Source organism: Phyllobacterium trifolii, assembly GCF_014192095.1.
GTDB classification, from domain to species: domain Bacteria; phylum Pseudomonadota; class Alphaproteobacteria; order Rhizobiales; family Rhizobiaceae; genus Phyllobacterium; species Phyllobacterium trifolii.
In genome coordinates this window covers 55,588-105,986 of sequence record NZ_JACHXN010000020.1, presented here as the reverse complement: position 1 = coordinate 105,986, position 50,399 = coordinate 55,588, and the positions used below count along the sequence as shown (strand labels likewise).

The 50,399-nt window shown below is 58.3% G+C and carries 43 protein-coding genes, 2 pseudogenes and 1 riboswitch (1 of these 46 running past the window's edge); of the genes and pseudogenes, 23 read left to right on the top strand and 22 right to left on the bottom strand.

The features are described from left to right. Positions 1-510: 510 nt before the first annotated feature. Entirely contained in the window at positions 511-2,037 is a 1,527-nt protein-coding gene (locus FHS21_RS24025) for a T6SS phospholipase effector Tle1-like catalytic domain-containing protein (protein WP_183664461.1), read from the bottom strand. 771 nt (positions 2,038-2,808) lie between these two features. Here FHS21_RS24025 and FHS21_RS24020 point away from each other — a divergent pair. The 3 genes from FHS21_RS24020 to FHS21_RS24010 are packed head-to-tail and all read left to right on the top strand — an operon-like array spanning position 2,809 to position 5,556. Next, complete coding sequence (locus FHS21_RS24020) at positions 2,809-3,660, top strand: type IV toxin-antitoxin system AbiEi family antitoxin (RefSeq protein ID WP_183664460.1); 852 nt, start codon at positions 2,809-2,811, stop codon at positions 3,658-3,660. Then, positions 3,647-4,570 (top strand): nucleotidyl transferase AbiEii/AbiGii toxin family protein, encoded by a 924-nt coding sequence (locus FHS21_RS24015; protein ID WP_183664458.1) that lies wholly within the window; start codon positions 3,647-3,649, stop codon positions 4,568-4,570. Before FHS21_RS24020 ends, FHS21_RS24015 begins: the two co-directional genes overlap by 14 nt. Before the next feature lie 29 nt (positions 4,571-4,599). Continuing rightward, positions 4,600-5,556, top strand: a complete 957-nt coding sequence (locus FHS21_RS24010; protein WP_183664456.1) for a gamma-glutamylcyclotransferase — start codon at positions 4,600-4,602, stop codon at positions 5,554-5,556. Here the strand turns inward: FHS21_RS24010 and FHS21_RS24005 are convergent. Continuing rightward, complete coding sequence (locus FHS21_RS24005; protein ID WP_183664454.1) at positions 5,544-8,660, bottom strand: DEAD/DEAH box helicase; 3,117 nt, start codon at positions 8,658-8,660, stop codon at positions 5,544-5,546. The two genes, FHS21_RS24010 and FHS21_RS24005, sit on opposite strands and share 13 nt — an antisense overlap. Positions 8,661-9,460: 800 nt before the next feature. On the opposite strand from FHS21_RS24005, the gene FHS21_RS24000 reads away from it, so the two are divergent. Then, a complete protein-coding gene (locus FHS21_RS24000) occupies positions 9,461-11,002 on the top strand; it encodes an ISL3 family transposase (protein ID WP_446686530.1) in 1,542 nt (513 codons plus the stop codon). Positions 11,003-11,084: 82 nt separating this feature from the next. Here the strand turns inward: FHS21_RS24000 and FHS21_RS23995 are convergent, their stop codons facing one another. The 6 genes from FHS21_RS23995 to FHS21_RS23970 form a co-directional block, all read right to left on the bottom strand. Next, entirely contained in the window at positions 11,085-12,116 is a 1,032-nt protein-coding gene (locus FHS21_RS23995) for an ABC transporter ATP-binding protein (protein ID WP_246411176.1), read from the bottom strand. Beyond that, positions 12,086-13,054 (bottom strand): ABC transporter ATP-binding protein, encoded by a 969-nt coding sequence (locus tag FHS21_RS23990; RefSeq protein WP_183664452.1) that lies wholly within the window; start codon positions 13,052-13,054, stop codon positions 12,086-12,088. The genes FHS21_RS23995 and FHS21_RS23990 overlap by 31 nt, the downstream gene beginning before the upstream one ends. Next, entirely contained in the window at positions 13,051-13,902 is an 852-nt protein-coding gene (locus FHS21_RS23985) for an ABC transporter permease (RefSeq protein ID WP_183664450.1), read from the bottom strand. Before FHS21_RS23985 ends, FHS21_RS23990 begins: the two co-directional genes overlap by 4 nt. Continuing rightward, on the bottom strand, positions 13,899-14,813 hold the full coding sequence (locus FHS21_RS23980; RefSeq protein ID WP_183664448.1) for an ABC transporter permease: 915 nt from the start codon (positions 14,811-14,813) through the stop codon (positions 13,899-13,901). Before FHS21_RS23980 ends, FHS21_RS23985 begins: the two co-directional genes overlap by 4 nt. Before the next feature lie 91 nt (positions 14,814-14,904). Then, positions 14,905-16,419, bottom strand: coding sequence for an ABC transporter substrate-binding protein (locus FHS21_RS23975; RefSeq protein WP_183664446.1), 1,515 nt, complete (start codon positions 16,417-16,419; stop codon positions 14,905-14,907). Between the two features lie 148 nt (positions 16,420-16,567). Next, entirely contained in the window at positions 16,568-17,371 is an 804-nt protein-coding gene (locus FHS21_RS23970) for a DeoR/GlpR family DNA-binding transcription regulator (protein ID WP_210283609.1), read from the bottom strand. A 106-nt stretch (positions 17,372-17,477) separates the two neighbouring features. On the opposite strand from FHS21_RS23970, the gene FHS21_RS23965 reads away from it, so the two are divergent. The 6 genes from FHS21_RS23965 (at position 17,478) to FHS21_RS23940 (ending at position 23,903) form a co-directional block, all read left to right on the top strand. After that, entirely contained in the window at positions 17,478-18,605 is a 1,128-nt protein-coding gene (locus tag FHS21_RS23965; RefSeq protein ID WP_183664444.1) for a hypothetical protein, read from the top strand. A 24-nt stretch (positions 18,606-18,629) separates the two neighbouring features. Beyond that, the gene (locus tag FHS21_RS23960; RefSeq protein ID WP_183664442.1) at positions 18,630-19,826 is read left to right on the top strand and encodes an SIS domain-containing protein; all 1,197 of its coding nucleotides are present in this window, start codon (positions 18,630-18,632) and stop codon (positions 19,824-19,826) included. Further along, positions 19,819-20,727, top strand: a complete 909-nt coding sequence (locus FHS21_RS23955; protein ID WP_183664440.1) for a carbohydrate kinase family protein — start codon at positions 19,819-19,821, stop codon at positions 20,725-20,727. Before FHS21_RS23960 ends, FHS21_RS23955 begins: the two co-directional genes overlap by 8 nt. A 3-nt stretch (positions 20,728-20,730) precedes the next feature. Next, complete coding sequence (locus FHS21_RS23950; RefSeq protein ID WP_183664438.1) at positions 20,731-21,447, top strand: aspartate/glutamate racemase family protein; 717 nt, start codon at positions 20,731-20,733, stop codon at positions 21,445-21,447. 29 nt (positions 21,448-21,476) lie between these two features. Then, positions 21,477-23,000, top strand: a complete 1,524-nt coding sequence (locus FHS21_RS23945) for an amidohydrolase family protein (protein ID WP_183664436.1) — start codon at positions 21,477-21,479, stop codon at positions 22,998-23,000. A 21-nt stretch (positions 23,001-23,021) separates the two neighbouring features. After that, positions 23,022-23,903, top strand: coding sequence for a polysaccharide deacetylase family protein (locus FHS21_RS23940; protein ID WP_183664434.1), 882 nt, complete (start codon positions 23,022-23,024; stop codon positions 23,901-23,903). Continuing rightward, a riboswitch (guanidine-I (ykkC/yxkD leader) is annotated at positions 23,902-24,012 on the top strand. (Overlaps the previous gene by 2 nt.) Positions 24,013-24,087: 75 nt before the next feature. Here FHS21_RS23940 and FHS21_RS23935 read toward each other — a convergent pair. From FHS21_RS23935 to FHS21_RS23890, 10 genes are all read right to left on the bottom strand, one after another. Further along, on the bottom strand, positions 24,088-24,849 hold the full coding sequence (locus tag FHS21_RS23935) for a TSUP family transporter (RefSeq protein ID WP_183664432.1): 762 nt from the start codon (positions 24,847-24,849) through the stop codon (positions 24,088-24,090). A 13-nt stretch (positions 24,850-24,862) separates the two neighbouring features. Then, the gene (locus FHS21_RS23930) at positions 24,863-26,026 is read right to left on the bottom strand and encodes a M20 family metallopeptidase (protein WP_183664430.1); all 1,164 of its coding nucleotides are present in this window, start codon (positions 26,024-26,026) and stop codon (positions 24,863-24,865) included. Positions 26,027-26,055: 29 nt separating this feature from the next. Beyond that, positions 26,056-28,410, bottom strand: a complete 2,355-nt coding sequence (locus FHS21_RS23925) for a penicillin acylase family protein (RefSeq protein WP_183664428.1) — start codon at positions 28,408-28,410, stop codon at positions 26,056-26,058. Between the two features lie 12 nt (positions 28,411-28,422). Then, positions 28,423-29,412 carry an ABC transporter ATP-binding protein gene (locus tag FHS21_RS23920; RefSeq protein WP_183664426.1) on the bottom strand — a complete coding sequence of 330 codons (990 nt, stop codon included), beginning with the start codon at positions 29,410-29,412 and terminating at the stop codon, positions 28,423-28,425. Then, on the bottom strand, positions 29,409-30,404 hold the full coding sequence (locus FHS21_RS23915) for an ABC transporter ATP-binding protein (RefSeq protein ID WP_183664424.1): 996 nt from the start codon (positions 30,402-30,404) through the stop codon (positions 29,409-29,411). The genes FHS21_RS23920 and FHS21_RS23915 overlap by 4 nt, the downstream gene beginning before the upstream one ends. A 14-nt stretch (positions 30,405-30,418) precedes the next feature. Continuing rightward, a complete protein-coding gene (locus tag FHS21_RS23910; protein ID WP_183664422.1) occupies positions 30,419-31,216 on the bottom strand; it encodes an SDR family NAD(P)-dependent oxidoreductase in 798 nt (265 codons plus the stop codon). A gap of 8 nt (positions 31,217-31,224) precedes the next feature. Beyond that, on the bottom strand, positions 31,225-32,088 hold the full coding sequence (locus FHS21_RS23905) for an ABC transporter permease (protein ID WP_183664420.1): 864 nt from the start codon (positions 32,086-32,088) through the stop codon (positions 31,225-31,227). 9 nt (positions 32,089-32,097) lie between these two features. Continuing rightward, positions 32,098-33,018 (bottom strand): ABC transporter permease, encoded by a 921-nt coding sequence (locus FHS21_RS23900; protein WP_183664418.1) that lies wholly within the window; start codon positions 33,016-33,018, stop codon positions 32,098-32,100. Between the two features lie 21 nt (positions 33,019-33,039). Next, positions 33,040-34,536, bottom strand: coding sequence for an ABC transporter substrate-binding protein (locus FHS21_RS23895; RefSeq protein ID WP_183664416.1), 1,497 nt, complete (start codon positions 34,534-34,536; stop codon positions 33,040-33,042). Between the two features lie 65 nt (positions 34,537-34,601). Further along, positions 34,602-35,522 carry a polysaccharide deacetylase family protein gene (locus tag FHS21_RS23890; RefSeq protein WP_183664414.1) on the bottom strand — a complete coding sequence of 307 codons (921 nt, stop codon included), beginning with the start codon at positions 35,520-35,522 and terminating at the stop codon, positions 34,602-34,604. Positions 35,523-35,654: 132 nt separating this feature from the next. Between FHS21_RS23890 and FHS21_RS23885 the strand changes: the two genes are divergently transcribed. Then, complete coding sequence (locus FHS21_RS23885) at positions 35,655-36,455, top strand: IclR family transcriptional regulator (protein ID WP_183664412.1); 801 nt, start codon at positions 35,655-35,657, stop codon at positions 36,453-36,455. An 83-nt stretch (positions 36,456-36,538) separates the two neighbouring features. On the opposite strand, the gene FHS21_RS23880 is transcribed toward FHS21_RS23885, so the two are convergent. Continuing rightward, entirely contained in the window at positions 36,539-36,697 is a 159-nt protein-coding gene (locus FHS21_RS23880) for a hypothetical protein (RefSeq protein ID WP_183664410.1), read from the bottom strand. Positions 36,698-37,307: 610 nt separating this feature from the next. Between FHS21_RS23880 and FHS21_RS23875 the strand changes: the two genes are divergently transcribed. The 8 genes from FHS21_RS23875 (at position 37,308) to FHS21_RS23840 (ending at position 45,080) form a co-directional block, all read left to right on the top strand. Beyond that, entirely contained in the window at positions 37,308-38,213 is a 906-nt protein-coding gene (locus tag FHS21_RS23875) for a polysaccharide deacetylase family protein (RefSeq protein ID WP_183664408.1), read from the top strand. Between the two features lie 46 nt (positions 38,214-38,259). Then, a complete protein-coding gene (locus FHS21_RS23870) occupies positions 38,260-39,240 on the top strand; it encodes an ABC transporter substrate-binding protein (protein ID WP_183664406.1) in 981 nt (326 codons plus the stop codon). Between the two features lie 14 nt (positions 39,241-39,254). Next, positions 39,255-40,067 (top strand): ABC transporter permease, encoded by an 813-nt coding sequence (locus tag FHS21_RS23865; protein ID WP_183664404.1) that lies wholly within the window; start codon positions 39,255-39,257, stop codon positions 40,065-40,067. Positions 40,068-40,077: 10 nt separating this feature from the next. Continuing rightward, positions 40,078-40,863 (top strand): ABC transporter ATP-binding protein, encoded by a 786-nt coding sequence (locus tag FHS21_RS23860; RefSeq protein WP_312879923.1) that lies wholly within the window; start codon positions 40,078-40,080, stop codon positions 40,861-40,863. Next, a complete protein-coding gene (locus FHS21_RS23855) occupies positions 40,853-42,169 on the top strand; it encodes a Zn-dependent hydrolase (protein ID WP_183664402.1) in 1,317 nt (438 codons plus the stop codon). The genes FHS21_RS23860 and FHS21_RS23855 overlap by 11 nt, the downstream gene beginning before the upstream one ends. A gap of 21 nt (positions 42,170-42,190) precedes the next feature. Then, positions 42,191-43,189, top strand: a complete 999-nt coding sequence (locus tag FHS21_RS23850; protein WP_183664400.1) for a hypothetical protein — start codon at positions 42,191-42,193, stop codon at positions 43,187-43,189. Further along, positions 43,186-43,827, top strand: a complete 642-nt coding sequence (locus tag FHS21_RS23845) for a GntR family transcriptional regulator (RefSeq protein WP_183664398.1) — start codon at positions 43,186-43,188, stop codon at positions 43,825-43,827. Before FHS21_RS23850 ends, FHS21_RS23845 begins: the two co-directional genes overlap by 4 nt. A 62-nt stretch (positions 43,828-43,889) precedes the next feature. Beyond that, positions 43,890-45,080: an aminotransferase class V-fold PLP-dependent enzyme gene (locus tag FHS21_RS23840; RefSeq protein ID WP_183664396.1), complete on the top strand. Its 1,191-nt coding sequence runs from the start codon at positions 43,890-43,892 to the stop codon at positions 45,078-45,080. 196 nt (positions 45,081-45,276) lie between these two features. Here the strand turns inward: FHS21_RS23840 and FHS21_RS23835 are convergent. Further along, positions 45,277-45,645, bottom strand: a pseudogene (locus FHS21_RS23835) (transposase); the annotation flags it as partial. Between the two features lie 76 nt (positions 45,646-45,721). On the opposite strand from FHS21_RS23835, the gene FHS21_RS23830 reads away from it, so the two are divergent. Continuing rightward, entirely contained in the window at positions 45,722-46,405 is a 684-nt protein-coding gene (locus FHS21_RS23830) for an IS6 family transposase (protein WP_183664393.1), read from the top strand. A gap of 84 nt (positions 46,406-46,489) precedes the next feature. On the opposite strand, the pseudogene FHS21_RS23825 reads toward FHS21_RS23830, so the two are convergent. After that, positions 46,490-46,765 (bottom strand): annotated as a pseudogene (locus FHS21_RS23825) (dihydrofolate reductase family protein); the annotation flags it as partial. Between the two features lie 71 nt (positions 46,766-46,836). Between FHS21_RS23825 and FHS21_RS23820 the strand changes: the two are divergent. The 3 genes from FHS21_RS23820 (at position 46,837) to FHS21_RS23810 (ending at position 50,278) form a co-directional block, all read left to right on the top strand. Then, positions 46,837-47,523: an IS6 family transposase gene (locus FHS21_RS23820; RefSeq protein WP_183664391.1), complete on the top strand. Its 687-nt coding sequence runs from the start codon at positions 46,837-46,839 to the stop codon at positions 47,521-47,523. Positions 47,524-47,680: 157 nt separating this feature from the next. Next, positions 47,681-49,306, top strand: a complete 1,626-nt coding sequence (locus tag FHS21_RS23815; RefSeq protein WP_246411174.1) for an ISL3 family transposase — start codon at positions 47,681-47,683, stop codon at positions 49,304-49,306. 387 nt (positions 49,307-49,693) lie between these two features. Continuing rightward, entirely contained in the window at positions 49,694-50,278 is a 585-nt protein-coding gene (locus FHS21_RS23810) for a pyridoxamine 5'-phosphate oxidase family protein (RefSeq protein WP_183664389.1), read from the top strand. A gap of 12 nt (positions 50,279-50,290) precedes the next feature. Here the strand turns inward: FHS21_RS23810 and FHS21_RS30900 are convergent, their stop codons facing one another. Next, positions 50,291-50,399, bottom strand: the end of a protein-coding gene (locus FHS21_RS30900) for an ATP-binding cassette domain-containing protein (RefSeq protein ID WP_246411183.1). It continues 341 nt past the right edge of the window; 109 of the gene's 450 nt are visible here — the last part of the coding sequence; its start codon lies off the right edge, out of view; its stop codon occupies positions 50,291-50,293.

Here is a 50,399-nt window from a genome sequence, read left to right as displayed (position 1 = left end):
ATCGTCGCTGCGACAATCACCGGTAAAGCAGTGTGAGAAGGCAATGACCTGAATGGGCAAAACGATCGAACAGATCTGGATCGGGAAAACCAGCTAATGGCTCTGAGCCTTTGTGCTCGCAGACGAGATTAGGACCCTATCCGCAGATCACCATACCGGCCCGCGGCGCCAGACAGGCCGCTTCCATGAGGCCTGACACAAGACCGCACTCGATCACTGTTCATAAAGGCTCAAAAACTTCTTGCATCCCGGGCGGCAACCACACAAGACATTATGCGATTTTCGAAGCACATACCGAGAACACCAGCAGCAGTTTTAACAACCAGCAATAGAACCTCAAGCAATCTGCGAGGGAGTTATGATCCAATTGTCAGAAAAGGCCCTGGAGGCCAGAGGCTGGCGAAGGTCCTGAGCAGTTGGCGGCTCATCGTCGTTCAGCTTTTTTAATTCCTTCGTTAATTATAGCACGACGTAAAGCCGTGCCGGAGGGCGACGGTGCCCCGCAGCAATCTATTGCACATCAGGAAAGTACTGTTTGACTTGCTCGTGCCGGCGAAGCGCCTCTGGCCGATAGGGTCCGTATCCTGCGCACTGCTGCACCTCGCCCATGGCGAAACGCTCTAGCACTGTCGGGTGCAGGATGGCTTCAGGCTTGATCATCCGTGGTTTTACCTTCCAACCTAATCCCGCCGTCCAGGATCGAAGCCATTTCGGCACCCGTGTCTCCAGCAAGTCCCTCATTCCTGCAACCTCGCAATGCTGGACGCCGTTTGATGCGGGGAACAAATGCAATGCAGATCCGGCATCAAGTGTTCGTGGCATCGGCTGTCCGTTCGTGGTGATAGGTCCAACCTCGAGACCGTTCGGAACTGCGGTTGCTTCTTCAATCATCCAGACGAGCGCGATATCAGACAATCGCGATTCTACCTCAGGATAGCTACCGCCGATGTCCGAGTGATTGCCCACGAACCATGGTTGCTTGAGACGCTGATGTCCCTCAATCGCAACGGCCGCTCCGACCGTGTTGCCCCACCCGACGCGGTCAAAATCCTGCCGCGTTTCATCGATCGCGTTCGCTGCCCGCGCGTAGCAAACAAAGCGGCTTAGCAGGCGATCAAAATGCTCAGCTTTCCACTCCGCAACATGCGAGCGCACATCGCCCTTTTCGGGAAAGTCCCGTATCGTCTTAGTGGTTTCATTGCGCTGGGTTCGGCGCAAGAAATAGAGAGCCGCAAGTGCGCCGAGGATGACGCCGGCCCAAAACATGGTCCAAAATGACAGCGTCGACAGCGCTGAAATAATAGCGCCGAGCACGATTGACGGCACTATCGCAACGGCTGCGCCCAGTACTAATGCGCCGATTGCCAGTCCCGATTGGATGGCAATTCGTCTGAAGCCTTTCGCACCCAGCGCCGCAACGGTATCGAACACGCCGATGAAATACGGAGCAGCGTTCGAGCGATGCTTCTCGCCCGTTTCGTGATCTGATCCATAGCGCGCTCGGAAGCGCCGCGCCATTTCAAGGCGTTCTTCTTCATACGTCGCGCGCGGATGGCCCGCGCCGTGCTCAAGCACGCTGTGAACAGCCTCTTCGGCAATGTCGCGGACTGTCTTCCGAAATCGCGGCAATACCTGCTCTTCGACGCGTGTAGGCACCCCACAGAGCATGAGAAGATTTGCAACGGATCGCGCGGTGTAAGCGCCTCGGCTAAAACCGAAAAGAAAGATGCGGTCGCCAGGCTGATAATGATTGATAATGAACTCATAGCAGTCGGCGATGTTCTGCGTGATACCTTTACCAGACACTGACGCCAGCAACTTTTGCGTCCAGCGGACAAGTCCCGTCATCCCTGTCGCAGAGGTCTCGGTCCCAAGACCAGGATCGTAGAAGGATACCTGTTCCGCCGGGTTGATTGCGTTCTCAGGGCTGACACGGCAGGAGCGATAGAGCTTGTACACGTTGCTCATGCGCTGTTCTGCGCGAACGCCGCCTTCTTGACCGGTGCCGTCCGAGAACACAACGATGTTCTTGCCCATAGTATAACCCCCACTAGAGACCGTCGGCCTCTGTCCGCAGTATACTCAAAGGGAAGCGGGCATTGTAAACTTATTGCGTGACGCTCCTTTGGCGGCGCTGCATTTGGGCAATCGTACGATTCAAAATAGAAAGGGAGAAATATTCTATCGAGGGGGGCGAAAGAAAGATTTCAAAATATTTTAAAACCAGTCTTGAGAATGCTTCCCTCAAGGTAGTCGTGTTCCAACCGGCCGCGGACACGCCGCAGTGGCATATGGCCGTTGGGTGAGACAGGAGCGTGCTCAGCCGAGAAGCGCGTGGATATGGAATGGATTTCCTGTACTTAGTGCCGCTGCGGGGTTGCCACAAGAAGACTTGATAAACACGGCTGGAAAGCGGGATGCCTACTATGGTCTCTAAACGTCCTCCATCGGGACGCGTAGCCTTCACGACGAAGGATGTCGCGTGACGATGATCTGCAACAGGGCTTTGTCGAGTTTGTCGGTTGACGGCATGGGATCACTCGGCTTGATGACATCCTCCAAATTGACCACACGCAGTCGCTCATGGCCTCGCTATTTCGTGGGCAATCCCGTCATCGTGAGATCAGCTAAGTATGTTTTGAGGAATGGTTCCGCGTACTGGGGTTTCTTGGTTGTCGGCCACACTGCCTCGTAGCCCAAGTCACGGTTACGTCGGTTTGAGGATGACCATATTTATAGCCTCTGGGTTTATAAAATTGGTAAAGGCTGAACTTGACGTTGGTTTAGAAAACGCCAATAATATAAACTATGAGTGAAGAATTTTCAGGAAAGCTAAACCATCTTCAACGCGAACTTCCCCAAGGGCTGGTCGTAGATTCGGCATGGTTGAAGCAGCGCGGCTACTCCGCACAGCTTTGCCGGAAATACGTCACCAACGGCTGGCTGGAGCGCGTGGCTCACGGCGTCTATCGCAAGCCAGGCGGAAAACTCCTGTGGGAACATGTTGTCATATCGCTGCAGACCCTGCTGATGAAACCGTTCCTTGTCGGCGGAGACACGGCGCTGTCACTCCACGGATTTTCTCATTATCTCAGACGGGAAGAGAAAGAGGTTCACCTCTATGGCCCTGAGGAAGCGCCCACCTGGCTGAACAAGCTCCCGCTGCAAATCACATTCGTTTATCACAACAGCGGGGCGCTATTTCGCAACGAGCCTATACACTCCGGGCTTACCAGTCTGAGCTGGAACCTCAAAGACGGCAGCCATGTCAGCGACGACAATATCCACGGCAGCTCTTTCCGGGTCATGCCCTGGGGCCAGTGGGAATGGCCGCTGACACTTTCAACGCCTGAGCGCGCCGTCCTTGAAATGCTGGACGGGCTGCCCAGGCATGAGAGTTTCGACCAGGCCGACAAAATCATAGAAGGGCTCACCACCCTCAGCCCGCGACGACTGCAGAAGCTGCTAGTGGACTGCAAGAGTATCAAGGTCAAACGCCTGTTCTTCTTCTTCGCCGACCGCCACAATCACCCGTGGCGCAAGCACCTCAACAAAGACGCCGTCAATTTAGGTACCGGGAAGCGGATGCTCGTGCCGGGCGGTCGCCTTGATCCCACCTACCTGATCACCGTGCCGGAGGAATTATATGCCGGTCAGTGAACAGTACCGCCAACAGGTCGCCTTGCTAATCCAGACACTCCCGGCTGTTGCCGAGGAGAAGGACTTCGCCCTCAAGGGCGGTACCGCCATCAATCTGTTCGTCCGCGATATGCCGCGACTGTCAGTCGATATCGACCTGACCTTCCTGCCGGTCATGCCTCGCGATGAATCACTGGCTGCCATCAAGGCTGCGCTCCTGCGGATTAAGAAACGCATCGAAGACTCAGTCGCAGGCGTGCGCGTCTTTGAAAGCCGCCAGAACGACGGCAACCTTACGCGCCTTGTCGTTCAGGACAGGAACCGGACACAGATCAAGATCGAAGTCACGCCCGTTCTGCGTGGCTGTGTTTTTGCCCCGGAAATAAGGTCGGTGTCGGCAGCCGTAGAAGATGACTTTGGCTTCGCGGAGATCCAGGTCGTTTCGTTCGCGGATTTATATGCGGGTAAGATCATGGCGGCCCTTGATCGGCAGCACCCGCGCGATCTTTTCGATATCAGAGATTTGCTGGCCAACGAGGGGATCACCGACGAGTTGCGTCAGGGGTTTGTCGTCTATCTCATCAGCCATGGCCGCCCGCTCGCTGAAGTCATCGCCTCGAATCAGAAAGACATCGCGGCCGAATATGAGAGAAACTTTGCCGGGATGACCGCCGAGGATGTACCGCTCGCCGAACTTCACGCCGCACGGGCGCAGCTCGTTGAAATCCTGATCGGCGGTATGCCCCAGGCGCATCGTGAATTTTTAGTTGGTTTCAAGAAGGGTGAGCCTGACTGGAAAAAGCTCGGATTGGCCGGCGCGGCGGAGCTGCCAGCGGTGAAATTCAAGCAGCTCAATCTCGACAAGCTGCCAAAGGATGTCCGCGCGAAGCTCGTTGCAAATCTTGCCGAGAAGCTAGGTGTGGCATTATGAAACCAACAATAGACGACACAGAGACACCAATGGCCGACGTGTCAGATGTGGAAAAGCCGGAAGGCGATTGCACGTTGCCACCCGATCACCCGCTGCCGCCGGATAAACTTGGCCGGTACAGCCCGGAGCGCGACTTCTATGCGGAGAAGGACATCGCGGACTATGTCGAAGGGCAGGCGCGCGACGAGACGGTGCAGAATGTCGAGCGCGTTAAAACCGAGTACGTAATGGGTGAACCTTACGAAATTTGGGATGTGAGCACCGACAAGGACCGCTGGTGGGTTATCACAAACATGACCAACCTCTATTCTCAGCGCCACTTCCCCAGTCTTGACTACACCCTGTCCTTTCACGTCGGCCTGATGATGCGCGTCGCGAGTCGGGATGATCGCGCCGGTGATGGCGAGCCGACACCGTTTGAGGAAGTTTTCCGTCGGCAGAACCAGGCCGCCGATCTGTTGGAGAGGGCTGTGGAAGCAGTCGATTTTCAGGCTGTTGGAATGCAGTTGCGCGAGTGTCTGATTTCATTGGTGGCGGCCGCGCGCCGCCGGGTGGAAGTGGATGGTCAGGCAGAGCGGCCGAAGGACGCGGACGTTGTCGGATGGAACAAGCTGATAGTCGGCAGCCTGTGTCCCGGAGAGAAGAATGACGAGCTGCGCAACTACCTGAAGGCGATCACCGAGAAAGCCTGGCCTTTGGTGAATTGGCTGACACATCACCGCAACGCCTCGAAGACTTCGGCTTTGATCGCCATAGATGCAGTCGATGCGATTATCAAACATTACATCCGTCTGCTAAGCCGGGAACGGGCCGATCATGTGGAGCAGTGTCCCCGCTGCAAATCTCGCAACGTTCGCACCTTCTTTGACATCGCCATTGAACCAGACGGCGAATATTTTCAGGCGTGTGGAGAATGTGGCTGGGACGGCCACCCCGGCATCACCGAAGACGATGAATCCGAGGCCGGTGGCGATCATGCGGCGTAGGGCGCAAGTACGGGCGGTGCGGCCGCCGTTTCTGCAGACATCCGCGCGGCTATGAACCTCTCGGCCGCCGAGCGCACGATGGCAAGGCGACCGGCATCTTCATCGAGGCAAGCAAGCAGCGCATCGTCAACCGCGGCAACAATGTCGTCACACAAGCTGAGGCCTGAGGCGGTCAGCCGCAGATAATCGCCCCTCGTCAGTTCATTCCCCGCAAAGCGTGCCAAATCAACGGCCGCGCCCGTGATGCCCAGTGAAAGTCGAAGATTCAGCCGTTCCACCCTGTCCCCCAGCTGGAGGTCGGGGTGCAAGAGTTCAGCCACCCTTGCGGCAGTGCCCAGCACATCGCACGTCCTTGCCGCGATACTGCGCACCGGCCCGGCGGCTCCGTCAAAGCCTCCGCCATGACGCGCCAGCAGCCGCTCGATCTCGCTTATTTCAGCACCCGATACGAAGGCAAGGGGCGCGACAGCACGCTTGAGGCGGGCGGCCTCCTCGTGCTGCTCATTGATGTCGCGTGCCATGCAGCGAAGGACGTGGTGCGGAACAGACTGTATAGATAGTTCGGCGGTCCAGGATTGTCCCTCTTTGGGGGTCTTCTTGTTCATCGGAACGTAGATCTGGCAGAGCTCGTGCGTGACCTGAACGGCAGCGATCAGGGCGGGGTCGGTGATCTGGTCAGCGCGCAGAGGACGAAGGCACTCCACGAGCCTGATGATCGACACGACTTCCGTTCCACTCTCCCCGGCAAGACGGCCCAGCGGCGTCAGCTCATATCGGCCGTCCTCATGGGCCTCGATCAGGCCGTTGCGCGCTAAGAGACCGACCGCGCGCAGCAGATCATTATGGCTCCAATTCCACTTGCCGTTTCGCAGTACCTGTTGAAACGCGCCTAAGCTCGACTCCAGAAATGTCGCTATCTCCTCGGCTGTCATTCCCGAACGCGTAGTGCCCACCGCACGTCCGCCCGCGACAAGCGTGCGCACGATCAGAGTGCAGGGGTCGGTCGCGCTATCCAGAAAACGCGATTCAAGATTTTCAGGCGACGCCGCTACATAGCGCTGCCAGTAGTCTTGCGCGTCCCTCGTATTCTTGGCTACCAGATACGAGGCACCGCGCTCGGTAAATCCGAGGCGGCCGGCACGGCCTACGAGGTTTTTGTATTCGGCGACAGAATAGCGCGAGCCACCGGGATGCGACAGGCCAGCAATTACGACTGAAGAGGCGGGAGTATTCACACCCATTGCTAGCGTTGTAGTCGCTACAATCACCCGAAGCCCGGAACTGGGACGTCGAAATTCTTCTTCGATGATACGCCGTTCCTCGCGGTCGAGGTGAGAATTGTGAAAAGCAACGCCACCGGCAAGCACTTCACGCAAGCTGCCCGCCGCTTGGGAGATATCACCTGCCGGCAACCGATTCAGTGCGTCGGTAGCGGCCTCAAGGCCCAAGTCGCGGGCCAAGTACCCCGCGCACCCGCGTGTCTCGCCAACTTTTTCGCGAAACACGATGACCTGCTGCCCTCCTTCAACCAATTTTTTAACGAGTGGAATGATGAGGTCCTGGCTGGAATTTTTTCCTGAAAAATGTGGCCTGATGAATGGCGTCGCGTCACGTACCGTCTGACCCGTATCAGCGTCAATAAACTCCCGGCGCCCATCTGCTAACAACAGACCTTCATCAAGAGGTACCGGCCGTTCGTCGCGCCGCAACAAGCGCGCGCCGAGCCAGCGTTCCAGGCCATTAGTTTCACCTATGACTCCTGATAGCGCGATAAGCTGCGGCTCGGTGCCTTCGCGCCTGCGCATACGAACCAGAGTAAGGAGAAATTCCAGATTCGCGCCGCGCGAACGGTCGGCGATCATCTGCGCTTCATCAACGACAATGACCCCAACCTGTTCGAGAACATGAGGATGCGTCAGCGCGATTGAAGAAAACTTCTCGTAAGTCAGCAGCGCCACGTCATACCGGCCACGCAACAGCGGCGAAATATCATCCGTCTCACCAGTCGCCTCAATGGTGCGAAGGCCGTACGCGCCATAAACGCTGTCAAAGTGTCGCCGCTTGTCAGCGACCAGAGCCTTCAATGGCAACAGAAACAACGCGCGCTGCCGCCGAGTCACGGCGTTCAGCGCCGCAAGCTCGCCGATCATAGTCTTGCCCGAAGAGGTCGGAGCAACCACGACGAGGTGGTCCCCCGAAAGAACACCAAAGTCATTGATCGCATCGAGTTGCAGCTGATTGAGCGCTGGAATAGCACCCGCCCACGCGGCCAAAACCGGGTCCGGGAATCCAAAGGCTGATAAGCTGCCAACGTCTGCAGTGGCACGCGCCGCAACGCGCTCCGGGAATGCTGCGGAGTAGCGCGGCCCGGCGACAAAAATCGGCCAAGTCAGCTCGCCATCGATGGTTCCACGCAACGTCGGGTTTTGCGCATGGCCGAACTGACGGGCCGCGTCAATGACGCGCCGCGTGACGAATTCAAGCAGTCGGAAAACGGGAAGGCGGCCGGCATCGACGACCTCTTCCGCGCCAAGCATAGCTTCCAGCAGGAAGTGCGTAAAATACCCGTGGCCGTTACGGGGATTCTCCCAAGCGGGTTCATTCGCTGCGGACGCTGTCAGAATAAGGCGGCCGTCACCCGACATCCTTGCGAGTCGCGCCTCGACGGAATCGATGCTGCGCGCGACCGCTTCGACCTGCAGTACCTTCGCCCCCATCCCGCCGGAAAAGCAACAATCGAGCACGATTATAAGACGACCCGCCGGGATGCGGCTAAACCAGTCCGTCAGTTCATCAAGCGGGATGGCCGTTGCCGCAAGGTTATATGGATCGGCATCATGCGTAACGAGTTCATGGCTTTCTGAGCCGTGTCCTGAAAAACTTATCACTACTGTGTCGTCGGCTGTGCAGGTCTCAAGGGCTTCAAAGGCAGCGTGAATGCCCGAGCGAGTTGCGTCGTCGTCCACAAGCAGCGTGGTAGTACCGCCGAGCGTATCCGCGAACAAAGCCTGCAGCGCGACCGCATCACGCCGGGCGCAGCTGAGCCAGCTGATTTGGTCCGATTGGTAGCGGTCTACTCCGATGAATACGCCGTGGAATGCCATAACACGTACTACTCTATTAGTGGTTGCGTAAGAGTATCACGACACAATATGTTGTGCAATCGATCCGGTCGGGGAGCCGAAGCGGAGTTTGCCGCAAGCCGATCACCCAGCTTTTGCACCAGCGTCAGGCACTCACGCTGTGGCTTCTGACTAGGCATTTCAATCCGCAAAACGTCCTATGGTTGTTGGATTTTTCGGGTATTCTGAGGCTAATTTCGGGCTAAGGATTTCAATTTTCTGGTTAGGCATTTCAATTCGACAAGCCATTGGGGTCGTTAGAAAATAGTTCAGGCATAGGCAGCGAACCGGTACCACATCGGAAAGAGCTGCGGAAAAATCGAGATTGACCATTGTTACGGGGTCATTGCGAGCAATGCATTGTTCTAAATAGGTTTACGCACCGCCTGCACGCTGAGAATTGAAATCCTAAGTCAGGAATCGACACCGGATTTCTGGTTTAGCGTTTCAAATTGAAATCGTTAGTCAGAAGCCACACACATTTGCAGCTTCCCCGTTGCATTGATTGTTATCCGCCGGCCGGAAGAAGGTCTACGTGAAGTCTGCTATGGCACGGCGAGTACGATTGGATGCCGCACCAAGTTTCCTCAAGTTTTAAGTTCATTTAATCGTCCTAAGTAGGGACGAATTAATCAACAAAATCAGTCACTTTTCAGTAACCACGTCAGTTAAGGAGCGGTCAATCTCTGCCGACTTATGTTCATGACGGTTCAACGAAACCGGGTTCTTCCTCAAATTGTGTGGTTAATAGACTGTTAGCGGACGCATTGCTATCTGCGTTTATGCGAACGAAATCGAAATGGACGCCCGGCCCAGGGGTCAGAGTTCTGGGAATCACTCTTCAAGATGAAGGAAATTGGGTTGTTTCCGCCGCTGCGAAACCAATCGGAGTCTGCCCGGATTGTGGAACGCGAAGCCGTTACCGGCACGGCTGGCACAACCGCAGCCTCCAGGACTTGCCAGTTCAGGGCCAAGTCGTGAAAATTAAGCTCACACTGAATCGATGGCAGTGTAGACACCGGACATGCCGGCGGCGAACCTTCGTAGACCGGTTGCCCATTGCTTTACCCTACACGCGCCGAACAGCAAGGATGGATGAGATTGTCGGCTTGATTGGCCACAGCATGGGCGGTCGCCCGGGCGAGTGCTTGATGCATCGGCTCGGCATGCCGGTCAGCGACGACACGATCTTGCGACAATTGAAGCGCGACGCTCTGGCCTGCAGACAAGCCGACAATATCCGAGTTGTGGGCATTGATGATTGGAGCTGGCGGCACGCTACGCGCTACGGCACTATCATGGTCGATCTCGAGCGACGATCGGTTGTCGATGTTCTGGACGACCGCAGCGTTGAGAGCGCAAAAGCATGGTTGCAAGAACGCCCTGCTATCGAGGTCATCAGCCGAGATCGCTGCGGCCTGTATGCTCAGGCCGCCAGAGAGGGTGCTCCGCAGGCGCGCCAGGTGGCTGACCGTTTTCATCTGGTCCAAAATCTTAGGGCAGCGATCAAGGAACAAATGAGCTTTTACGGCCACGCTCATGTTAGGCCGATTTTGTCAGAAGATGCTATTGTTAGCTCCACTGCACAGCGCCGCCGCGCCCGCATGGCGCACAGGCAGTCCCGTCAGGACATCTTCGAGATGCTTCACGCACTGCGCCAACAGGGTCTCTCTTACAGTGAGATTTCGAGACGGACCGGATATGAACGCCGCAGCATCGCGAATTGGCTTACTTCCAATGCACCCCGGGACAGGAGCCGGGCAGCATTGAACCCGACATCGCCACTATACTTTGAAGCTTTCCTTGTTGGATGCTGGAAGGATGGAAACCGCATCGGACGTCATCTCTTCTACGACATCAAGAACCGCGGCTACACGGGCAGTCGTTCCAATCTGGAGCGCTTGTTGAAGGTTTGGCGCGACGCCGAAAAGGGGCAGCCGGACGATATTTCCACGGAAGAGCGCGCTCTAGAACCGGTTCGTGATCCTGATACCGGCCATGTAATTTCTTCCGTTATTGCCGCAGCTTTGTGCATAAAGCCGCGCGGCCAGCTGACCAACCGGCAAGCGAGAAAAGTCGATGCCTTGAAGAAGGGCTCAGAGCCGTTCGCCAAGATGCGGAGCTTGGCCATGCGCTTCAGCGGCATCTTGCGGAGTAGAAATGCGAGTGCGCTGGATGAATGGATTGACGATGCCATCGAAACCAATCTGATCGCCATCATGCGTTTCGCCAGTGTTTTACGCAGGGATATCGATGCCATCAAGAATGCAATCGAGCTCCTTTGGAGCAGGCCGAAGGACAGATCAATCGTCTCAAGACATTGAAGCGAGCCATGTACGGCAGAGCCGGTCCAGAACTTATGAGGGCGCGAATGCTGCCATTTAATCACAGAAATTGAGGAAGAACCTACTGATGGTGGAGGAAGCAGGCAACTGCGTGTGTGCCGTCTGCGCCCCGAGCAAGCGCCGGATCGGCCATGGCGCAGACTGGCATCGCATGGGCGCAGCGACCACGGAAGCGACATCCGGTGACGGCCGTCGCCGGAGATGGCGGTTCGCCGCGAAGTACTGGATTGGGCCGGCTGCGCTCGCGCACGGGATCCGGTGACGGCACGGCGGCCAGCAATGCCTGCGTATAGGGATGCAGCGGATTGTCGAAGACGCTCTCCGGGGAACCTTCCTCGACGATCCTGCCGAGATACATCACCGCTACCCTATCGGCGATATGGCGGACCACGGCGAGATCGTGGCTGATGAAGAGATAGGTGAGTGCGAATCGCTCCTTGAGATCCTCGAATAGATCGAGGATCTGCGCCTGAACGGAGATATCCAGCGCCGAGATCGGCTCGTCGGCGACGACGAACTTCGGCCGGGCGATGACGGCGCGCGCGATGGCGATCCGCTGGCGCTGGCCGCCCGAAAACGCGTGCGGGTGGCGACCGGCCACGGCCGGATCGAGGCCCACGATCTGAAGAATCTCGGCCACGCGAGCGCGCGCCTCCGCCTTGCTGGCAAGGCCATGGACGAGGAGAGGTTCGGCCAACGTCTCCCCGATCTGCATGCGCGGATTGAGCGAGGAGAATGGATCCTGGAACACCATCTGCATGTTGCGCCGTATAGGTCGCAATATCGCTTCGGACAGCCCCGTCAGGTCAGATCCGGCAAACCGCACGGCGCCCTCGCTCACGCGCTCGAGACGCAGGAGTGCACGCCCGAGCGTCGATTTCCCGCATCCGGACTCGCCGACAAGCGCCACCGCCTCGCCGGGCCGTATGGTCAGGTCGACACCATCGACGGCCCGGATGGTGGTGGTCGTCAGCCGACCAAGGCAGTTGCGCCGACGCGAACTGTATTGGACTTTTAGGGCGACAGCCTCGGAGACCGGCAGTCGAGTATCGACGGGATCGATCATGCTTGCTCTCCCGAAAGCCGCCAGCAAGCGGCGCGGACGCCATCGCCGAGCGGGATAAGCGGCGGTGCGACAGTACATTTGTCGAAGCGCAGCGGGCAGCGGGGCGCGAAAGCGCAGCCGCCAATCGGCTGGTCCATCGATGGCGGCGTCCCGGCAATGGCACGCGCACGCACGCCACGAGGCTGGTCTAGCCGCGCGATGCTGCCAAGAAGGCCGGCGGTATAGGGATGGCGCGGCGTGGCGTAAAGCCGATCGACCGGCGCTTCCTCGACCACGGCACCGGCATACATCACCATCACCCGGTCGGCGACACGCGCCATCAGCGCCAGGTCGTGGGTGATCCAGACCAGGCCCATGCCGCTTGCCTGTTGTATATCGCGGATCAACCGGACTATTTCGGCCTGTACGGTGACGTCGAGCGCTGTGGTCGGCTCGTCGGCGATCAGCAGTTCCGGCCGGCCGGCGAGCGCGATCGCAATCATCACCCGCTGCCGCATGCCGCCGGAAAACTGGTGCGGAAACTGGGCCGCGCGCCGGAGAGGATCAGGCACGCCGGTGCGCTCCAGGAGTTTCACAGCCTCGGCTCGGGATGCATGCTTGTCGAGGCCGTGGTGGCGGACCAGCACCTCGCCGATCTGGCGGCCGACCGTCATCAGCGGATTGAGTGCTGCAAGCGGATCCTGGAAGATTAGGCCCACGCGGCGCCCGCGCAGGTCACGCATTGCGCGGTCGGACTTGGATAGAAGGTCCTCGCCGTCGAACTCCAGCCGGCTGGCAGTGACCGTGCCCTGCCGCTTGGGATGAAGACCGAGCACCGCCAGCATGGTCGTGCTCTTGCCCGACCCGGACTCGCCGACCACGCCAAGTGTTTCGCCGGGTGCGACACTGAACGAGACGGCGCGCACCGCATGCAAGGCCCCGAAATGCACATCGAGATCCTTCACCTCGAGAAGGGGGCTGGTCATCGGGCACTCCTCGGATCGAGGCGATCGCGCAACCAGTCGCCGAACAGGTTGACGCCAAGCACGGTGAGCGCGATGGCGAGCCCAGGGAATGTGGCGATCCACCATGCCTTCTGCAGGTATTCGCGACCATCGTTGAGCATCGCACCCCAAGACGGGATCGACGGATCGATCCCGACGCCCAGGAAGCTCAGCGCGGCCTGGGTGAGGATCGCCTGCGCGGTCGAGAAACTGGCGACAACGATAATCGGGGCGGTCGAGTTGGCGAAGATGTAGCGCCAGAGCGTGCGCGGCGTGCCGACCCCGACCGCGCGGGCTGCAAGCACGTAATCCTGTACCTTCACGGTCAGAACCTGAGCGCGCACCACGCGGGCGTAATTGACCCAGGTGGCGAGCGCGAGCACAATGACGACAGCGTAGAAGCCGCCGCCAAGCGTGCCGAGCAGGAAGATCGCCAGAAGCGTGAACGGAAAGGCGAGCTGGACATCGACAAACCACGAGATCGCTGCATCTACCCTTCCTCCGAAATAGCCTGCGAGAATGCCCATCAGGCTGCCGATCACCGCGCCGAGCAGCGCCGCGGCTGTACCTACGGCAAGCGAGATGCGGCTGCCGTAGATAAGGCGGGCGAGGATATCACGACCAAGGTTGTCGGTGCCGAAGAAGTGTTTGGCGGACCCACCCTCGACAAAGGCGGGTGGTACAAGTCGGGCATGGAGGTCGATCTGGCTCGCCGGCACCGGCGCAATGAGCGGCGCGAACACCGCGATAGCCACTGCCGCGACGATGATTGCGACACCGGCGATACCGACGGCGTGACCGATGAGAAAGCGGTTCGAAAAGCCGGTCATGCACTTCTCACCCGGGGATCGATCCGCTGGTAGAGCCAGTCGACGAAGAGATTGATGACAACAAAGCAGAATGCGGAAACAAGCACCGTGCCTTGTAGCAGCGGGAAATCGCGGGACGAGACCGCGCCGATCGCCAGCCGTCCGATGCCGGGCCAGGCGAAGATCGCTTCAATGACCACAGCCGATGAGATCAGGTCTCCCAGTTCGAGACCCGCCATGGTGACGACAGGCAGCAACGCGTTGCGCAGTGCATGAACCCAGACCACCCGCCCCTCGAACAGGCCCTTGGCACGGGCGGTGCGGATGAAGTCGGCATTCAGGACCTCGATCATGCCCGACCGGACAAGGCGACAGAGGCGGGCGGTCGATTGCATCGAAAGTGTGATTGCCGGCAGGATCAGCGAGCTTGCTTCCTCCGAGCCGGAAACCGGCACCACCTGCCAGATGACGGCGAACACGAGGATCAACATCAGCCCGAGCCAGAAGGCCGGCACAGCGAGGCCGACCATAGTGAAGGCTGTGATCGCTGCATCCACCCAGGTGTTGCGGTAAAGCGCCGCGAGCACACCAAGCGTTACCGACAGCACCAGCGCAATGGCGAAGGCGGAGAGTGCCAGTAAGAACGTGTTGGAAAGGCGGTCGGCGACGAGGCCGACGACACTCTGGTTATAGAGAAAGGACTGACCGAGGTCGCCGTGGATCGCGCGCCACAGGAAAAGGCCATACTGCACGAGCACCGGCTGGTCGAGACCGAGATGGCTGGTTAGCGCCGCGCGCGCCTCCTCCGTCGCATTGGCCTTGACGAGCAGCGCGATCGGATCGCCGGTCGATTGCGCGACCATGAAGGTGGCAAAGCTGACCCCGAGGAGCACCAGGATCGCCCTGAACAGCCGCTTCGTAAGATAACTCAATGTTCTTGTCTCCATCACGGCCGCGACCGGATCGCTCCGTCAAGACGGTGGGACCGCCGCGAACGGGCCCCAGCTAATCGGCGAGATGCTGTTAGGCCTTCAGCTTCGCGCGGTAGATCTCGACATAGTCGTCGGGACGCACCGGAAAGTCGAGCCGGTTGCTGACGCCGTAGAGCGCCGGGAGATACCAGAGATAAATCCAAGGGCAATCATCCCAGATCATCGTTTCGGCGGCAGTGAGGAGCTTCTGCCGTTCGCCGTCATCAAGCGTTACGGAGGCCTTCTTCACAAGCGCGTCATAGTCGGGATTGTTGTAGCCGTTGGAATTATCGACGGCATCCGAGGTCAGGATGACCAGTTCCACCGACGGATTGATGAGCGACGCCCAGCCGTAATAATAGATGCCCGTGAACGCCTTGGCGCGGATCATCTCGACGAATTTACCCGGCTCGTAGGCCTCGATCTTCGGCTTCAGGCCAATCGCCTCGAGATAGGCGGCGATGGTTTCCGAAGCCTCCTTGGCAGCCGGATAACGGCCATAAGCGATCGGGATCTCAAAATCAGTGAAGCCTGCCTCGGCGAGCAGCGCCTTGGCCTTCTCGGGATCGTAGTCGAAAGGCTTTAGGTCCGGATTGTTGTTCGGCGGATTGACTATCGAGGCGATCGGCTTGGTCTGGCCGCCAAGCAGCGTTTCCACCATGGTCTTGACGTCGACGGCATAATTCAGCGCCTGGCGAACGCGCTTGTCCTTGAGCGGCTCGATTCCGTTGCAGGAAATGCCCATGTGCATCTTGCGCAGGCCAGCGACTGCCACGGCCTTAGACTTGTCGGAATTGGCCCCGTCGGCGGTATCCGGCGTGAGCCCTACGGCGATGTCGACGCTGCCGGCCTTGAGTTCGTTGATGCGCGAGGAGAGTTCCGGGATATCGCGGAAGATGACGTCCTTGATGGCGGGCTCGCCGTTCCAGTGTCTGGCATTGGCCTTCAGCACGACGCGGTCGCCCTGCAGCCATTCGGTGACGACGTACGGACCGGAACCAATCGGCTTCGCGCCCGCCACATCGGCCGGTGTATCTTTGAGATGGGCAGGTGCGCCGATGAAAGCCTCTTCCAACCAATAAAGCATGTTGATCGTCGGCGCACTGGTGACGAGGTCGATCGTCAACGGATCGACGATCTCGATAGCCGTCAGGCCGGTTTGCGGCCAAAGCTGGCTCTCGGTGTTGAAGGGCGAGATGTTCATGCGCTCGAAATTGTACTTCACCGCCGCGGCGTCGAATTTCTCGCCATTGGTGAAGGTCACGCCCTCGCGCAGCTTGAAGCGCCAGCGGGTGGGTTCGACCTGCTCCCAGCTCAGCGCCAGGCGCGGCTCATGTGTGCCATCGGCGTTGCGACGGACGAGACTGTCGAACACCGACCAAACGACGCTGCCGATCGGATGGTTGTTGCGAATGAGATGCGGATCGAGCGTCGATACGTCGTCTTCCGAGGCAATCACGATCGGCCCGGTCTGGGCGAATGCGCCGCTGGGAAGGCTCATAAGTATGGCAAGCGCAGCGGCGCCCTGCCCAAGCTGCCGTCTTGTGAGTATTGGCCCTGAGGTCATCTGGCTGTTCCCTTTTTTTGTTGCTGACAGGGAATGCTTGCGCTTTTTCTAAATTTTGACAATAGAATTTTTTCGAAAGTAGCAGATCGTCGGTTTGGACAGCCGATTTCTGCTCACAAAAGTGCCACGCATCGCTGCCGGTTGCCCATTACGCGGTCAGCACCTGAAGGCCCAGCGCCTCATAGGAACTGACGGTTTCCGGCGCGGCATCGCTATCCGTGACCAGCAGATCGACTGTCGACAGATCAGCCACGCGGGCGCTGCCGACATGGCCGAATTTGCTGTGATCGGCCAGGATGACGCAACGGCTGGCGGCAGCGATCATCGCCTTCTCGACCTCGCCCTCCTCCCAGCTTCCTGTCGTGAATCCCTTGTCGAGATCGATACCGGTGCAGGAAACATAGGCTGTGTCAGCGTTCAATTGCCCGATCACCAGCGTCGAAAAAGGTGCGGTCAGGGAGCGTTGCATGCCTCTCAGTGTACCGCCCGTAACCACGACGCGAATGCCGGGATGCTCGGCAAGCACGAGCGCGACGTCGAGCGCATTGGTGACCACCGCTACGTTGTTCAAGGACTTGGACAGCGCGCCGGCGAAGGCGAGCGCGGTGCTGCCGGCATCGATCATGATCGTCTCCCCGTCACGCACCAGGGTCGCGGCGAGCTTGGCAATCCGTTCCTTCTCTTCGATGAAGGCCTGGCTGGCAAGGTGCAACGGCCGCTCGAAGCGCGCCGCCCGCACGGCAAGCGCACCACCGCGGATACGCCTCAGAACCTGCTGGCGCTCAAGATGTTCGAGATCATTGCGGATGGTGACCACCGAGACCCGAAGGCTGTCTGAAAGATGCATCACCGAGACCTTTCCATCGGCCTCGAGGGCCTCCAGAATCTGCTGATGACGTTGCATTGAGTTCAAGGCCGCCACGATAAAAATCCCTTGTTTAAAACTGCTCAATTTTTGTTCTCATATTTTTTTAATTTGCGCTATCGAAATTTTTCGAAATTTTTCCTTGCGCATGAAGGAGACAACGGTCAGCTTCTGGTCATTCAGGAGTGAGACAATGCCAACGACAATGCAAAGCCAGCCGCACATGCTGGTCGACATCCTCCGGCAGGGCGAAGTCCTTGCCCGCCTTCTCGAGCGCTATGACAGTTTCGCGGCGATGGGCGCCGAACATCTGGCTCCCGGCACCGGCGGCCGGCTTTCCGCCTTCGGCTGCGGCGACGGCTGGTTTGCGGCACGCGCCATCGGCGCCCTCGCGGCAGACGCCTTTGACCTGCCGATGACCGGTGTCACAAGCCTCGACTATCTGCTTTCGGACAGCCACAAGCCCGGCCCCTCGGATCGCGCCGTGGCGATCTCGATGTCGGGAACGGTCGATCGCACCAATGCCGCGGCCAAGCGCATCAGCGCCGCCGGCGGACGCTACGTCGCCCTCACCAATGAGGACGGCGGGGCAATGGGAGCGGCGGCGGATGCCGTCGCGTCGCTGAAGATCGACGACATCGCTCCGTTTCTCACCGGGACCACACGGTATAGCGGCACGATCCTTGGCCTGATGATGCTGGTCGAAGGCGCCGCACGCGCATCGGGACGTGCGCCGCGCGCCGGCTGCAGGGGTTCCGAGATGAACACGCTGTTGACGCGTACCATTCCGGAAAGCCTCGAGGTCTGCCAGCAGATACTTCCTGCCATCTGTGCCGAAGTGCTCGGCAAGGGCCTCGGCGGCATCAGAGTGCTCGGTGCCGGTCCTGACTGGGCAACAGCCGACTATGGTGCGGCCAAGCTGGTCAAGGTCGTCCAGGCCCCGGTCTGGGCCAGCGAGATCGAGGAATTTGCGCATAGCCTGTTCTGGTCGAGCCGCAAGAATGAGCTTGTCGTGCTTATCGCCTCGACGCCGGAGATCGCCCGCCTCGCCTCCAACACCGCGGGCGCTCTCGCCCATGCCGGCATGCGAACGCTGGCGATCGAAACGGCAGGTCATACAGTCGAGGGCGCTACCTACAGGCTGAGCCTTCCAGCGACGGCCTCATGGCTCGCGCCGCTCTTGGTGCCTGCCCCGCTGCAAATGCTTTCCTATGCGATGGCGGTGGAAAGCGGCTTTGACCCCAATGTCAGCCAGGACAAGGCCGACCCCGGCCGCTTCCTCGCCGCCCAGCTGCTCAGCCGCCGCTGCGAACTTGCCTGAATCCCGGAATTGGAAATCGAAGCCATGAGCCAGTCATACGTGACACCCCTTCTCCACCCCGACTCACCTCTCGACGCCAAGGCACGGGCACTAGTCGAAGCGTTGTTCGAGAAAGAGGCGCGCCTGATGGACGCGCTGCCGACCGACGACCCGCTCGACGAGAAGCGCCGGCGTCGCGTGGAACTGACGCGGGTCGAGATACTTGGCCAGGCCGACGCGATCCGCGAGACGATCCGTAAGGCCCGCGACGAGACAATCGAGACTGCCCGGCATTTCGCCGGCCTGGGCATTCGCCGCATCGTGATGACTGGCTGCGGCGATTCACTCGCCGTCATGTTCGGTGTGCGCGACATCTTCGAAATGCTGCTCGGTATTCCTGTCGAGCCTATCCAGGCGCTCGATTATGCCTACTACGCCAGCCGCACCACCGACCCTGACACGCTCGTCATCACCTTGAGCTCCTCCGGCATGACCACCCGCACTGTCGAGGCGATGCTGATTGCCCGGGCTCTCGGGGCAAAGACGCTGGCCCTCAGCAACACGCCGGGCTCAGCGCTGATGACCGAATCCGACCGTGGCCTGATGATCCGCGCCGAGCGCAAGGGCTGGCCCACCCAGGCCAGCACCGCAGCGCTTGCGCTCCTTGCACAGTTCGCGCTTGATTGGGCCCGTGCGGCCAGTCCCAGCGATCCGCGCATCGACAGCCTGCAGGCCGCGCTGGACGCCGTTCCCGATCAGTTGGACGAGGTCACCGCCCGCGTGGAGGCCCAGATCGAGGCGATCGCGGAGCGCGAGGCGGAGCGCGATTTCTACCTCTATGCGGCCGGCGGCCCAGCCTTTGCGACAGCCATGTTCGGCGCCGCGAAGATGAAGGAATGCTCACCCGATCAGGGGATCGCCATTCCGCTTGAGGAATTCCATCACTACAATTCGCTGAAGGAAGGCGACCCGCTGTTCCTGATTGCACCCGATGGCCCATCGGTTTTCCGGGCACGGGACACGGCCTTCGAAGGCAAGCGGTGGAAGGGAAGGATCTACAGTATCGTGACTGGCGACCAGGACATGCTCGACGCCCATTCAGACGTGGTACTCAGGCTTCCTTCTGTGCCCGAATGCCTTTCGGCGCTCGTCTACTGCGTTCCGGTGCAACTCTTCGCCCATCACGTCGCGATGGAAAAATTCCGCCGCGCCGAAAAGGCCGGGGATGAGCGCCATGGATGATCCGCGTCTCGTCTGTCTTGGCAACCTGACGATCGACGATGTCATCCTCCCGGATGGCACCGAGCGCCCCGGATGCACGGGTGGCGATGCGCTCTATGCCTGTCTCGCCGCGAGGCTCTTCGAGCCTCGTACCGAGATGGTCGCCCCGGTCGGCTCCGACTGGCCGGCCGCGGTGAGCGCGCGCATCCGGGCGGCGGGGCTTTCCAAGGCTGGATTGCCGCCGCGCAACCTTCCCTCGCTGCACAACCGGATTGACTATCATGCCGATGGCGGCCGTACCTGGACGCTCTTCAATGGCGATGAGGCGTTTCACATCTTGTCGCCTACGATCGCGGACATTCCGGCGCCCTACCTCCGGGCGGAGATCTTCCTGATCCTGGCCATGACGTTTGAAGCGCAGATCCATCTTGCCTCCGGCCTGAAGCGCACATCCAGCGGTCTCGTCGCACTGGATACGCAGGAGGATTACATTCTCGGCAACGAGCCGGCGCTGCTCAAGCTCATCAGCCAGTGCGACATTTTCATGCCCAGTGCCGAGGAGGTGCGGCAACTGCTCGGCCACGAGGATTGGGAGACCGCCGCCCGCACCTTTGCCAGCCGGGGCCCATCGGTCGTTGTGATCAAGCTCGGGGCAGAAGGCGTGCTGGTTCATGACCGGGCTACGGGTCGGACGATCCGGGTTCCCGCCCAGCCGGCGCAGGTGGTGGACACAACCGGCGCAGGAGACAGTTTTTCCGGCGGATTCCTCGCCGCCCTGCTTCACGACCGTACGGACCTGGAGACTGCGGCACGGGCAGGCACGATTGCCGCCGCCTTCGCCGTCTCAGGTTACGGGGCCGCTCCGATGTTCAGCGCTAAGCCGGGCGAAGCCCGCCGCCGGCTCCACGCCTTGGCGAGCTGAACCATGAAGATCTGCATCATCAATCCCAACACCACCGCCGCCTTCACCACCCGCCTCCTAAAGAGCGCGAGCGCCATCGCCGTGCCCGGGACCGAGGTGATTGCCGTCCAGCCGGCAACCGGCGCCGCTTCGATCGAAAGCCATGCCGAGGAGGCGCTCGGCGCACTCGGTGTCATGCAAATGGTCAAAGCGGGAGAGCAAGCAGGCGTTGATGCCTATGTCATCGCCTGTTTCGGCGATACCGGTGTGCATCAGGCGCGGGAGATCGCCCGCGGCCCGGTGATCGGCATGACGGAGGCGGCACTCCAGGCAGCGTCGCTCATCGCCCACCGCTTCTCAATTGTGACGCTGCCGCCGCGCACCCGCGCACATTCACTCAGGGTACTGCACGAGACCGGGCTCTCGAACCGCTGCACCGTGCGCGGCGTTGACGTGCCGGTGCTCGAACTCGAGAACGACGTGGCGGCAAGCGGTCCCATCATGGAGGCCGAGGCCCGGCTGGCGATGGAGCAAGATCATGCCGAAGCGATCATCCTGGGTTGCGCCGGTCTCTCCGATCTCGTCGAACCGCTAAGCCAAAGGCTTGGCGTCCCGGTCATTGATGGCGTGACCGTGGGACTGAAATTCGCCGAGGGCCTTGTGGCCACCGGCCTCAGGACGTCGAAGCACTCCACCTATAACTATCCGCCGGCGGCATTCCGTCTGCCCGAACTGCCCTAAGGTTTCCTGTCGCGAGAAGGTGTCAACCCATGTCCGTGCTGTTCCGCAATGTCCGGGTCTACGATGACGCCCATCTCGAGGGAGCGAGCGGGCCAACCTCACTGCTCGTCATCGGCGACGGGATAGCGGCCATCGGCGACGATCTTGCCGCCGTGACGCCGCTCGACGCAACCGTGGTCGAAGGCAGAGGCGACCTGCTCATCCCAGGCTTGGTCAACGCCCATTTCCACTCACCGGTCAATCACATGAAGGGGATGCTGCCCAGTCTGCCGCTGGAAATCTTCATGCTATATGAATCGCCGGATTTCGAGGCGCTTAGGCCCTCGCCGCGCGAGGCCTATGTGCGCACCATGCTGGCGGCGATGGAGATGCTGAAGACCGGCACCACCGCTGTACAGGATGACGCCTTCTTCGTGCCACATCCGACACCGGAGGTGATCGACGCGGTGATGCAGGCCTATCGCGACGTTGGCATCCGCGCGACCGTAGCGCTTGACCAGCCCGAACTTGCAGAACTCGAGAAACTGCCCTTCCTCGCCGAACTGCTGCCGGAGGACATGCGGGCGGAACTTGCCACCGCGCCGGCCTTCGGGCGCGAGCGCCTGCTGGAGAGTTACCGGCATCTCATCGACACCTGGCACGGTGCCGAGGGGGGAAGGCTCGCAGCCGCCGTCTCCTGTTCGGCGCCGCAGCGGATTTCGCCGGTCTATATGGGCGCGCTGGACGATCTGAGCCGGGCGCATGACCTCCCCTACTACGCGCATATGTTGGAGACCAAGCTGCAACGCGTGCTGGCCGACGAGCAACCGAGGTTTTCCGGCCGCTCGCTGGTGCGATACACCGCCGATCTCGGAATTCTTTCCAAGCGGATGAACATCATCCACGCGATCTGGATGGACGATGCCGACTATGACTTGATCGCGGCCTCGGGCGCGACGGTCGCTCACAATCCGATCAGCAACCTTCGACTCGGCAGCGGCGTGATGCCGTTTCGCAAGCTGCGCGACCGAAAAATTCCCATCTGCCTCGGCACCGACGAGGCGATCGCCGACGATGCGGTCAACATGTGGGGCGTCGCCAAGCAGGCTGGCCTGATCCACACGATCGGCGATCCCGATTACCGGCGATGGCCCGATGCGGACGAGATCCTCAATTGCCTGTTCAAGGGCGGCGCGACCGCAATGCGGCGCGGCGACAGCCTCGGCGCGATCGAGGTCGGGCGCCTCGCCGATCTTGCTCTGGTTGATCTCGACACGGCTGCCTTCACACCTCTCAACGATATCAGGCGGCAGATGGTGTTCTGCGAGAACGGCAGCGGCGTGCGCTTGACGATGGTCGCCGGGCGGATCGTCTATGATGGCATGCGGCTCACCACGGTGGACGAAAGCGCGCTCCGCGCCGAAGCGCGGGCGATCTTCACCGAACGCAAGGGGGCGCTGCAGTCGGCCCGTGCCGAAGCCGCGCGCTGGCTGCCTCACTACGAGGCGATGGTCGTCCGGGCCGCATGCCGCGATGTCGGCATGAACCGCTGGCTCGGCTATGGCGGCACCTGATATGCAGACAAGGAGAATCCGATGCTTCCGACCCATGGCCGATACGACTTCAAGCCTATTACCGAGCGTCCCGACTTCCGCTGGCCGGACGGTAACCGCCTTGCGCTCTATGTTGCCTTCGGCATCGAGGAATATCGCTTCGGCGAAGGACTCACCGAGGATCTCATGCCCGGCGCCAGCAAGCCCGACATGGTCAACACCTCCTGGCGCGACTATGGCAACCGGGTGGGCGGCTTCAGGCTGATCGACCGTTTCGCCTCGCGGGGCATCCGGCCCGCCATGCTCCTGAACACCGAGGTCTACGATCACGCGCCCGCGCTGATGGATGCCGCACAAGAGGCGGGCATCGAAATCGTCGGCCATGGCCTCACCAATTCGGACACGCTCGCGAACCTCAGCCCCGAGGAGGAACTGGCTTATATGAAGGCGGTGCAGGCGAAAATCGTGGAAAAGCAGGGCTTTCCGGCGCGCGGCTGGTCAAGTCCCTGGCTCGCCCATACCGAAAATACCATCGACCTGCTGCCGGAGGCCGGCTTCAGCTATCTCCTCGATCTGCGCATGGACGACCAGCCGGTCTTCCTGAAGAGCCGGAGCGGACCGGTCCTGGCGCTGCCTTATGCGCTCGAGCTCAACGACAGCACCACACTGATCGGCCGCCAGACCTCCGCCCGCGACTTCGCGCAGATGATCATCGACGAGTTCGACGAGATGCGGATGGCGGCGCGCAAGCAGCCGCTGGTGATGAGCATCGTCGTGCACAGCTTCATTTCCGGCCAACCCTTCCGGCTGGCGGCACTGACAGCGGCGCTCGATCACATCGTCTCACATCGTGAAGAAGTATGGCTCGCCCAGCCCGGCGAGATCGAGGCTTTCGTCAGGGCCGATCCCGGCCGTGCGGTCTGAGTGGCGCGGTTAGGGTTCTGGCGCTTCAACAAAGCGTGCTGATGCGAGAGCTGCCACCTGTCGGGGAGGTATCCCGTCGGGTGCACGGCGGGACAAAAGCCCGGGAGACCTCGCTAAACCCAAATAGAATGACAGCGCCGTTCCAACACGGCGACGCCAAGAACGTTAGGGGCATAATCTTGTTTTATTTGAGCATTGTGATGAGCGCTGGCAGGGCCAGCGAAACGCCGGATCCGCACAAAAGCACGAACACCATCCAACGCATCGCCACCGGCGAAAGCGGTGGTGGCAGACGCCGGGCCAATTGGGTGCCCGCCATGACACTGAACACTGCAAAGAGCGACGGCCAGTAGGATGATGCCGGGAACGTCCCGTCGCCGATGACCACAACAAGGCGGATGAGGGCATTGAGCGCAAAGATCGTGACCAGCGTCTCGCGGACGGCGACATACGAAAAGGAGGAGCGGTGGAAATGATAGACGAGCGGTGGCCCGCTGGCGGAGAACAAACCGCTCATGATGCCGGAGATGGCGCCGAAGACAATATAAGAGCTTTTGTTCTGCGGTGCGGTGTCCCTGGAAGGCGGTTTGACGAGTGGCAGGCTTGATACACCGATCACGGCGCCAAGCACGATACGCAGCATTAGCAGACTGCTGCTCGCCAGATGGTCCAGCACGAAATAGCCGGCCACAAGCATGGGCAAGCTGCTGCAGAGGACGAGAAGGAGTTGAGGGACCAGAACGTCGCGCCAGCCCTTGGTCAACATGATACCGGCATTCACCAGCGTCAGAATACCAACGATGACGGCTGCATCACGCAGTGGCATGACGGAACTGATTCCCACGGCTCCCATGAGCAACAGTCCAAAAGCGAATCCGGTGAGTGTCTGCACGTAGGCTGCGACACCGGCCATGAGCACGAAACCGATTATTTCAGCAAGGCTCATTGTCCGTGCATTATCATTGGCTGCCGTCGAGTGTCAGCAGAAGATTGGCCAGCAGCGCCGTACGCGGCGCGATGCTGTCCCGCAGGATATGCTCGTCGAACGTATGCGCCCCGGCACCATCAGCACCAAGCCCATCGAGGGTGGGCACACCTTGGGCGGCACTGAAATTCCCATCGGAACCACCGCCAGTACTAACTCCAACGAGTGCAATACCCAATGGCGCGGCAAGATTTGAGGCATGGACGAACAGTGATTTCGCTGCCGGTGTTTGGGTGAAGGGCGGACGGTTGAGGCCGCCCCTGATCTCGACAGAAAGATCCGGGTCGCTCGATTTCATATTTTCGATAGTGCCAAGAACTCCCTTGGCAGCAGCGGCATCTGGCAGCCGGACATCGACCAGCATATTGCATTCGGCAGGAACGGTATTGCGCCCGGTGCCGCCATGGATTGTGCCAACAGTCACGGTGATACCCCGGGCCGGATCATTGAGCGCTTCTAGGGCTAAAACGATCTTCGCCGCCTCGCGGATCGCGCTGCGACCGATGTGCGGATGGGTTCCGGTATGAGACGCACGTCCGCGCACCTTAATGTCATACATGCCGACGCCCTTGCGAGCCACGACGATCTTGCCGCCGTCCCGCGCCGGTTCAACCACCAGCGCATAGCGCGCATTGGCGGAATGCTGTTCGATGACCGCACGTGAACTCGTGCTGCCCATCTCCTCGTCCGGAACATACATGATACTGACCGGCAACTTCGGACCATTGCCGCAATCAAGCGCAAGTTTGAGTGCTTCCAGTGCCAGCAGCGCACCCGATTTCATGTCATAGATGCCTGGTCCATAGATGCGATTGCCGTCTTCGCGCCATGGCAGTTGTTCCGAAATCGTTCCAGCAGCATGAACGGTATCCAGATGTGCCAGAATCAGAATGCCCTTTTCGACAGGCACGATCCGATGCCCCGAACTGACGATCAGGGTATCGCCGAAACCCAGCATTCCGGCGATACGTTGGGTTTTCAGCCCAAGACCCTCTGCCAGAACTTGAACCCGGTCTGCCAATCTGTTGACCGCACCCGCGTCGGACGTGTGCGTTTCGATCTCCACCCACTGCCGCAATTCAGCGAGCAACCGAGGAACATCGATATCACCGGCTGAAATTTCCCGGTTTAACGTCATGGTCGTCCTCTTTCCACGCAATGCAAACCTTAAGCCGGCATCAGCCGGATATGATGAACCGTCTCTTCAGCGACCCGGCGTTCGCTATAGAGGAGCGGCACATATTGGCCGCTCGCCCAGGTCTTTGCCAAATTCGCGTAAAAGGGCGAACGGGGATCGCCGGACTGACCCGGCGTATTGACGCAGACGCAGTTGTCCCACTCACCTATATCCATGACCAACCGGACCGACGCTCCGGAGATCACTTGGAAATCGCTCATGCGATAGCCAGCATTCATCGGCGTCGAACGGCTACCGCCGATCGGCAGCGGTCCCACATCCCAGATACCGGCATCCTCCCTCATCACACGGCTCGCCGCATGTTCGAAAACCATTTGATGCAACCTGCCCCAAGACCATTGCATAGGATCGCCGCTAAGTCGTTTCTTGCAGTCGGTAAACGCTGCCATCAGCGTATCGAACAGCAGGGCATCGCGTGCTTCCGTTGGATCGTCGCCCATGCGGGCATCCGGCGCTTCCAGGATACCCAGCAGCACGTCAACGTCGCCCGGCATAAGCAGAGCCCGGACGGCTGGATCAGGAGCAATTCGCGCAAAGATAGCCGGCCGCAAGTGCTTCATCCACCACACCTCGAAGAGTGCGGCGGCAGCGCTCCCGGCCTCCAGACGGTGATCCCAACCGTCGAACACATCAAGCGCAGATTGCAGGGCGTCAACAAGTTTCGGTCGCGCGGCGACTGCCTTATCCAGAAGCGCGCAGATGCTCATTGCCGGACGCGAAGTCACATCGGTCTGCAGGGTAATGGCAGCTTGCAGGGAATGTGCCTGATCATCTGCCAGCACGGATTTGATGCGCGTGGCGCGGCTGACTTCGACCCATTCATGGCCAATGGTCGGGGCGTCCAGCGCACGATCAGCGGGCAGGTTCATCTCGTTTGCGGTGGCGACGAATCCGGCTTCAGGATTGACGCCATGTGGAAGCTCGTCGGCGGCCAGAAAACCATTCCACTCGTAGCGGCCGTCGCCTGGAACTGGCAGAAGTCCATTCCAGTTCGGCCGAACGGGCGTGAAGCCAGCGGCAAACCAACCGACGTTGCCTTGAGTATCCGCGCAAACATGATTGACCGAGGGTGTTCCCCAAGCGGACAGAGACGTTCCAAACTCCGCAACCGACATTGCGCGCATGGCTGACAGGCTGCCGAGATAAGCTGCTGAACCCGGCGATAGCCAGACGGAGCGCAGAGCAATCGCCAGATGTTTTTCCGGATTCTCGTAAAGCACGGGGCCATGCCGCGTGAAGGAAAGTGTCAGCGTTTGTTCGGCTTCGCCCTTGACGTGGAAGGTCTCGCTGACGCGTTCAATCTCTTCCCAATCATCGCGATAGCGGTAGAAATCCGGGACCTCCGGTTTCGTTTCGTAGACATAGACGTCTTCCTGGTCGGCGCCAAAAATCGTCAGGCCGAAGGCCGTTGTGCCATTGTGACCGAGCGAGATCCCGGGCGCAGTGGGTTCGCCCGTGCCGATGACGTTGAAGCCCGGTGCCTGAAGATGCACCAGATAGCGCAGCGATGGCACGGCATGGGTGCGATGCGGATCACTGGCAAGAATTGGCCGCCCTGTATCGGTACGCGATCCATGTACGACCCAGTTGTTGGACCCCTCCTCCGTGGTGGCGCGGATGATATCCCCGAGGTCCGTCACTTCCACCCACTTCCATACGTCTTCCAGCCCAGCTTGAAGTCGCGCAGGTTCGAAGGTCACGGGCGCCGTCGCCAGCTTGAAAAGCTCAAGCGCCGCGATCGGGATATCGGCAAGGTTGAGCCCAGACGCCACCTTAAGTTCCGTTGGCGGTTCGATATTGGCGCGCAACAGATCCGTTTCCGCGTTGCTCAAAGCGAATACATTCGCGCGAAGGATTTCTGAGGCGCCGTTGCGGGTGAGCGCATGGGTGCGAACGCGGACCACTTCTTCCGGTAACCAGCGCGAGGGCTGTGTGCCAAACAGCGCGAATTCTGGCGGCAAGCGCACAGGTTCCTGCAGCACAAGGCCTACATAGGCATTAATGCCAGCGGTGAACGCTTCACAGATTTCTCGGGTGTCCGGCGCATAGGATGTCCATTCGACTGCCATTTGGCCGCGATAGAGAAAATGCCGGGCCGCGTGATCCTGCGCCAGATAGCCGGGACCGAAATCCGCCGCCAGCAGGCCAAGGCCGCGCTTGCGCCAGAGATCGAGCTGCCACAGGCGGTCGCGCGCTGCGTTGAACCCTTGCACGAAGAACAGATCCGCTTCACTTTCCGCCTTGATGTGCGGGATACCCCAGCGATCGACGCGGATTTCGGCGGGTCTTTGCAATCCAGCGAGCGTGTGGCTTTCAGTGTTCATATCGGTTTTACCTCAGGCGTGATGACAGGCAACAAGGGCACCATCCGCACGCGGCGTTAATTCCGGCCGATCCCGCGTGCATATGTCTGTCGCGAGCGGGCAGCGCGTGTGAAAGGCGCAGCCCGAAGGAATATTGGACGGGCTCGGCAATTCGCCGCTTAGAATGTAACGCTCCTTGTTACCCTCCTTGTTACGCTGCCTTTCCGGATCGGCTTCGGGCACCGCCGCCATCAGCGCCTTGGCATAGGGATGTTTTGGATTGGCGAAGAACGTATCCCGGTCAGCGATCTCGACGAAGCGGCCGAGATACATGACGACGACGCGGTCGCAGATATGGCGAACGACGGCCAGATCATGAGAGACGAAGAGGTATGAAACGCCGGTACGCTTCTGCAACGCCACGAGCAAATTGAGAATTTGGGCACGCACTGATACGTCAAGCGCCGACACTGGCTCATCGCAGACGACAAGTGCGGGCTCCAGCGCAAGGGCTCGGGCAATGACGACGCGCTGGCGCTGGCCACCAGAAAGCTGGTGTGGATAACGATCCGCGTGTTCGTAACGCAGACCAACCTGCACCAGGAGTTCACTGACACGCTGCTTCAATGCCTTGCCTCGAGCGATACCGCGAACCTGCAGCGGCTCGGCAATGGCTGCGCCAATCTTGAAGCGCGGATCAAGCGACAGCGCCGGATCCTGAAAGATCATCTGCACCTTGCGGCGAATATCATTGAGCGCGCGACCGGTGGCCCCGACAACCTCGTCCTCGCCAAGGCGGATACTTCCGGTGGTCGGCGGCTGCAGTCCGACAATGGTGTTTGACAGCGTCGATTTCCCGCAGCCGGACTCGCCGACCAAAGCCACCGTCTCACCCTTGAGAATATCGAGATCGACGCCGTTGACGGCTTTCACCGTATGGGCCGAACGGCCGAACAATCCGGCTCGGCCCTGGAAATGCACCGCGACATTACGGATTTCGAGAACGTTCTCCGGCGCACTCATGCGGCATTTTCCTTGAGTTCGTGCACGCGGTTGATGTGCCAGCAGGCCGAGCGATGCCCCCCGCCTTGTTCGAAAAGCGGGGGCTGCTCGGCTCGACATCGGTCCGTGGCGAGCGGACAGCGACTGGCGAAACGGCAGCCATAGCCGAACTCGTTCGGGAACGGCACCGAACCTTCAATCGTGGCGAGATTGGCTTTGGGCGTTATATCGAGACGCGGCACGCTGGCAAGAAGCAGTGCCGTATAAGGATGTGCCGGGCGGGCAAAAAGATCCCGCACCGGGGCTATCTCCGCAATGCGGCCGGCATACATGACAGCCACGTGATCGGCGATATCGGCAACGACCCCCATGTCGTGGGTGATGAAAACGATAGAGGTGCCGCTCGTTGCCACGAGTTGCTTCATCAGGTCGAGGATTTGCGCCTGGATGGTCACATCGAGCGCCGTCGTCGGCTCGTCCGCAACCAGAACGCGCGGGCCGCATATCAGCGCGATGGCGATCATGATACGCTGGCACATGCCGCCGGAAAGCTCGAACGGATACTGGTGCAGCCGGTGGTCGGCATCGGGAATACCGACTGCAACCAGCATATCGCGTGCTCTAGCAAAAGCCTCAGTCCCTGAAACGGCGTGATGCTGGCGAAACGCAGAGGCGATCTGCGAACCGACTGTGGTCAGCGGATCGAGTGAAGCGCTCGGCTCCTGAAAGATGATCGAGATATCTTTGCCGCGTGCCTTGCGCAGCTGCCGTTCCGACATGGCGGCGAGGTCCGTGCCCTCGAGAAGGATACGCCCTGCGATGCGCCGCGCAGCCGGTGGCAGCAGTCCCAGCATGGCATACGAGGTCAGCGACTTGCCGCAGCCGGATTCGCCGACCAGCGCCAGAACCTCGCCGCGCGCCACGGTGAAGGAAACGCCATCGACCACATTCGCACCAGCGATTTCGATGGTGAGATTGTCTACGGTCAGAAGTGGCGTTGTTTCCTCACCCATCGCGATCTGTCCCCTTACCCGCGCGCGGCTGTGCCAAGCGTCTTTCCGAGTTCGCCCGTCTCGAATGTCCCGATGGAATTGCCGCCGTCGACGCTGAGTACCGCACCCGTGATGAACGACGCTTTCTCCGAACAGAGATAGGCAATCGCCGATGGGGCATCGTTCGGCCCACTGGAACGCCCAAGCGGAATCCGCTTCAACATATTCGTCACGTATTCATCCGAGAGCTCACTGACAGTGCTGCCCGGCGCAAAGCCCGGCTCGACAACATTGACACGGATGCCGTAGGCGGCGAGTTCCAGCGCCAGTCCTTTCGATAGGCGCTCAAGCGCGGTCTTCGACGTGCAGTACGGCACCGAACCGTTGCGCATCTGCCGCGACGCACCAGACGAAATGTTGATGATCGAGCCCTTGCGCTTGTCGGCGATCATCAACTTGGCCATTGCGCGGCTGATGATGAAGGGTGCGCGCAGATTGACACCGAACACCCGGTCCCAATCGGCGATCTCCATATCGAGCAGGCCAAACTTGGTGTAGATGCCCGCATTGTTGATGACGATATCCGGCGCGCCCCAGCGTGCCTTGACCAGCGCGACTAATTCGAGGATCGAGGTTTCGTCGGTCAGCTGCGTTGTGTGCAGCAGGGTTTTGACCGGATCGAGCCCAAGGTCGGTAACGACAGCATCCAGTGCTTCCTTGCGCATGTCGGCGAGGCAAAGCTGCGCACCTTCCGCAGCAAAATGCGCAGCGATCCAACGGCCGAATATACCGGCAGCTCCAGTGATGACGACGGTCTTGTTTGCGAATTCCATAGTATACCTCAACGGGTGCGGGAACGGGGATCGAGCTGGTCGCGTAACCAATCGCCGAGGACATTGACCGAGAATACCAGCAGGAAAAGGCAGATGCCGGGAAAGGCGACGATCCACCAGGCATGCTCGACATATTGTCGTCCCACGCTCATGATCGAGCCCCAGCTTGGTGCGGGCGGCTGGATACCGAGCCCCAGAAACGACAATCCGGCCTCCATCAGGATCATCAGGCCGAACTCGGACGTTGCGACGATCAGGATGGGCCCGGCGATATTCGGCAGGATATGGTGGAACAAGATGCGGACGGCGCCAGCACCGGCAAGCTCCGACGCTTTGATGAACGGCAGATTGGCGACCTGCAGTGTCTGGGCATAGGCAACGCGGGTATAGCGTGGCCAGCGGGTAAGACCCAGCACCAGCACAAGCTTGAGAAAACCGGGACCAAGAACGGCGACGGTCAGCACTGCCAGCAAGACGGCAGGGATCGACATCACGATATCGACCATGCGCATGATGAAGATTTCCGCCCAGCCGCGGAACCAGCCAGCGAGCATGCCAAGCGACACACCGACCAGTGTCGAGACGAAAACCGAAAGCACAGCGACGCCAAGCGAAACACCGGCGCCGTAGAGAATACGGGTAAGCAGGTCCCGGCCGAGGTCGTCGGTACCGAGCCAGTAAGTCATACCGGCGCGCTCGAAGCCCGGCGCCTTGAGACGGCCAAGCAGATTCTGCCGCGTCGGATCGGCGGGCGATATCCACGGTGCCAGGATCGCCATGGCGACTATGATCAGGAGAATGATCGAGACGATGATGATCGGCAGCGGAACGCGGGAAATACGGCTTCGGGCAGACTGAATGAATGCAACCATCTGCTTCTCCTACCGTACCATGCGGATGCGCGGATCGACGGCCGCATAGACGAAGTCGGCGAGCAAACTGGTCAGGACGTAGACGCAGGAGATCAAAAGGACGATCACCTGCACCACAAGGAAGTCGCGCGACTGGATCGACTGGATCGCCAGCTGGCCAATGCCGGGCCAGGCGAAGACTGTCTCGACGATCACTGCGCCGGCAAGAAGATTGCCGATCTCGAGCGCGGCTATTGTGATGACCGGAATCGAGGCGTTGCGCAAAACGTGACGGAAGACCACGGCACCGAGCGACAACCCACGCGCACGCCCTGCCCGGACGTAATCCTTGCTGAGTTCATCGAGAACGGCGATACGGGTCATACGGGCAAAGGTCGACATCGAGATGGCGCCCAGCGCTATGGATGGCATGATCAAGGCACGGATATCGCCGACACCGGAAGTCGGCAGCCAACGCAGGTTCACAGCGAAGACCGCAATGAGAAGAATACCCGAGAGAAAGGTAGGTACGCTTTGCCCGGTCAGTACAATCGCCGCCAGGACTTTCTCCAGCCAGCCGCCGCGACCTGTGGCCATGATGATGCCCACCGGGATGCCAATGCCGATCGCGACCATCAGGGCCCCTGCGGCGAGCATCATCGTATAGGGCAAGCGCGAGGCAACGATTTCGGCAGCAGGAACATGCTGCACCACGGACATGCCAAAATCCAGGTGGCCGAGATCCTTGAGGTAGTTGACATATTGCACCCACAGCGGCTGATCGAAACCGAGTTGATGACGCAGTTCATTGATCTGTTGGGTCGAGGCGCCCTGCGGCACCAGCAGAAGAGTCGGGTCGCCGGAAAGGTGCATCACGATGAAGACGATCGTGAGCACCCCGAAGATCGCGATGGCCGCCTGAATTAGCCGGCTTCCGGCATATCTCAACATGACAATCTTGCCCGCTTCTCTCTACTGCTGCCAGCTCATATCGGTGACGAACATGGCTTCATTGGCTGTCGGCTGCCACTTCAAATGCGCGCTGGCGCCATAGACCGAGTAAGCCTGATATAGGCCGATGCCCGGCACATCCGCGCGCAGGATTTCGTACGCTTTTTGATAGTCGACCAGACGCTTGTCCTTTTCCAGTGTCGAGCGTGCCCCGTCGACGAGTTTGTCGAACTCGGGATTGCTGTACTTGGCCCAGCTGCTACCTGTGCGGAACAACGGAAAGATGATTCCATCGGCATCCTGGCAGGCGCAGGACCAGCGTCCGAGGGCGACGCTACCGGCATTGGCTGCGTCGCCCTGACGACGCTTGAGGAACGTTGCCTGATCGAGCGAGACGATCTGCGTATCGAGGCCAACGTCGTTCAGCATCTGCTGTATCGCCTCGACGAGAGCCCGGTCATAGGCCGGCGACGTCAGGAATTCGATCTTGGCACCCTCGGCGCCGGCCTCCTTGATGAGTTCCTTGGCCTTATCGGGATCGTATTTATAACCTTCGACCTTGTCCGTATAACCGAAGACCGGCGGCGCGCCGAGAACATTGACCGGTGCGCCATAACCTTGCAGCAAGGCCTCGATCAACCCCGGCGTGTCGATGGCGTAGGCAATAGCCTGGCGCACCCTGACATCCTTGGTCGCTCCAGCTTCGGCATTGATATACATATAACCGACCCGTTCCGTCGGCACGGACAGTATCTGTATACCGGTTTCGGTCTTGAGGCTGATAGCCTGATCGGCTGGCAATTCACGGATGAGGTCTGCTTTGCCGGTGCGCAAATCAGCGATACGCGTCGAGACGTCGGGAACCGCCCGAAAGATCACATGCTGGATTGCCGGCTTTACCCGCCAATAGTGATCATTGGCCTGAAGTTCGGTCTGAACACCCTTTTGCCACTGAACCAGCTTGTAGGGGCCGCTGCCCATCGGTTTCTGGTTGAATTCCTGCGCGCCAACCTTTTCCACATAGGCTTTGGGAACGATCGACAATTTTACCAGCTGCGCAAGAAGCGCCGGATACGGCGATTTCGTGGTTACCTTGACCAAGGTCGGGCTGATCACTTCAGCTTTGATGATCTGGTCGAACTGCGACAGCTGGGCACTCTTGAGCTTGGGATCGATAATTCGGTTGATGCTGTAGGCAACGTCATCCGCGGTGAGTTTGCTGCCATCCTGGAAGGTGACATCATCGCGGATATCGAACTCGATAACCGTATCGCTCGTATATTTCCACGCCTTGGCGATCTGCGGCACGATCGCACCGGAGGTGTCGCGCGTGATCAGATTGTCGAAGATATTGCGATACACCGAATAGCTGTCCGTATCCCATTGCAGATGTGGGTCGAGCGTCGCCGCATCATTGGGGAGGTCGATGGTCAGCGTGTCCTTGGCCGCCTGTGCATAGGCCGCGGATGTCAGGAGGCTGGCGGCAAGAGCTGCGGTCGTTGCGAATGTTTTCAGCATGGTTCCCTCTCATTATAAGTTGCCAAAATCGTCGGGTCTGATTGCAATTCCCCTTTCAGCGCGCTTCAGCGCAGCAAACCTGCCTCGACTGCGCAATAGGCAGCGAGTTCGGCATGCGTGCAGAACCACACATCGCCTTTGGCTTGGGCCTGGCGAATAATCTCCTCGAGAATGAAAATGCGCGAACGATGACCGGAATGATGCGGATGCAGCGTCAGCTGGAATACGCCGCGCTCCTCGTACGCCAAGTCGAGCTCGCGCTGAAGAATGTCGAGCACCATCACCGGGCCACCGTAGGGTCTTGCCCCTCCCATACGGTCCATATTGAAATAGGGCGCATCGTCGCGAATCCATTCGACGGGAATTTCGACGATACCGGTTGGCTCGCCATCCTCGGTGAGTTCATAAGGTTCATCGTCAGCCATCAGGGACGAGTCATAGAGCAGTCCCATTTCGCGGATGATCTTGAGCGTGGAAGGAGTGAAATCCCATGAGGCAGTTCGCATGCCAACAGGGCGTTGACCGGAAATGCGCTCCAGCATGTCAGCAGCGCGCAACGACAAGGAGCGCTCGGTGTCCTCATCGAGCTTTGAGTTGAATTCATGAATCCAGCTGTGAATGCCAAGTTCATGGCCGGAGGCGACAACAGCACGCGCTTCATCAGCATTGATCATTGCGGACACCGCAGGCATGAAGATCGAAGCAGGAACCGCATATTTCTCCAGCAGCTTCAAGATACGCGGCATGCCCGCCCTGGCGCCATACTGGCCCTGGCTGAGACGGCTTATCGAACCGCCGCCGTTTCGAAGTTCGACAGTCTCATGGTCGGCATCGAAAGAAAGGGCGACAGCCATCCGAGCCCCTTCTTTCCACATTTTTGGCTTGAGCGAAATACCAGCGCGAACCTTGGCTGTTTTCTGGCGCCAAACTTCTTCTGGCCATTCCCATGGTTCATGTGACGCATTTTCTTTCGCCGGATTTGCCATATGCTGCTCGTCTTACGTGGTCTGGACGCCGATCACCGCGAAGGCTCCGGCGGATCATTTGAATGTCGATTTTCTAGGCAAGAGTGTAGTAAGCCTTTACAATAATCAGCAACGGGGGTTTCGTTCACATATATGAACTCTGAAGTGAAAAGCGCCGGTCGAATCCTCGACATCTTGGAATATATGTCCAGCTGTCGCGAGCCCATTCCCCTATCGAAAATCGTCAGCGACCTGTCGTTGCCGAAAAGTAGTACGCACGGTCTCGTGCAGACGCTTGCCGCGCGCGGTCACGTGAGCCGTAACAGTATGGGACATTATGTGCTGGTTGAGTCCAGCCGGCACGGTTTTCCCTTCCGCCGGCATGAGGAACCGCTTGTCGTCACGGCCATGCCGTTCATGGAACGGCTGCGCGATGAGTCCGGTGAAACAGTTCTGCTGAGCACCATGAATGCGCGCTGTGATATGAGACGACTTGCCAAATGCGTGAGCCATCATCCGGTCCGCTATGATGTGAACATGGACGCAGCCATTACCGCCTATTGCACGGCGACAGGCAGGGTGCTCCTGGCACATTCCCCTGCGGAAGTGCTCGAAAGTTATCTCTCGCGGGTCAAGCTCCTGTCCTACACGGGCTTTACGATCACGGATGTACGCCAGATCCGCGATATATTGGCGAACGTGCGCCGGGACGGCTATGCCGTCAACGATCAGGAATTCATTACCGGTTCGACCGGCATAGCCGCCCCGCTCTATGACGCGAAAGGCAACGTCGTTGCAGCACTTAACCTCGGCACTTTGACCTCACGCTATGTGCCAAGGCGGGAAGAACTGCTGCTCCTGTTACGCGGAGCGGCCGATCAGATCAGCCGCGCTTCTGGCTACGAAACCGAAAGGGGTAGATCAGTACGTTGGCAACATCCTATCGGTATATAGGATGGAAACACCACAAGCACGCCGCAAATAACCCTAGACGAAGCATGGTACGCGCCGCAACTCCCAAGTGGGATATCCAGGCCTCATTTGCCAACTTGTTCAATTTCAAAGCCGGTCAGAAGCCCTTCCTTTGAAAATGCCGATAATGTCCCATTTGGGTCATTGCCAAACTGCAGAAATGGCGCCAGCTCCAGATAACCCGCCTTGCAAGGAATGATGACACCTAAGTCCGATGCACTCATCCCGCCAGCCCTACGCTTCGCACAATGCTCAACGCGTTTGCATCCGCCGCAGCGTGAACGACGCTAGCGCAACTCACTGCTTATAGTTGCGGGGCAGCGTCAGCATTGCTGGAAAGTGAACTTCACCGACTTCTTCTTAGCTTTTGGTCTCACGGCATGCCAGCGCATTATCCTAAATAAAACGCACATCCTAATGACCCATACTGCTTCTCTGATACAAAGACATTAATCCCCGGCTTGGGAGGCGTAAGGGCGCGGAAGCATGATGTTCTGATAGTCCGCCCGATTGATGTGACGTGAAAAGAATTGGACCGGACCTGCATCAGAGCCGCATTTTGCATGTCAAAACACACTCGAGCGATCTTGTTTTGATCCGAACTAGCTTTGGCCCATATCAGCCCTCCTAGGCGCGGCGATTGATCTCGGTTTCGTTCGGTCTCTGGCGCAGCTTTGCGCCACCGGGTGTGCCGCTGCTATGTGTCATGCGGCCGGCCTCAGCCTTCAAAATGTTCATTTGCATAAAAAAAGCACTTGCCAATACAATGCCTTTTATTTAGCCTTACTGGTATACCAATGGTATGACAATTTTTTCAATCCAACGAGGTTACTGATGGAAGCGCGTAAATACGGACCTTTCCCATTCTCTTCGATTACAAAACGCCCCGCATGGAAATGGCCGAACGGCTCCAAGCTCGCTCTTTGGGTTGTTCCGAACATCGAGATTTTTCATCTCAACGTTGCAATGCCCGGCGACTCCCAGGAGCGGCCGAAAGGTGGCGATGCAATCCCTGCTGTCCGGCAATGGGCCCAGCGCGATTACGGGAACCGTGTTGGTGTCTGGCGCATGTTGAATGTGATGGCCAAGCACGGCGTTCGCGGGACGGTAGCGCTCAATGCCGAAGTATGTCTGGACATGCCGGAAATCATCGAGGCCTGCGGTGCTGCCGGCTGGGAACTGATGGGCCATGGCCGCACCAACACGCACCGCGTCAATGAAATTCCGCCAGCGGAAGAACGCGAAATGGTTCGCTCGGTTTTCGATATTATCGAGAAGAGCAGCGGCAAGCGCCCTGTCGGCTGGCTGGGCTCCGGTCTGCAGGAAACCTGGAACACGCTGGACTATCTGGTCGAAAATGGCTGCAAATACGTAGCCGATTGGGTTAACGACGATCAACCCTATTGGATGGACCTTCAAGGCAAGCCATTGATGTCCGTGCCTTATTCGTTTGAAGTCAATGACAGTGCCGCGCTCTGGCGCAACAAGCAATCCATGCCCGAATTCGAACGGATGATCCGCGATACGTTCGATGTCCTTTATGAGGAGGGCGAAGAATCCGGCCGCGTCATGTGCATCAGTCTCCATCCCTTCGTCATGGGCCAGGCCCATCGCATCGGCGTTCTTGATCGCGCCCTCGAATACATCATGTCCAAACCAGGTGTCTGGGCTGCGACCGGCTCTGAGATTGCCGAGGCCTATGCCACCGCAACAGGCGGTGCTCCTGCCGGCTGGCGCTGACGGGCATTCACTGCGCATCCAATCACAAAAGAGGAAGGAACAGAAAATGGGAAATTCAATCTTCAAGGGTCTCGTGGTTGCTCTGTGCTTGTCCGCCGCGAGCTCTCTTTCAGCATTGGCGGCCGAACCCGCCAAGGTGACCCTGGCTTTTATCGGTGTTACCGCATCGAATTGGCCAGGACTGGTCGCGCAGGAAAAAGGATTTTTCCGCGACGAAGGCATCGACGTTGACTGGCTTCAAAGCGGTCAAAGCTCCAAATCAGCACAGCAGGTCGCGGCTGGCGTGGCCGATATTGGCTCGTCATCGATGGTGGATACATTCCGCGCCATCGACGGCGGCGGCGACCTGACGATCTTCGCCAACAGCCTCTCTCAAGGAATCTACTCCCTCGTTGCGAAACCTTCGGTCCATAGCATTCAGGATCTGAAGGGACAGCGCGTCATCGTTGGCGGTCAGAAAGATATCACCGCCCTGTGGTGGAATGCTGCAGCCAAGCATTTCAACATGGACCCCGACAAGGATGTCGAGCTTTTGTTTGCCGGCTCCACCAGCAACCGCTTTGCCGCCTTGATGTCGGGCGGGGTTGACGCCGCGGTCATCGGTGCACCCACCAATTTCAATGCTATCGACAAGGGCTTCACCGATCTCGGCCCGATTGCCTCTTATATGGGCGACTTCCCGATGATGATCTACCATGCAAACACCGCCTGGGCCACCAAGAACAAGGACAAGCTTGTCGCGTTTGTCAAAGCGCATAACCGCGCCGTGCGTTACATGCTCGACCCCAATAACAAGCAGGAAGTCGCCGAAATCCTCGCCAAGGCCAGCAATGCCGATGTGAAGGATTGTTTGCGAACATTAGATATGGCTATCGCCGCTCATGCCTTTGTTCCTGATGGCGGAATAACGCCGGCTGCTCTCGAACATGTTCAATCCACGTTGGCCGATAGCGGGGACCTGCAGAAGCCGCTAAAACCTCTCTCGGCCTTCTATGATCCGAAATATGTCGAGGCAGCAGCAAAGTGAGTGCTGAAACGACAATGAACCAGCCAACGGACAGACCACAGAAACAGGTAGGATTCCGCCGTCTGTTCGGGGGCGCTCGCACGCACCGTTCGCAACATACAGGTTTTCTCTCCATTGCCGGTGGCCTCGTCGCCTGGGAGCTGGTAGGGCGGCTCGTTATTTCCAACTCACTGTTCCTTGCCACGCCCACACAGATTGCCGCGCAAATCTACAATCTGATGCGAAGCGGCGAACTCTTTATCCATATGGGCGTCAGTGGTGCCGAGTTTGGGATTGGGCTCATCATATCGATCATTCTCGGCATCGCTTTGGGGTTTCTCATCACAACGAACAAGATTGCCAACGCTATTCTCGGCCCGTGGATCTCGGCGCTCTATGCCACCCCCACCGTAGCAATCGCTCCCCTGATCATCCTGTGGTTTGGCATCGGTCTGTGGTCGAAGGTCTTTGTGGTCATCATTAACGCGACGTTTCCGATGATCATCAACACCGAAGCTGGTCTGCGCGCCACCGACCCGAAGTTGATAGAGGCGGTCCGCTGTTTCGGAGCGAGTCCACTGCAGGTCTTCTGGAATGTGATGCTGCCTTCTGCCCTGCCCTACATCCTCGCTGGTGTCCGCCTTTCCGTCGGACGAGCTATCGTTTCGGTCGTTGTGGGTGAGCTGTTCGGTTCACGGGCGGGCCTCGGCTTCATGATCACTCAGGCGTCCGAAGTCTTCAACATGCCACGGCTTTTCGCCGCAGTCGTTGTCCTTGCCCTCGTCGGCGTCATTCTGACCGCGGGTGCGCGCTATCTTGAACGTGTCCTGCAACCCTGGAACAAGTGAGAAACACATCGTGTCGGACACTCTCGAAATTCGTAAAGTTTCAAAGCTGTTTGGTAATCTGGAAGCTCTTCGTTCAGTCGATATCAAGATGGAGGCGGGCGAGTTCATCTCCATCGTCGGACCATCCGGGTGCGGCAAGACAACATTGATGCGCATCATCGCCGGGCTCGAAGAGCCGGATGCCGGCAATGTCTGGATCGGCGGCAACAAGGTTACCGCGCCTGGGCCGGACAGAGGCTTTGTCTTCCAGTCCGACAGTTTGCTACCGTGGCGCACCGTCTGGCAAAACGCAGCGCTGGGCCTCAAGCTGAACGGGCAGCTGGACGCAGAAGCCACCGAACGCGTTCGCAACATGCTTGAGCTCACCGGACTTGCCGGGTTCGAATCGTACTGGCCGAAACAACTTTCAGGTGGTATGCGCCAGCGCGTCAATCTCGCCCGGGCTCTCGCACTTGATCCGGCCGTTCTTCTTATGGACGAGCCCTTCTCCGCTCTCGATGCGCAGACGCGCGAGATCATGCAAACCGAGCTGCTGCGCATTTGGGAAGTCGGGCGAAAGACCGTTCTCTTCATCACTCACCAGATCGATGAGGCCATTTTCCTGTCTGACCGGGTCGTCGTGCTTGGCCGCAGACCCGGCCGTGTGAGGGAGGTGATTGACGTCGATCTTCCCCGACCGCGAACACTTGCCATGAAACGGCAGCCGGAATTCGTCGCGATGGTGGATCGCATCTGGGGCCTTATCGAAACGGATGTACGCAACAGCGTGAAAGAGGATGCAACAAATGCTGCGTAACCAATTCGAAAAAATTGACGGCGATCAGAAATATCGTCTGGCGCAGGAAATCGAAACGCTGAAGCCGCTCGCCGTTCAGCTTTTTGACGAATTACGCGAAATGAGCCGCGACGTGCAGGGCGTGACCCGTCCTTCCTATGGTGAGGGCGAGACGGAAGCTGCAGCGATTGTTCAACGGGCGGCGGAAACCTTTGGTCTGAAATCCCGGTTTGACGCTGCTGGCAATCTTCTCGTTACCCGTCCAGATTGCGTCGGCGCTCGCGGCGGCGTGATCACCGGTTCGCACCTTGATTCTGTGCCGCAAGGGGGAAATTTCGACGGTGCTGCCGGCGTGATAGCAGGGCTTCTGGTGCTGGTCGCCCTCGAAAAAATGGGCGCAAGCCTTTCCGAACCGGTAACATTGTTCGGCATACGCGGGGAAGAAAGCGCTTGGTTCTCCATTCATCACATCGGTTCTCGCGCTGCCCTTGGCCTGTTGCCTGCAAAAGAACTGGATACGGCAAAGCGTTTCGACACAGGCAGAACGCTGCGGGACTACATGGAAGATTTGGGCTGCAATATCGACGCGATCGAGAAGGGCGTACCGACCTTCGACACGACGGCTTTGCGCGCATACCTCGAATTGCACATCGAGCAGGGCCCGGTGCTGGTCCATGAAGAAATTCCCGTCGGGATTGTCTCAGGGATTCGCGGTAACTTTCGTGTACGTGACGGCCATTGCCTTGGAGAATATGCCCATTCCGGTGCGGTGCCAAGGCTTATGCGCCACGATGCATTTCTGGCGATCGCGGAATTGGCAAGCCGTTGCGAGAAGGAATGGGAGACGATCGAGACGGAGGGCGGCGATCTTGTCCTGACGTTCGGCAAGGCGCATACCGATCCTGACGTCCACAGTCACAACAAGGTGCCGGGTGATTTTCATTTTGTTGTCGATGCGCGCAGCCATGAAGCTGCAACGCTCGATCGCATCGGAGAATTCCTCAAAACCAATAGCGCGGAAATAGCCGCGCGGCGCGGGGTTAGAATCACACTCAACGGTATTGGCTGCGTCACGCCAGCACCAATGGATCCTTCCATTCGCCAGATCATGACGCAGGCCGCCGCAGCGCTCGCCGTCCCGGCAATCACCATCGCCAGCGGCGGCGGACACGATGCTGGGGATTTTGCCAATGCCGGTGTTCCGAGCGGAATGGTTTTTGTACGCAACCCCAAGGGCAGCCACAACCCGGACGAGTGGATGGAAATCGACGACTTCATCAAGGGAACCAAAGTCCTTGGCTGGACCGTCATGCAGCTTGCCAAATAGTTACTGAAAATGGAAAAATCATTGTCACTGCCTTTCACGTTTCTTGATGAAGCCACAACAAGTACCCTCGTGACGATGGCGAATGTCGTCGCTGTCTGCGAGGCTGTGCTTGTTGAACTGGGGCTTGGCGTAGCCCGTCTGTCAGAGCCGGCAGCGATGTTTCTCAATGGTGAGATGAATATTCCGACGCTTTTCAAGGTCAAAGGCGGATATCTCCCCGGAAGCGGTGCCTGCGGTTTTCGGGTCGTCGGCGACGTGGGCGACGACGGGCAAGACGGGGAACATCACTATTGCTACCTCGTCGATCCTGTCACCGCAAAGCCTGTTGCCCTGGTGGCCCAGACACGTCTGCACCGCATGCGAACGGCGGCCTGCGGGCTGATAGCGCTGAAGAACCTCGTCAGCAACGAGCGGCCGACCGTCGCCCTGATCGGAGCGGGCCGCATCGCCGCAGAAGTCGTTGCCGGCTTTGAGCACGTATTTCCGGGCGGAACCCTCATCATTGCATCGCGCGATCCGGTAAAAGCCAAGACCATGGCAAGCTCTTTCCGCCCGAAATCCGCTGAAATCCGTGCCGCCAATTCCGCGCGTGAGGCTGTTCAGCAGGCGGACGCCGTTCTGACTTTGACCTCATCGCCCTCTCCCGTAATCGATCCGGAGGACTTTCGCGAGGGAATGACCATTTGCGGCATGGGCGAGCACGGTGAGCTGCCGCCGGCGCTGTTCCAGACTGCCGACAGATTCGTAGTGGACGATATCGGCTTTGCGAAAGTCATGGGCAGTGTTGCAAGCTGGATACGCCATGGGGAGATTTCAGAGGAGGAAATCGACTCCCGGTCCACGACAAAACTTGGGGAGATTGTTGCAAGGATTGCGCCCGCGCGTATCGATGCAAAGCAACGAATACTTGCAATAGTTCAGGGACTGGCTATCGCCGATCTGGCGATCGCAAAGATTTGCGTGGACATGGCCGGTGAGGCGCAAACCGCGCAAAGCATGCCATTTGGGAGGAAACGGTGACAACACATTCACGACGCGCATACGAGGAAATTCGCAGGCTCATACTGGTCCGTGAAATCCCGAGCGATGAGCCGATCAGCGAGCGCGGACTGTCCGAGCGTCTTGGTCTCGGTCGCACCCCAATACGCGAGGCATTGAAAGACCTTGAACGCGACGGCCTGATTGAAGTCAGTCCACGGCGCGGAACATTCGTCAGGCGGCTTTCACTTGCTGACCTGAGGGACATTTACGAGGTGCGCATGGGTTTGGAAGGCATTGCCGCTTTTCTGGCAGCAGCCCGGGGTCCCACATCCCAGCTCTTATCGTTCGAAGAAAAATTCGAAAAGCTTCTCGATGACCCGAGCTCCGAACTCTTGACCATTCAAAAACTTGGCTGGGATTTTCACGATGCAATCTATGAGGCCGCAGGGAACCGAGAGTTACTGCGGCTGAACACGGGTTTGCGCAACCAGATCGGACTCACTATGGAACTTCCTAGGCATCACGATCATGACCGTGTACGCGCTACAGTTGCCGAGCACCTGAAAATCCTGCGTGCCATCAAAGCCATGGATCCAGAGGGCGCCCAACGCGCCATCTACCAGCATCTTTCCAACGCTCTTTCAGCAGGCGCTCAGATCTTTTCGAAGTTCGAATAGTTCCCGCGTGAAACGCACCGGAATTGATCGCAAAAACTATCACAAGCCCAAGGACAAAATAAATGGAATTGCAGAGCATGATCTCACTTGGAAGCCCAAAGGCTCCAGCGTCGTCGAAAGCCGATGTCGCCAAGGATTGGGAGAATTTCCGTTCGGCTTTTCCTACGGCGAAGAATTATGTCTACCTCGATACGGCACGCAAGGCTCTCGTCCCCTACTGGACAGAAGCCGCCATGCAGGAATGGACGCGCGATGTCTATGACAATGCCGGCAGTGAGGCTTTTTCGATGGACAATATCGATAAGGCCCGGCATGACGTTGCGGATATGGTCGGCGCAAATCCGGCAAACCTCTCCTTGATCAAGAATACGTCCGAGGGGGTAAACATCGTCGCCCACGGCATCGATTTGCGCAAAGGCGACAATGTGGTCTTGAGCGAGCTTGAGCACGAAAATAATACATTTCCCTGGCGCTATCTTGAGTTTCAGGGTGTGGAAGCTCGTATCATCAAGGCTGATGCGGATGGCCGCGTCCCGTTTTCGAGTTACGTCGAAGCTATCGATGGGCGAACCCGAGTTGTGTCCGTCGCCTGGGTTTCCTATGGATCGGGCCACAGAGGTCCCACGCACGAACTTGCTGAACTCGCGCACAAGACCGGTGCAATACTCCTCGTCGATGCCATTCAAGCGTGCGGAATTCTCGATCAACGCATTGATGAACTTGGCGCGGACGTGGTCGTCAGCGGTGGTCACAAGACCATGCTCAGCCTTGCTGGCGCGGGCTTCATGTATGTCCGTCCAGGCCTTATCGACAAGATATTGCCTCCATACGCATCGAAGTTCAGCTTTACCTCCATCGATCGCAAGGTTGCCAACCTGGAACTCGCCTCCGATGGTCATCGTTTTGAGTATGGAAATCCGAACTTTGTCGGAGTCTGGTGTCAACGCCGCTCGGCCCGCATCATCAGGGCAGTTGGACTTTCACGCATTGAAGCGAGGGTTCAAACCCTGTCGGACCGGCTTATTGCAGGACTGAAGCAGCAAAAGGCTGAGCTGAAGACATCCGATAGTTGGAGCGAACGCTGCGGCATTGTCACAATAGCTCCGCGCGGCAGTGCTCAGTCGCTGGAAAAAAGGTTGAAAGAGAAAGGAATTCTCGTGGCAGAGAAGGATGATCTGCTTCGAATTTCACTCTATGCCTACAATAACGAAGACGATGTCGATAAAATACTCTCGGTCCTTCCGGAACTTTAGGTACATCGGTTCTACGTCTCGATAAGCTTGGTCGCTTCAAGTTGTTTTTGTGCGCGCCCGCAAAGGCGGTCCGACCTATAGCAAACCGGTCAGGACACCTTCCTTAGATTGCCGAGATGGCAAATTGAAGCCGGTCGACGGAGGCGTTGGTGCGCGGATATGAAATCCAACGCATTTTGCTCTTTGATGTTGTCGGTTATGCCTGCCTGATTTGATGCCGGACAGACTCCGAGCGTCCACACGCCAGCATGCGGTTGAGAGCGATGCAACCGATGGCAGCCTCGGTCTGCTGAGCGGCGAAAGAGCGAGCCCGCAAGCGTCGTCCGATTAGCGCCTTGTACCGATCGATGGCAGTTTCGATCAGAGCCCGCTTACCATAGCCGGTAACAGCCTGCCATTTCAGCCGACCTACGTTTGCGATCGCGGCAATGTGCTTCTCCCGTTGACCAGGCGGTGCGGTATCACCGCCTGCCACTGCCGTCGACCGAGGTGGAATGACGACGTTCGCGGTGCTGCTATGCTGCAGGATCGAATAGTAGGTTGGCTTGCCGTCATAGGCTCCGTCGGGGGGTTATCACGTTAACTTTGGTTCAGCGACTTTTGCTATAAACGGTTGTGCATGAACCGCTCCGTCGTCAGCTATGAAGCGCCACCGTTTCCCGCCGCAGATCATTGCTCACGCGGTGTGGTTGTATTACCGGTTTCCGCTGAGCCTTCGTCTGGTCAAAGAAATGCTGCTTGAGCGCGGCATTGTCGTATCCTATGAAACCATTCGCCGATGGGGGATCAAGTTCGGACCAGATTATGCTCGCCGGTTGCAACGCAAGCAGCCATCTGCGAACGATATCTGGCATCTGGACGAGATGGTGATCTCCATTTCCGGCAGGAAACATTATCTTTGGCGCGCCGTCGATCAGGATGGCTATGTACTTGATGAGATTGTTCAGAACCGCCGCAATACCAAGGCTGCCAAGCGATTGTTGATGCGTCTATTGAAAAAGCAAGGCCTTGTGCCCAAACGCATCATAACCGACAAGCTTCGTTCCTATGGTGCAGCACAGCGGCAGGTCATGTCTCATGTCGAACACCGCTCCCACAAAGGTCTGAACAACCGGGCCGAGAATTCCCACGTACCGTTACGAAAACGGGAATGCTCTATGCAGGGTTTCCGATCATCAGGAGGTTTGCAACGCTTCGTTTCCACCTTCTCAGCCCTTCGAAATCTGTTCGTTCCAATCCGCCACAACCACTCTGCTCTTGGTATTCACCTGCACCGGCTCAGGGCCATGGCTGAGTGGAAAGCCATGACCGGCATACTCGATTGAAATCGGGACCGAGGAAATCTCATGCGATCTTTCGGTTACCGTGACAACGCCTCAAATTGTGCCCTCCGATGCGGAAATTTCGTTCTAAGCAGTGCGGTCGAAGGCGTAATGAAGGCGGACACAGCCTTGGTCGAGCGCGCTGACCTGAAGCAAGCGCAGAGCCTTCCGAAACCCCGTAGGGGGGAAGAGTGGTCGTCCGCCGCCTGTGAGCTCCGGCATCACATAGATCTCGATTTCGTCCAGTGCGCATCGCTCGATGAAGGCCATCTGCAATTTCCCTCCACCGAGGATCCACACATTGCCGTCGCTGAGACCTCGCAGCTCCCTGATAAGATCATCGACGTCGCTGCGCCTTTCTAAGGCTCTGTTGCAAAGTTTTTGTAAATAAAGTCCGTTGCATCATTCTGGTTTTGATTACACCAGGGGATTGGATGTTCAAAGGCCGCCACTTCGACAAGTCAGTGATCCTTTTATGCGTGCGTTGGTATTTGGCTTACAATCTCAGCCTTCGCAATCTGAAGGAAATGATGGCAGAGCGCGGCATTGATGTGGATCATTCGACGGTGCATCGCTGGATCATATATTTCAGTCCCAGATTGCTTGAGTGCTTCAATAGAAAGAAGCGTCAGGTCACACGCAAATGGAATCTGGATGAGACCTATGTCCGGGTAAAGGGCGAATGGATGTACCTGTACCGTGCCATTGATAACAACGGGGATACCGTCGAGTTCTATTTCAGCAAGACACGGGACCTGCGTGCCGCCAAACATTTCATTCATAAGGCTTTGGCTCATCACGGCAGACCACAGCGTATCACTATTGATGGTAGCCAGACCAATCGGATAGCAATTATGCAAAGCGATGCGGAAGTTCGATTGCAACAAGATGGAAAGCCCATTGCCATCCGGTCGAGCAAGTATATGAACAACACTATTGAGCAGGATCACCGGCGTATCAAGCGAAGGATACGTTCAATGCTTGGCTTCAAGTCCGAGACCTCAGCCGATATCACCTTGGCAGGCATCGAACTTATTCACATGATGCGTAAGCAACAAGGCATCTTCGCTTCGACAAAAGCGCTCTCACTCAAAGCACAGTTTGCGGCCCTGACAGCATAATTGTGTCGAGCGGAAGGCCACCTATAACCCCACAGAAATTTTGCAACACAACCATAAATGTTGGCTGGTTCTCTTCTTGTCGATTTACACTTGAAACGGTTCATCCTCAATTTCTGTGGTTAACAGAGTGTTAGCGCCGCGATTGCTATCTGCGGGGATGCGAACGCAATTGAAATGGTCACCCGGCCCCGGGATCAAAGTTCTGGGTATCACCCTTCAAGATGAAGAAAACTGGGTTGTTTCTGCCGCTGCGAAACCTATCGGTATCTGCCCGGATTGCGGAAGGCGAAGCCGGCACCGGCACGGCTGGCACAACCGCCGCCTCCAGGACTTGCCTGTTCAGGGTCAAGTTGTGAAAATCAAACTCGCACTGAACCGGTGGCAGTGTAGGCACCGGAAATGCGGGCGACGAACCTTCACCGACAGGTTGCCCGAGATTGCTTCACCCTACACGCGACGAACGGAACGGATGGCCGAGATTGTACGCTTGATTGGCCACAAGATGGGCGGTCGCCCGGGTGAATACTTGATGCATCGGCTCGGCATGCCGGTCAGTGACGACACGATCTTGCGGCAATTGAAGCGCAATAATCCGGCGTCCATGCAAAAAGACAATATTCGGGTTGTGGGCATTGATGATTGGAGCTGGCGGCATTCCTCGCGGTACGGCACGATCATGGTCGATCTTGAGCGTCAATCGGTCGTCGATGTTCTGGACGACCGCAGCGTTGAGAGCGCAAAAGCATGGTTGCAAGAACGTCCGACGATCGAAGTTGTTAGCCGAGATCGCTGTGGCCTGTATGCCCAGGCAGCTCGGGAGGGCGCACCGCAGGCGCGCCAGGTGGCTGACCGTTTTCATCTGGTCCAAAATCTCAGGGCTGCGATCAAGGAACAGATGAGCGTTTATGGCCACGCCCATGTTAGACCCATTCTCTCCGAAGATGCGATCGCCAGCGCTACGGCACAACATCGCCGAGCCCGCTTGCAGCACAGACAATCCCGTCAGGAAACATTTGCCCCGCTTCAAGCTCTGCGCCAGCAGGGCCTCACCTACAGCGAGATTGCAAGGCGGACCGGATACGAGCGCCGCAGCATCGCGAATTGGCTCACTTCTAACGCACCTCGAGACAGAAACCGGGCAGCATTGAATCCCACATCGCCATTGTATTTTGAAACTTTTCTGGCTGAATGGCGGAAGAATGGAAACCGCATTGGGCGCCATCTGTTTCACGATATCAAGAACCGCGGCTACACGGGCAGTCGTTCCAATCTGGAGCGCCTGTTGAAGGTGTGGCGTAAAGCCGAAAACATCCAACCCGACGACCCGCCTCCAGATGTGCATGTTTCAGAACCTGTCCGCGATCCTGATACCGGTCATGTGATTTCGTCTGTGGTGGCCGCAGCTTTGTGCATAAAACCGCGCGGCCTGCTGACAGATCTTCAGACCAGAAAGGTCAATGCTTTGAAGCAGGGCTCGACAGCGTTCGCCATAATGCGTGACTTGGCCATGCGCTTCAACGGCATCTTGCGCAGCAGGAATTCGGCGGCACTGGATGAATGGATCGACAATGCCATTGACACCGAACTCACGGCGATCATGCGTTTCGCCAGCGTTTTGCGCCGGGATATTGATGCCGTCAAAAATGCAATCGAACTCCCTTGGAGCAACGGTCAAGCCGAAGGGCAGATCAACCGCCTCAAGATGCTGAAGCGAGCAATGTACGGTCGCGCCGGCCCAGAACTGATGAGGGCAAGAATGCTGCCGCTGAATCACAGAAAGTGAGGATGAACCCCTTTAAGAGCAAAGCGACAGGAGCTGGCGGCACGCAGTCGAAAAATAAGTTTCGCTATATCCTATTGGTATTCGGTGTGGCGATCGTTGTCGTTTTCGTCTTTTTTGTTTCCAAAACCCGCATTGATCGCCCTCGCCACTCTTGTAGTTTTGGGTGCTGGCATCACGATCTTCTTTTACTTCCATTCTCAGTGAGTTCGACAGCCACACTTTAGTACATTGCGATGCTGGGAGCGGGGGCTGTCCACCACATCAGCTCAGTGAAACGAACCGGATGCGTTTCATTTGGCGGAACGAACCATTGCAGCGATTCAATATTCTGATGACGAGGCCTCGGGTCCATTAATGTTCTCAACAAACGTGTAAGAGGACGTCGCTATGAGCACGAACAGCAATTTGTCACTAAAATCGGCAAATATTGAGCCAGACTTGGCACTCGGTCACCCGGGCGAGTTGGCAATGCGGGCAATCTTTCCAAGTCCCATTGATTGGAAAGAAGAAAACCTGAAGGGAATGATGCGAGATTCAATTTCCGTAGGGTTTGCGGCTTTTATTAACTCTCAGCATTTTTTCTTCCTTGCCACCTCCAGTGCCAAAGGCCACTGTGACGCCAGTTTTAAGGCTAGAGAATACAATGCAGCGGGAGAACCGCTACCCGCGGTATTGGTGATCGACGCACAGCATGTGGCGTTTCCTGACTACGCGGGCAATGGCCTTTATAATAGCCTCGGAAACATCGCGGAAAACCCACACGTTGGAATGTTGTTTGTCGACTTTGAGCACCAACGACGTGGGCGCCTTAATGGCAAGGCGGAGATCGTATCCGCGTCGGACGAGTTGCGGCGGATTTGGCCAATGGCTCAGTCGGTCGTTTTAGTAACGGTCGAACAAGCATTCGGGAACTGCCCGGCTAGAATTCCCCAGATGCACATGGAGCAAGGCAGCGATCGAAGCAAAGCTTGAGGGAATTACCGACTAGAATTTCAAGATGGCGTCGCGGTGAACAATTCCCACGGGGACTCCACATTTGGTTACGGTTAGCATATCGGCTTGGAGGGAAATCAACCTCGACAGGGCGTGGTGG

Bases quoted from the DNA above. Each gene is read 5' to 3' on its own strand.
- FHS21_RS24025 (WP_183664461.1), bottom strand. From the start codon at position 2,037: ATGGGCAAGAACATCGTTGTGTTCTCGGACGGCACCGGTCAAGAAGGC.
- FHS21_RS24020 (WP_183664460.1), top strand. From the start codon at position 2,809: ATGAGTGAAGAATTTTCAGGAAAGCTAAACCATCTTCAACGCGAACTT.
- FHS21_RS24015 (WP_183664458.1), top strand. From the start codon at position 3,647: ATGCCGGTCAGTGAACAGTACCGCCAACAGGTCGCCTTGCTAATCCAG.
- FHS21_RS24010 (WP_183664456.1), top strand. From the start codon at position 4,600: ATGGCCGACGTGTCAGATGTGGAAAAGCCGGAAGGCGATTGCACGTTG.
- FHS21_RS24005 (WP_183664454.1), bottom strand. From the start codon at position 8,660: ATGGCATTCCACGGCGTATTCATCGGAGTAGACCGCTACCAATCGGAC.
- FHS21_RS24000 (WP_446686530.1), top strand. From the start codon at position 9,461: ATGCGAACGAAATCGAAATGGACGCCCGGCCCAGGGGTCAGAGTTCTG.
- FHS21_RS23990 (WP_183664452.1), bottom strand. From the start codon at position 13,054: ATGACCAGCCCCCTTCTCGAGGTGAAGGATCTCGATGTGCATTTCGGG.
- FHS21_RS23985 (WP_183664450.1), bottom strand. From the start codon at position 13,902: ATGACCGGCTTTTCGAACCGCTTTCTCATCGGTCACGCCGTCGGTATC.
- FHS21_RS23975 (WP_183664446.1), bottom strand. From the start codon at position 16,419: ATGACCTCAGGGCCAATACTCACAAGACGGCAGCTTGGGCAGGGCGCC.
- FHS21_RS23965 (WP_183664444.1), top strand. From the start codon at position 17,478: ATGCCAACGACAATGCAAAGCCAGCCGCACATGCTGGTCGACATCCTC.
- FHS21_RS23960 (WP_183664442.1), top strand. From the start codon at position 18,630: ATGAGCCAGTCATACGTGACACCCCTTCTCCACCCCGACTCACCTCTC.
- FHS21_RS23955 (WP_183664440.1), top strand. From the start codon at position 19,819: ATGGATGATCCGCGTCTCGTCTGTCTTGGCAACCTGACGATCGACGAT.
- FHS21_RS23950 (WP_183664438.1), top strand. From the start codon at position 20,731: ATGAAGATCTGCATCATCAATCCCAACACCACCGCCGCCTTCACCACC.
- FHS21_RS23945 (WP_183664436.1), top strand. From the start codon at position 21,477: ATGTCCGTGCTGTTCCGCAATGTCCGGGTCTACGATGACGCCCATCTC.
- FHS21_RS23940 (WP_183664434.1), top strand. From the start codon at position 23,022: ATGCTTCCGACCCATGGCCGATACGACTTCAAGCCTATTACCGAGCGT.
- FHS21_RS23935 (WP_183664432.1), bottom strand. From the start codon at position 24,849: ATGAGCCTTGCTGAAATAATCGGTTTCGTGCTCATGGCCGGTGTCGCA.
- FHS21_RS23930 (WP_183664430.1), bottom strand. From the start codon at position 26,026: ATGACGTTAAACCGGGAAATTTCAGCCGGTGATATCGATGTTCCTCGG.
- FHS21_RS23925 (WP_183664428.1), bottom strand. From the start codon at position 28,410: ATGAACACTGAAAGCCACACGCTCGCTGGATTGCAAAGACCCGCCGAA.
- FHS21_RS23920 (WP_183664426.1), bottom strand. From the start codon at position 29,412: ATGAGTGCGCCGGAGAACGTTCTCGAAATCCGTAATGTCGCGGTGCAT.
- FHS21_RS23915 (WP_183664424.1), bottom strand. From the start codon at position 30,404: ATGGGTGAGGAAACAACGCCACTTCTGACCGTAGACAATCTCACCATC.
- FHS21_RS23910 (WP_183664422.1), bottom strand. From the start codon at position 31,216: ATGGAATTCGCAAACAAGACCGTCGTCATCACTGGAGCTGCCGGTATA.
- FHS21_RS23905 (WP_183664420.1), bottom strand. From the start codon at position 32,088: ATGGTTGCATTCATTCAGTCTGCCCGAAGCCGTATTTCCCGCGTTCCG.
- FHS21_RS23900 (WP_183664418.1), bottom strand. From the start codon at position 33,018: ATGTTGAGATATGCCGGAAGCCGGCTAATTCAGGCGGCCATCGCGATC.
- FHS21_RS23895 (WP_183664416.1), bottom strand. From the start codon at position 34,536: ATGCTGAAAACATTCGCAACGACCGCAGCTCTTGCCGCCAGCCTCCTG.
- FHS21_RS23890 (WP_183664414.1), bottom strand. From the start codon at position 35,522: ATGGCAAATCCGGCGAAAGAAAATGCGTCACATGAACCATGGGAATGG.
- FHS21_RS23885 (WP_183664412.1), top strand. From the start codon at position 35,655: ATGAACTCTGAAGTGAAAAGCGCCGGTCGAATCCTCGACATCTTGGAA.
- FHS21_RS23880 (WP_183664410.1), bottom strand. From the start codon at position 36,697: ATGAGTGCATCGGACTTAGGTGTCATCATTCCTTGCAAGGCGGGTTAT.
- FHS21_RS23875 (WP_183664408.1), top strand. From the start codon at position 37,308: ATGGAAGCGCGTAAATACGGACCTTTCCCATTCTCTTCGATTACAAAA.
- FHS21_RS23870 (WP_183664406.1), top strand. From the start codon at position 38,260: ATGGGAAATTCAATCTTCAAGGGTCTCGTGGTTGCTCTGTGCTTGTCC.
- FHS21_RS23865 (WP_183664404.1), top strand. From the start codon at position 39,255: ATGAACCAGCCAACGGACAGACCACAGAAACAGGTAGGATTCCGCCGT.
- FHS21_RS23855 (WP_183664402.1), top strand. From the start codon at position 40,853: ATGCTGCGTAACCAATTCGAAAAAATTGACGGCGATCAGAAATATCGT.
- FHS21_RS23840 (WP_183664396.1), top strand. From the start codon at position 43,890: ATGGAATTGCAGAGCATGATCTCACTTGGAAGCCCAAAGGCTCCAGCG.
- FHS21_RS23830 (WP_183664393.1), top strand. From the start codon at position 45,722: ATGAAGCGCCACCGTTTCCCGCCGCAGATCATTGCTCACGCGGTGTGG.
- FHS21_RS23820 (WP_183664391.1), top strand. From the start codon at position 46,837: ATGTTCAAAGGCCGCCACTTCGACAAGTCAGTGATCCTTTTATGCGTG.
- FHS21_RS23815 (WP_246411174.1), top strand. From the start codon at position 47,681: ATGCGAACGCAATTGAAATGGTCACCCGGCCCCGGGATCAAAGTTCTG.
- FHS21_RS23810 (WP_183664389.1), top strand. From the start codon at position 49,694: ATGAGCACGAACAGCAATTTGTCACTAAAATCGGCAAATATTGAGCCA.